Annotated in this window: 41 protein-coding genes (2 of these 41 running past the window's edge); 19 read left to right on the forward strand and 22 right to left on the reverse strand. The window is 47.8% G+C overall.

Annotated features, from left to right (window positions below):
- From ACJJI0_RS03890 to ACJJI0_RS03910, 5 genes are all read left to right on the forward strand, one after another.
- Positions 1 to 258, forward strand: the 3' end of a protein-coding gene (locus ACJJI0_RS03890) for a TolC family protein (RefSeq protein ID WP_444884742.1). Its footprint begins 1,074 nt before the window's first position; only the last 258 of its 1,332 coding nucleotides appear in the window; the start codon falls outside the window, past its left edge; it ends in the stop codon at positions 256 to 258.
- A 14-nt stretch (positions 259 to 272) separates the two neighbouring features.
- Complete coding sequence (locus ACJJI0_RS03895) at positions 273 to 1,526, forward strand: efflux RND transporter periplasmic adaptor subunit (RefSeq protein WP_444884743.1); 1,254 nt, start codon at positions 273 to 275, stop codon at positions 1,524 to 1,526.
- A 13-nt stretch (positions 1,527 to 1,539) separates the two neighbouring features.
- Positions 1,540 to 4,686: an efflux RND transporter permease subunit gene (locus ACJJI0_RS03900; protein ID WP_444884744.1), complete on the forward strand. Its 3,147-nt coding sequence runs from the start codon at positions 1,540 to 1,542 to the stop codon at positions 4,684 to 4,686.
- A 227-nt stretch (positions 4,687 to 4,913) separates the two neighbouring features.
- The gene (locus tag ACJJI0_RS03905) at positions 4,914 to 5,354 is read left to right on the forward strand and encodes a hypothetical protein (RefSeq protein WP_444884745.1); all 441 of its coding nucleotides are present in this window, start codon (positions 4,914 to 4,916) and stop codon (positions 5,352 to 5,354) included.
- A gap of 900 nt (positions 5,355 to 6,254) precedes the next feature.
- Entirely contained in the window at positions 6,255 to 7,061 is an 807-nt protein-coding gene (locus tag ACJJI0_RS03910) for a matrixin family metalloprotease (RefSeq protein ID WP_444884746.1), read from the forward strand.
- A gap of 800 nt (positions 7,062 to 7,861) precedes the next feature.
- Here ACJJI0_RS03910 and ACJJI0_RS03915 read toward each other — a convergent pair.
- Both ACJJI0_RS03915 and ACJJI0_RS03920 read right to left on the reverse strand, forming a co-directional pair.
- Positions 7,862 to 8,401 (reverse strand): serine protease external chaperone, encoded by a 540-nt coding sequence (locus ACJJI0_RS03915; RefSeq protein WP_444884747.1) that lies wholly within the window; start codon positions 8,399 to 8,401, stop codon positions 7,862 to 7,864.
- A 13-nt stretch (positions 8,402 to 8,414) separates the two neighbouring features.
- Positions 8,415 to 10,727 carry a S8 family serine peptidase gene (locus ACJJI0_RS03920; RefSeq protein ID WP_444884748.1) on the reverse strand — a complete coding sequence of 771 codons (2,313 nt, stop codon included), beginning with the start codon at positions 10,725 to 10,727 and terminating at the stop codon, positions 8,415 to 8,417.
- A 953-nt stretch (positions 10,728 to 11,680) separates the two neighbouring features.
- Between ACJJI0_RS03920 and ACJJI0_RS03925 the strand changes: the two genes are divergently transcribed.
- Both ACJJI0_RS03925 and ACJJI0_RS03930 read left to right on the forward strand, forming a co-directional pair.
- Positions 11,681 to 13,093, forward strand: coding sequence for a hypothetical protein (locus ACJJI0_RS03925; protein ID WP_444884749.1), 1,413 nt, complete (start codon positions 11,681 to 11,683; stop codon positions 13,091 to 13,093).
- A 155-nt stretch (positions 13,094 to 13,248) separates the two neighbouring features.
- A complete protein-coding gene (locus ACJJI0_RS03930; RefSeq protein ID WP_444884750.1) occupies positions 13,249 to 14,022 on the forward strand; it encodes a penicillin-binding transpeptidase domain-containing protein in 774 nt (257 codons plus the stop codon).
- Positions 14,023 to 14,105: 83 nt separating this feature from the next.
- Here the strand turns inward: ACJJI0_RS03930 and ACJJI0_RS03935 are convergent, their stop codons facing one another.
- Complete coding sequence (locus ACJJI0_RS03935) at positions 14,106 to 15,995, reverse strand: potassium transporter Kup (RefSeq protein WP_444884751.1); 1,890 nt, start codon at positions 15,993 to 15,995, stop codon at positions 14,106 to 14,108.
- 445 nt (positions 15,996 to 16,440) lie between these two features.
- Between ACJJI0_RS03935 and ACJJI0_RS03940 the strand changes: the two genes are divergently transcribed.
- A complete protein-coding gene (locus ACJJI0_RS03940) occupies positions 16,441 to 18,081 on the forward strand; it encodes an acetolactate synthase large subunit (protein WP_252081750.1) in 1,641 nt (546 codons plus the stop codon).
- A gap of 89 nt (positions 18,082 to 18,170) precedes the next feature.
- On the opposite strand, the gene ACJJI0_RS03945 is transcribed toward ACJJI0_RS03940, so the two are convergent.
- Both ACJJI0_RS03945 and ACJJI0_RS03950 read right to left on the reverse strand, forming a co-directional pair.
- On the reverse strand, positions 18,171 to 19,415 hold the full coding sequence (locus tag ACJJI0_RS03945) for an MFS transporter (RefSeq protein WP_444884752.1): 1,245 nt from the start codon (positions 19,413 to 19,415) through the stop codon (positions 18,171 to 18,173).
- Between the two features lie 172 nt (positions 19,416 to 19,587).
- Positions 19,588 to 19,839 carry a hypothetical protein gene (locus ACJJI0_RS03950; RefSeq protein WP_252081748.1) on the reverse strand — a complete coding sequence of 84 codons (252 nt, stop codon included), beginning with the start codon at positions 19,837 to 19,839 and terminating at the stop codon, positions 19,588 to 19,590.
- A gap of 161 nt (positions 19,840 to 20,000) precedes the next feature.
- Between ACJJI0_RS03950 and norR the strand changes: the two genes are divergently transcribed.
- Positions 20,001 to 21,587 (forward strand): nitric oxide reductase transcriptional regulator NorR, encoded by a 1,587-nt coding sequence (gene norR / locus ACJJI0_RS03955; RefSeq protein WP_444884753.1) that lies wholly within the window; start codon positions 20,001 to 20,003, stop codon positions 21,585 to 21,587.
- Positions 21,588 to 21,783: 196 nt separating this feature from the next.
- On the opposite strand, the gene ACJJI0_RS03960 is transcribed toward norR, so the two are convergent.
- The 3 genes from ACJJI0_RS03960 to ACJJI0_RS03970 all read right to left on the reverse strand — a co-directional run bounded on the left by ACJJI0_RS03960 (position 21,784) and on the right by ACJJI0_RS03970 (position 28,682).
- Positions 21,784 to 24,885: an efflux RND transporter permease subunit gene (locus ACJJI0_RS03960; RefSeq protein WP_444884754.1), complete on the reverse strand. Its 3,102-nt coding sequence runs from the start codon at positions 24,883 to 24,885 to the stop codon at positions 21,784 to 21,786.
- The gene (locus ACJJI0_RS03965) at positions 24,882 to 25,961 is read right to left on the reverse strand and encodes an efflux RND transporter periplasmic adaptor subunit (protein ID WP_444884755.1); all 1,080 of its coding nucleotides are present in this window, start codon (positions 25,959 to 25,961) and stop codon (positions 24,882 to 24,884) included. Before ACJJI0_RS03965 ends, ACJJI0_RS03960 begins: the two co-directional genes overlap by 4 nt.
- A gap of 543 nt (positions 25,962 to 26,504) precedes the next feature.
- The gene (locus tag ACJJI0_RS03970) at positions 26,505 to 28,682 is read right to left on the reverse strand and encodes a heavy metal translocating P-type ATPase (RefSeq protein ID WP_444884756.1); all 2,178 of its coding nucleotides are present in this window, start codon (positions 28,680 to 28,682) and stop codon (positions 26,505 to 26,507) included.
- A 78-nt stretch (positions 28,683 to 28,760) separates the two neighbouring features.
- Here ACJJI0_RS03970 and cadR point away from each other — a divergent pair, with 78 nt between their 5' ends.
- The 3 genes from cadR (at position 28,761) to ACJJI0_RS03985 (ending at position 30,627) form a co-directional block, all read left to right on the forward strand.
- Entirely contained in the window at positions 28,761 to 29,186 is a 426-nt protein-coding gene (gene cadR / locus ACJJI0_RS03975) for a Cd(II)/Pb(II)-responsive transcriptional regulator (RefSeq protein WP_444884757.1), read from the forward strand.
- 28 nt (positions 29,187 to 29,214) lie between these two features.
- Entirely contained in the window at positions 29,215 to 30,105 is an 891-nt protein-coding gene (locus ACJJI0_RS03980) for a metallophosphoesterase (protein ID WP_444884758.1), read from the forward strand.
- A 96-nt stretch (positions 30,106 to 30,201) separates the two neighbouring features.
- Positions 30,202 to 30,627: an acyl-CoA thioesterase gene (locus ACJJI0_RS03985; protein WP_444884759.1), complete on the forward strand. Its 426-nt coding sequence runs from the start codon at positions 30,202 to 30,204 to the stop codon at positions 30,625 to 30,627.
- On the opposite strand, the gene ACJJI0_RS03990 is transcribed toward ACJJI0_RS03985, so the two are convergent.
- The 5 genes from ACJJI0_RS03990 to ACJJI0_RS04010 all read right to left on the reverse strand — a co-directional run bounded on the left by ACJJI0_RS03990 (position 30,617) and on the right by ACJJI0_RS04010 (position 37,259).
- Positions 30,617 to 31,642 carry an HlyD family secretion protein gene (locus ACJJI0_RS03990; RefSeq protein WP_444884760.1) on the reverse strand — a complete coding sequence of 342 codons (1,026 nt, stop codon included), beginning with the start codon at positions 31,640 to 31,642 and terminating at the stop codon, positions 30,617 to 30,619. The two genes, ACJJI0_RS03985 and ACJJI0_RS03990, sit on opposite strands and share 11 nt — an antisense overlap.
- 5 nt (positions 31,643 to 31,647) lie before the next feature.
- Complete coding sequence (locus tag ACJJI0_RS03995) at positions 31,648 to 32,913, reverse strand: glycosyltransferase family 2 protein (RefSeq protein ID WP_444884761.1); 1,266 nt, start codon at positions 32,911 to 32,913, stop codon at positions 31,648 to 31,650.
- Complete coding sequence (locus ACJJI0_RS04000) at positions 32,913 to 34,391, reverse strand: TackOD1 domain-containing metal-binding protein (protein ID WP_444884762.1); 1,479 nt, start codon at positions 34,389 to 34,391, stop codon at positions 32,913 to 32,915. Before ACJJI0_RS04000 ends, ACJJI0_RS03995 begins: the two co-directional genes overlap by 1 nt.
- Before the next feature lie 53 nt (positions 34,392 to 34,444).
- Positions 34,445 to 35,710 (reverse strand): glycosyltransferase family 2 protein, encoded by a 1,266-nt coding sequence (locus ACJJI0_RS04005; protein WP_252081737.1) that lies wholly within the window; start codon positions 35,708 to 35,710, stop codon positions 34,445 to 34,447.
- Between the two features lie 373 nt (positions 35,711 to 36,083).
- Positions 36,084 to 37,259: a thiolase family protein gene (locus ACJJI0_RS04010; RefSeq protein ID WP_444884763.1), complete on the reverse strand. Its 1,176-nt coding sequence runs from the start codon at positions 37,257 to 37,259 to the stop codon at positions 36,084 to 36,086.
- Between the two features lie 311 nt (positions 37,260 to 37,570).
- On the opposite strand from ACJJI0_RS04010, the gene ACJJI0_RS04015 reads away from it, so the two are divergent.
- The 4 genes from ACJJI0_RS04015 to ACJJI0_RS04030 all read left to right on the forward strand — a co-directional run bounded on the left by ACJJI0_RS04015 (position 37,571) and on the right by ACJJI0_RS04030 (position 43,392).
- Positions 37,571 to 39,280 carry an alkaline phosphatase D family protein gene (locus ACJJI0_RS04015; protein WP_444884764.1) on the forward strand — a complete coding sequence of 570 codons (1,710 nt, stop codon included), beginning with the start codon at positions 37,571 to 37,573 and terminating at the stop codon, positions 39,278 to 39,280.
- Positions 39,281 to 39,451: 171 nt separating this feature from the next.
- A complete protein-coding gene (locus ACJJI0_RS04020) occupies positions 39,452 to 40,945 on the forward strand; it encodes an aldehyde dehydrogenase family protein (RefSeq protein WP_444884765.1) in 1,494 nt (497 codons plus the stop codon).
- Between the two features lie 370 nt (positions 40,946 to 41,315).
- Positions 41,316 to 42,590, forward strand: a complete 1,275-nt coding sequence (locus tag ACJJI0_RS04025; RefSeq protein WP_444884766.1) for a serine hydrolase domain-containing protein — start codon at positions 41,316 to 41,318, stop codon at positions 42,588 to 42,590.
- A gap of 538 nt (positions 42,591 to 43,128) precedes the next feature.
- Entirely contained in the window at positions 43,129 to 43,392 is a 264-nt protein-coding gene (locus ACJJI0_RS04030) for a hypothetical protein (protein ID WP_444884767.1), read from the forward strand.
- Between the two features lie 24 nt (positions 43,393 to 43,416).
- Here the strand turns inward: ACJJI0_RS04030 and ACJJI0_RS04035 are convergent, their stop codons facing one another.
- Both ACJJI0_RS04035 and ACJJI0_RS04040 read right to left on the reverse strand, forming a co-directional pair.
- The gene (locus tag ACJJI0_RS04035) at positions 43,417 to 44,301 is read right to left on the reverse strand and encodes an SDR family oxidoreductase (RefSeq protein WP_444884768.1); all 885 of its coding nucleotides are present in this window, start codon (positions 44,299 to 44,301) and stop codon (positions 43,417 to 43,419) included.
- Between the two features lie 34 nt (positions 44,302 to 44,335).
- Positions 44,336 to 45,424 (reverse strand): alkene reductase, encoded by a 1,089-nt coding sequence (locus ACJJI0_RS04040; protein WP_444884769.1) that lies wholly within the window; start codon positions 45,422 to 45,424, stop codon positions 44,336 to 44,338.
- A gap of 109 nt (positions 45,425 to 45,533) precedes the next feature.
- Here ACJJI0_RS04040 and ACJJI0_RS04045 point away from each other — a divergent pair, with 109 nt between their 5' ends.
- On the forward strand, positions 45,534 to 46,391 hold the full coding sequence (locus ACJJI0_RS04045) for a LysR family transcriptional regulator (protein WP_444884770.1): 858 nt from the start codon (positions 45,534 to 45,536) through the stop codon (positions 46,389 to 46,391).
- A gap of 353 nt (positions 46,392 to 46,744) precedes the next feature.
- On the opposite strand, the gene ACJJI0_RS04050 is transcribed toward ACJJI0_RS04045, so the two are convergent.
- Complete coding sequence (locus ACJJI0_RS04050; RefSeq protein ID WP_444884771.1) at positions 46,745 to 47,758, reverse strand: aldo/keto reductase; 1,014 nt, start codon at positions 47,756 to 47,758, stop codon at positions 46,745 to 46,747.
- 249 nt (positions 47,759 to 48,007) lie between these two features.
- Here ACJJI0_RS04050 and ACJJI0_RS04055 point away from each other — a divergent pair, with 249 nt between their 5' ends.
- Positions 48,008 to 48,913: a LysR substrate-binding domain-containing protein gene (locus tag ACJJI0_RS04055; RefSeq protein ID WP_444884772.1), complete on the forward strand. Its 906-nt coding sequence runs from the start codon at positions 48,008 to 48,010 to the stop codon at positions 48,911 to 48,913.
- An 84-nt stretch (positions 48,914 to 48,997) separates the two neighbouring features.
- Here the strand turns inward: ACJJI0_RS04055 and ACJJI0_RS04060 are convergent, their stop codons facing one another.
- Entirely contained in the window at positions 48,998 to 49,300 is a 303-nt protein-coding gene (locus ACJJI0_RS04060; RefSeq protein WP_444884773.1) for a GFA family protein, read from the reverse strand.
- Positions 49,301 to 49,406: 106 nt separating this feature from the next.
- Here ACJJI0_RS04060 and ACJJI0_RS04065 point away from each other — a divergent pair, with 106 nt between their 5' ends.
- Complete coding sequence (locus ACJJI0_RS04065; protein WP_444884774.1) at positions 49,407 to 50,330, forward strand: LysR family transcriptional regulator; 924 nt, start codon at positions 49,407 to 49,409, stop codon at positions 50,328 to 50,330.
- 51 nt (positions 50,331 to 50,381) lie between these two features.
- On the opposite strand, the gene ACJJI0_RS04070 is transcribed toward ACJJI0_RS04065, so the two are convergent.
- From ACJJI0_RS04070 to ACJJI0_RS04090, 5 genes are all read right to left on the reverse strand, one after another.
- A complete protein-coding gene (locus ACJJI0_RS04070; RefSeq protein ID WP_444884775.1) occupies positions 50,382 to 50,951 on the reverse strand; it encodes a DJ-1 family glyoxalase III in 570 nt (189 codons plus the stop codon).
- Between the two features lie 127 nt (positions 50,952 to 51,078).
- A complete protein-coding gene (dbpA, locus tag ACJJI0_RS04075; protein ID WP_444884776.1) occupies positions 51,079 to 52,467 on the reverse strand; it encodes an ATP-dependent RNA helicase DbpA in 1,389 nt (462 codons plus the stop codon).
- 275 nt (positions 52,468 to 52,742) lie between these two features.
- Positions 52,743 to 55,880, reverse strand: coding sequence for an efflux RND transporter permease subunit (locus tag ACJJI0_RS04080; protein WP_444884777.1), 3,138 nt, complete (start codon positions 55,878 to 55,880; stop codon positions 52,743 to 52,745).
- Positions 55,874 to 57,412, reverse strand: a complete 1,539-nt coding sequence (locus tag ACJJI0_RS04085; protein ID WP_444884778.1) for an efflux RND transporter periplasmic adaptor subunit — start codon at positions 57,410 to 57,412, stop codon at positions 55,874 to 55,876. The genes ACJJI0_RS04080 and ACJJI0_RS04085 overlap by 7 nt, the downstream gene beginning before the upstream one ends.
- A 234-nt stretch (positions 57,413 to 57,646) precedes the next feature.
- Positions 57,647 to 57,671 carry the end of a hypothetical protein gene (locus ACJJI0_RS04090; protein WP_444884779.1) on the reverse strand. 380 nt of this gene lie beyond the right edge of the window, so 25 of the gene's 405 nt are visible here — the last part of the coding sequence; the start codon falls outside the window, past its right edge; the stop codon is at positions 57,647 to 57,649.

Genomic DNA, 57,671 nt, shown 5'->3' on the forward strand with positions numbered 1-57,671 from the left:
CGTGAACAGGCTCTGGGCACTGTCTCCACCTTGCAAGACTCTGTAATCCCCAAGCTGCGCCAGGCTTTAACTGAAGTGGATCGCGCTTACCGCCGGGGTAGGGATTCCTATGTAGACCTGATTTCTGCCCGGGATGAATTGTTGAGTGCCGAGCGAGCCCGCATTGAAGCGGCGCGATCCGTACTTCTTTTCGGCGCAGAAATTGAACAGCTGACCGCCGGGCCCTTAGGGCCCATGAGCGTCGATAGCAGTAAATAATTTTGGATTGAAATATGAGTGAGTCAACTAAAGCGAATCAGCTGGCGATACTGTTCCTTTCCCTGTTTCTCTTGGGGAATTGGTTGGTGCCCCAAAGCTATGCAAGTGGTGATCATAGTGATAGCCATGACGAGCACGGCGAGCATGAGGTAGAGAAAGGCCCAAATGGAGGCCGTTTACTGGAAAAGGGTGATCTGTCAGTTGAACTGCTTATTTATGAGCGAGGCATTCAGCCGGAATTTCGCGCTTGGATTTCTCGGGGAGGTAAGCCTCAGGAAAATGCTCGCCTTACCGTAGAGTTAAAGAGACTCGGTGGGAAAGTGGATCGTATCCCATTTGCCTGGGTGCAACGCAACGGGTATTACCGCGGTGAAGGTGCTGTAGGGGAACCGCATTCTTTCGATGTTACTGTTTCTGTTCTTCATAACGGGGAGCGAGCAGAATGGAGTTACGAATCCCATGAAGGCCGTGTACAAATCTCTGAGGAAATGGCAATAAAAGCCGGCATTGAAACTGCTGTTGCTGGCTCCGGCACAATAAAAGAGAGTGTCACTCTATACGGTAAAACAGCCGTTGATCACCGCAGCCTTAGCCATGTGCGCGCACGCTACCCGGGAACTCTGGTCACTATCGAAAAAGCACTGGGTGATTTGGTAGAAAAAGGGGAAAAACTCGCTACGATTGAATCCAATGACAGCCTGCAAACTTACCCGCTGGTTGCGCCTATTAGCGGCCAGATAATCGATAAACAAGCCAGCCGTGGTGAGTTTAGTGGTGAACGAGTCCTGTTTACTATCGCCAATTACAATCAATTGTGGGCTGAACTACAGGTATTTCCCACTCGCCGTGGTCAGATCAGTCGCGGCCAAAAAGTGTCCATTACAGCTGGAGAGAGAACTTTCGATTCAACCATTGCTAGCCTCGCTCCCGGCGGTAATGGCCAACCCTTCGCGATTGCAAGAGCGGTAATTGAGAATCCTAACGATCTTTGGACAACCGATTTAATGGTTCAGGGCCAAGTGGTAACCAGTGAAAGTCCTGTACCTCTCGTGGTGGAAAATCGGGCTCTGCAGCCATTTCGCAATTGGACAGTGGTATTTGTCAAGGTGGGCGAAGCCTACGAAATTCGCCCGCTCAAGCTTGGGCGTACCGATGGCAAAGTAACGGAAGTGCTGAGTGGTCTCAAAGCGGGGGATCGCTATGTCACTGAGAACAGCTATCTGATCAAAGCGGATATCGAAAAATCCGGCGCTGCACATAACCACTAATTGAGGCCAGAAGATGATTGAAGGCATCCTGCGCTTCTCAATTGAGCGGCGTTTTTTCGTGCTGTCCCTGATCTTTGTATTGGTGGGGCTGGGGATTTGGAGTTACCAGAAACTACCGATTGATGCGGTCCCCGATATTACCAATGTCCAGGTACAGATTAATACTGAGGCCCCCGGATACTCGCCATTAGAAGCTGAGCAACGGATTACCTACCCGGTGGAGGCAGCTCTTGCCGGTCTCCCCAACTTGGAATACACCCGTTCGATTTCCCGCTATGGGCTATCTCAGGTCACTGTGGTTTTTAAGGAGGGGACTGATCTCTATTTTGCCCGTAATTTAATTAACAGTCGCCTCGGTGCCATAAAGAGCAATTTACCCCCGGAGCTGGAGCCCGAGATGGGGCCTATTGCCACCGGTCTTGGTGAGATCTTTATGTACACAGTGGAGGCAAACCCCGGCGCTACCCAGCCGAACGGGCAGCCCTACGATGCCACGGCACTGCGGGAAATTCAGGATTGGATTATCAAGCCGCAATTGTCTTTGGTGCCCGGTGTTACAGAAGTGAATACCATTGGTGGCTACAACAAACAGTATCACGTTACTCCCAATCCTCGGCAGATGCTCAACTTTGGTCTTTCCATGGAAGATATCGCCGAAGCCCTGCGTCGGAATAACGAGAGTCGAGGTGCCGGCTACCTGGAGAATAATGGTCGTCAATTATTAGTGCGCTCACCAGGCCAGTTACAAGGTATCGCCGAAATTGAAGATGTAGTGATTACCAGTCGCAGTGGGGCGCCGGTTAAAGTTTCGGACGTGGCGGAAGTGGCTATCGGAAAGGAACTGCGTACCGGCGCTGCCACGCGTGATGGTGTAGAAACGGTACTGGGTACCGCCATGATGCTGGTGGGGGAGAACTCCCGAGAGGTAGCCCGCAATGTTGCGGTTGCCTTGGAGGGAGTAAAGTCTACCGTGCCGGAGGGTATTAAGGTAGAAGCGGTTTACGACCGCACCACTCTGGTAGATAAAGCCATTGCTACGGTACAGAAAAACCTTATCGAGGGGGCGTTACTGGTTGTTGTAGTGTTGTTCCTGCTACTGGGGAATATTCGAGCAGCTTTTATCACCGCAGCAGTAATTCCGCTTTCTATGCTCGCCACAATTTTCGGCATGGTGCAAACCGGTGTTTCCGCAAACTTGATGAGTCTTGGTGCTCTAGACTTCGGATTGATTGTCGATGGGGCGGTGATTATTGTCGAGAATGCCATTCGCAGACTTGCCGAAGCCCAGGGCCGTAAAGGCGGCAAGTTGCCCTTGCAAGAGCGACTGGAACTGGTTTTTCAAGCCACTAACGAAGTTATTCGCCCAAGCTTGTTTGGTGTGTTGATTATCACGGTGGTGTATATACCATTGTTCACCTTAACCGGTGTGGAAGGCAAGATGTTCCACCCCATGGCTGCTACTGTAGTAATGGCTTTGCTGGCTGCGCTGGTACTTTCACTGACAGTTGTACCGGCAGCGGTTGCTGTTTTCCTCACAGGCAAAATCAGTGAGAAAGAAAACAAGCTGATCGTTGCTACCAAATCTCTTTATAAGCCACTGCTAATCGCTGCGATGAAAGTGCGCTGGCTGGTACTTTCCGGGGCTCTTGCACTGGTACTTTTTTGTAGCTGGCTTGCAACCACCCTGGGCTCGGAATTTATTCCTCAATTGAATGAGGGAGATATCGCACTACACGCCTTGCGGATTCCCGGCACCGGTTTGGAGCAATCGGTCGAGATGCAGCGCTTGTTGGAACAGCGAATTAAAGAATTTCCTCAGGTAGACAAAGTATTCGCAAAGATAGGCACACCAGAAGTGGCCACAGACCCAATGCCCCCCAATGTGGCCGATAATTTTGTGATCCTAAAACCCCGGAGCCAGTGGCCTAATCCGAAACTACCTCAAGAGCAACTGGTAGCAGAGCTTGAAGAAGCTGTGCGTCAGTTGCCAGGTAACAACTACGAATTTACTCAGCCAATTCAGATGCGCTTTAACGAACTGATTTCCGGGGTGCGTGCAGATCTGGGCATCAAAGTATTCGGCGATGATCTGGATCAGCTGGTGGCCTCCGCTAATGAAATCCTCGGTGTGCTCAATGGTATTGAAGGGGTTGCCGATGCGAGGGTAGAGCAGGTAGAGGGACTGCCGGTTCTCTCTGTTGTGCCCAAGCGAATCGCACTTGCCCGTTACGGTATTGATCTGAAAACACTGCAGGATTTAGTATCCACCGCGATTGGTGGGGAGGAGGCCGGATTGATTTACGAAGGAGACCGTCGTTTCCAATTGGTAGTCCGCCTGCCGGAGGAACTACGTCGTGATTACGAAAGTCTCGGTGATTTACCTGTGCCGTTACCCGCCGGTAGTCCACTGGGTAGCTATGTGCCATTGTCTGAAGTTGCCAGTTTGGAGATGACGCCAGCTCCAAATCAAATAAGCCGTGAAAATGGTAAGCGACGTGTGGTGGTAACAGCCAACGTGCGCGACCGTGATCTGGGTTCTTTTGTGGAAGAGGCGAGGGCGAGTATCAAGCAGCAGGTATCCCTGCCAGCAGGATATTGGCTTGCCTATGGGGGTACCTTCGAACAGCTGGAATCCGCAAGTACCCGCTTGTCAATCGTAGTGCCGTTAACGTTGCTTATCATTCTCGGCTTACTGGTAATGGCTTTTGGATCGTTTAAGGATGCCCTGATTATCTTTACCGGAGTCCCCTTGGCGTTGACTGGGGGTGTCCTGGCTCTATGGATGCGTGGTATGCCACTGTCGATCTCTGCAGGAGTTGGCTTCATCGCCCTATCAGGTGTGGCAGTCTTAAATGGCCTGGTAATGCTCTCTTTTATCCGTCAATTACGCCAGCAAGGAGGTGGGCTTTTCACTTCAATTATCGATGGCGCCATGACCCGTCTGCGTCCGGTGTTGATGACTGCATTGGTGGCCAGCCTCGGCTTTGTGCCTATGGCTTTGAATGTAGGTACAGGAGCTGAAGTGCAAAGACCCCTAGCAACGGTAGTGATTGGGGGAATTATTTCTTCAACATTGTTGACGTTATTTGTATTGCCACTGCTTTATCGGATTGTACATGGAAGAGAGGAGGCTAATAGGGACACAAGGATAGCCGAATAAACTGATCAGCTTACTCATACTACCTCAGGGAGTTAGAGTTAGTATGAGTAGGGCTCCTATTGCAAACCATACGATAGCTGACAAATATGCCATTATTCTGTCTGGCTTAAATATACTGGGGCTACGACTCTTTGAATCGTAAGTGATTTTTTAGAAGCCATAGTTTTCAACGTAATTTACTTTGCATCTGAAATTTTGAGTGTCCAAACAAAGTTGGGGATTTCAAAATGACTGAAAGTTACTGGAAATTTAAACCGTTTGTAGGGGTGTTTTTGGGCGCTGCTTGGTTCATATCCCTGGTCCTTGGTCTTAAAGTTTGGGAGATGACGCACACAGCAACATTATTTCCAAGCTTACCTAGAGCAATGCAATTTACTCTAGTCTTGTCTTTAACTGGAGTAATAATATTTGTATTAGCAGAGCTCATCGTTTTATGGTTTCATATTAATCAGAATAAATGTTTTCAGCACCTCGAAAGGTGCTGGATTCTATACTTGCTCGCTATATTAATTTTTACTTACTTTGTGGCTCATTTGCCGAATTCTAATGAGCATGTAGAGGCTCCTCTAATAGCATTAGCTGCCGCACTCATGTTGTTAGTCTTGGGTATTTGTATTGATGTAGTGATGTTCAATCTATATAGGTGGGTGGCACTAATTAAGAATTAAAAAATAAAGCGTCGCTAGTCATCAAGTCATTTATTTGGCGATACTCTCATGGTGCCACTTGTTTCCATTGTATCAATTTATCAAACGATGGTTTTGCCAAGGGGGATCAAAAGCAAAGAGTAGGTAAAGAAGTGAGATAAAATTGAACGAGTGATTCAGGTTCAAGCTACTGGACGGCCTTTGCTGGTTTGTTGGGTTTCTTCTACTACGTTGTGCTTTCTTATAGAAATCTACTTTATCCGTGAATCTAGAATGATATTTTTGGGAAGTTAACGAAATACCTGAACAGATTTTTGGAGGTTTCTCTTTCTGGCCCACTGTGCTGGACTTAGTTCTCTTGTTGGCGAAGGCCATTATGATTATTGAGCCCAGGCAGTATCACTTTGCACTGTTTTTAGGTGGTCACTAGAAAACTGCTATGTCCAGTTTTAACTTGAGTATTTCTTACCTTTCATGGATGGATAAAACTCCTGTTGAGCTCAGTCTTAAGATCACATAACCATATGATCTTCTGTCCGATCCTTAAAGTGCAGCATCAGGTGTCGTCGGACGTATACCTTGCCTACCAGGCGCAGCTGAAGTCTATTGATACGGTCGGGGCTATCATTTTTGCCAATTAGATTAAACTTGAAGGCGTCTACAACAATAAGAAGCAGACTACCGACAAAGCTAAAGAAAGTCTTAGCCACTTAATCCATGACTTTGGAGTAGAGACTGTGGATGCCCACTCGGATGGGACTTGGTTAAGCAATGAGAATAGTGCTATGGCATAGATTATGAGGTTCTAATATTGTTTCGAAAGGATTCTGCTGCGAGAAACCACCTATATCCCCGCGTTTTACTAAACATGTATTATCGTTTTAGTTATGTTTCTTTAATGTTTTACATTGGTGGATTACAGTGTCATCAGACAATAGCAGCTATTCAAATGAAACACTCCATCTGGAACTTAAGTCAAAAAAAGAATGTGATTCTTGCGTCGAGCCTATGGTTCATAAGTATGGTGAGAATAAGATTTGTGTCACTGATAAAGTGGGATATCCTGCCTTAAAAAATAGATCCCCTCTGGATTTAGTGTTGCACAGTGGAGAGGGGTACATCCCCCTTTGGGGGAAGGATGTAACTCTCAGGTGGAAATTTGATGAAGAGTCTTTGCGATATTTTAAAAACCCAGACGAAGTAAAAAACTATATTCGGGCTCTACTTGGGGAGGCCTTGTTAAAGTGGGGGGATGCTTCTCCGGTTAAATTTAATGAGAACCCAAATGTGTGGGATTTTAAAATTAGAGTAGAGCCTGTAGAAAGTTGTAGTGTGGTAGGTTGTACATTGGCGCGTGCCTTTTTTCCTAATTCGGGGCGTAATGAATTAGTGCTCTTTCCCACAATGTTTGAGCAAAGTCGAAAAGAGCAGGTTGATACTATGATTCACGAGCTGGGCCATATATTTGGATTAAGGCATTTCTTTGCGGACTTGAAAGAGAAAGCTTGGTCTAGCGTGATCTATGGTGTGCATAAGCCATTTTCCATCATGAATTATGGCGAAAAAAGTGAGCTCACTGAAGCTGATAAGAATGATTTGAAAACTCTTTATGATTTAGCTTGGTCTAAACAGTTGATTGAAATTGATGGGACGCAAATTAGATTTGTTAAACCATATCATGAGACTATTGAACAGGTATCTGTTTTTGTTGAGGTTTCAAATGTGTAAACTCTAAAGTGCTCTAGAATGGGTGGGCTAGTGAAGTGTAGTGGTCAACTGTAGTAGTTCAGACTTGATCTGATAGTTACCGGTTTTTTCAAAAGGTGCTTTGTCAGGTTATATTCAGTTTACGAGTTTTTCCTTCCAGATCTTTTCACCAAGGTCAATGCGATCATTATCGTAATATACGAGCCATTTTCCCAGATCCTTTTTTAGGTCTTTAATTAATCCATAGAACTTTCGACGCAATGAGGGCTGCTGAAGCCCCTGCAAAATAGTTTTATGGGAGCGTTTACAGATAGCGTTCGTTTGTAGGCGCTTGACTTTTGGCTTGGTAAGCTCTATCTCGTTGATGCTCAAGTTCAACTGATAATCATGCTGCTTCAACTTGCCACAATATTCAGTTCCGCAGTAAGGGTACACAGTACCGGTAGGTCATGGATGGCATAAAATACTTATACATGGCCTTCCAGAAAAGTCTCCCGCGGTCATAGGTGTTTGGTGCTATACGGCTCGCAGTGGGTTACCCTTGCAAAGGTATCGACAGTTGGGCGATAGAGAGTGCTGGAAAAGCTCTGGCGCTTCTCATATGGGGCAGTATGATACTAGTGTTAATATTCGTTGGTTTTACAATCCAGGTTTGAGTATCCACTTTCGGCAAGCTGGAAAAGCTAGTGGCCAGAATTTATAGTCCAAATCTTGTTGGTTAAATCCGGAAGTTGTTCGCTATTTACAATTGAAAAGGCATCACTTATCAGTGATGCCTTTTGCTTTTATAAGATAAAACTCACTTCTATAGGTTATTTTATCTATTGTGCTTTGTGCATAGTCTCAGTGACTTCGACTCGACTTTCAATTGTCAGGCCGGACCGTTTTATTGCATTGAAAGCTTCTAATAAATCATTGCCTTCTTTAATTTTCAAGATGGCAATGTCAGTACCAGGAAATACCGATAATACTTTCATGCCGGTAGCTTCAGCTACTTCAGACGCGGTAACATTTTTACTTAATAAAACTGTTACGTTTCCAGTTAGAGTTGTTAATTCTCCAGTTATCGTGTTCCGAACTATCGTCCCTTTACCGACTATACCCCTTTCAGAATTCTTGTCGATATTCACAATAGCTATTTGGCCTGTTGTGGTAACAGTTTGATCCGGCGCTGCAATTGATGAAGGAACTCTTGCCAGGGAATGCTCAACCTTGAAGATGCCAAATTCGGCATTTTCTCTTAGCTGTTTGACCTTAAAGCCTCCAACCTCAGCGCTAAATTCATTCTCCATGACGCTAGCCTGTGTCATACCAGATATACACATTGCGGCAGTTAAGATTATTAATTTATTCAGCTTCATTGTATTACCCTTCTTATTGAGCTGCGCGCCCGAACGCTCTTAGTGATACGCCTTCTAGAACACTTTCTACAGGGTTGTTTATCATACCTGTTGCTCCCCATAAGTTATCTGTTCTTGTGAATTCGATGTCAGTTTCACCAGTATCTAATGCTCTAATAGTCCAAGTCCCCTTAGCATTTTCACCATAAAATGCATTAGAAAGAATTACCCCGTTCTTCAAAATGTATCCAGGTAAAAATCCGTCAGTAAAACTATAAGCAGCATCTATCAGTGCCTGCTTAGAAGAAAGTAAAACACTTCTAGTGCCTGAAGGGGATACTACTTCAAGTGCTAAGTCATTTCCGGCTGAGGTTATTAGGCCTGGATCCAATAAATAACCCATATGGTCATTGCGGATATCAAACTCGAACTGCATCGCTTCAACAATAATGTCTTCTGTAATTTCGATTTTTTGAATTACGCCAGCTGCATTATTGTCAGGGATAATCGCTTCTATGGTTTCTTTATCAGCGGTAGTGCCTACACCTTTCCACTCAGTGATAATCTGTTCTTCAAGATTCTCAGAATAATTTAAAGCCATCGCAACGGCTGCACCTGCATCGACTCGACCAAAGCCATATAAGTTGTTAAAGCGATAACCTGCCGCATTTTCAACCCAGCCATCATGAGCGACAAAAGAGCCTTCCCCAATTGTCAATTCGACTTTTTCATTTTCACTATCAATCACGGTACTTGTTGAAGCTAAAATGTGTCGAACATCACGCCAGGTCAACTTTGGATTTGCAGATAGGATAAGAGACACAACACCTGACGCATTGGGGGCTGCTGATGATGTACCATTGAAGGTTGAAGTATAGTTACAACTGGTATTCTCTGGGTGGCCTGGGTAGTTGAATGGGTAAAAGCTGGCCGCAATATCTTCATTATACTCGTCGCTAAAATAAGCTATCGCTGCCCCATTAAAACCAGAATAACCATTAATACAGGTCATTTGGTCTGTTGTTACCATAGCGGGAGCCCAGCGCCCATACTCGCCAGCAGGCGCGGAAACCATTACGCTTGCACCGGCCGTTGAGTAACTTGTATGTTTACCATTAGCGTTTACTGCGGCAACAGTTAGGTAGTACGGGTGTCCCTGGCTTGGCTCAAATGCAGAGTTATAGCATGTTAGGCCTAGGTCATTAGCCTTATTATCCTTACATAATGAACCTTCAAGGTCTCGGCCTGCATCCTCAAAGGAATTACCACTAGACTTGATGTTCAAAGCACCTTTACCGCCTCGAAGGTTGAGGTTAGGGTAGGATTCGATAGCCTCATCTAAAGCAGAGTACCCAATAAAAACTGGATAGGTAATACCGTAGCTGCGGTTAAATGCTGAAATTTCTTCATCTGTGGAAATGCCACTTCCTGGAAATCCATGAGCTAATAGGTCAGTTTGCTCTATTTTGTCACTGCCTAAATAATTCATGCCGATCAGCCCTGTATCTGGAGCTACACCGCGGCCACCAATATTATTCCAACCTTTAGCCGCAATTAATCCAGCTACGCTAGTACCATGATCGCCGCTATTGGAAAGGCTGGTTGGGTCAGTTCTATCTGTTGCTAATTCGTCTAAGTTAAGGGAGCGGTTGGACAAAACATTATCTATCAAGTCTTCATGGCGAATTTCTAAGCCAGAATCTACAACAACGGCTGTCACACCTGCACCTGTCACACCTTGAGCATAAGCAGATGCAACATTCATATCTTCGCCAGCAACAAGCTCCTCGGCTAAAGCTTCTGCAAACCTTTCAGCAGCCTTCTCGGCAGTTAATCTTTCTGCATCGACCTCTGCTTGCGCCATACCTTCACTGAGTGAGTAAGCTTTTTGGCCAGTATTATGTAGATGCCATTGCTGATAGGCCAAAGGGTCATTTACAACATTTATTATTTCTATAGTTGAAGAGGCAGAGGCACCATTTGCAGTTACCGTATAAGAAATGGAAGCTGCATGTCCTGAGTGTGAGGTGTATTCAAATTGATCGCCGTTTAGTGTCAATAGGCCGTGACTAAATGTATAAACGTCATCAACAGGGTCAATCGTCTCATCATTCTCTGAAAAACTATAGGACAAAGCATCACCATTTTGATCTTTACCTAATAGTTTTCCTGTTACAGGAATCCATTGCTTTGCCCCATCTACTGTTACCGCACCAGCAGTTGGTGGAATATCAGCCGGCTCCGGGGCAGGAGCCGGAGAAGATGAATTATCGTCGTTTACGCAACCGGATAATGTTAGTAAAAGAGCTGCTTGAATAGCAGAAAGTTGAAACATTTTTTTATTCATTTAAATTCCCCATTATCCCCGCTATAAATGTTTTTCGGGTGTTGGCATTATAAACAACCTCATAGAGATTTAGCCAACTTAACTTGGCCATCTTGTTTATACCTTCCTGACTTTTGTTTTTATTGTGACATTTGGGCAGGGTTTGACCAAAAAGTGATCAGTCTGACTTATTTATAGAAGAGTACCTTTCTGTATCCAGGCCTATTGATAGCAACTCTTATGATTGACAGAGGGCAGACAGTCCTCAGGAGAGAATTAGATATTCTTTGGTTTAGTTCTGATTTAGATCTTTCTGTGAGGATTTAGTTGGTAATGATTTCAAGAGACAACTGTTAGGCTGATGATTAAAACAAAAAGGTAAAGTATTGTTTATGGTTGCAGAAATGATTTTGTAATTAAAAACGCATTAGGATGAAGCAATCACGAAGCATAAAGTTTCATACGCTATTTGGGTAAGGTCTTGTTCAGGCGGGTTTTGGCCAAGAATGCTTTTGGTAAGTAGGCTCAATCAGAGTATGTCCGTAATGTGGATATAAATGAATGCTGAAAAAGTTCACAACATCATTAATGCCACGGCAAGTAATTTGGCATCAATAGATCTGTAGAGCAACAGCAAGAAAACTGTTATGCATATCGAATATATTCGATATTTCTTCACTTACTCTATCTAAGTCTTTTGTATGATAGTACAGGGGGATTGATTTGTGGTGTATCTTTCCATTAGGGAATGGTTAATGAATCGTTAAGTTTCAATCTCTCGGGTGGCACCCGTTAGTTTTGGGTGCAGGAGCTAGAGCTTTGCTTCTGTGGTGTTAAAGATTGCTGTGTAATGCCTCGCATTTAAGAGGTTGATGTTTGAAAGAAAATTCTTGTTATCTATAAGTTTTTTACAAATAAAAGCCTTCCTTTAAAGTTTTTTATTGTGTAGCCTTTTAATCTCTCCATGATTTTATTTGTTCTTTTTTGAGTGGCTGTGCTCGGGAATGGCTTGTTGCTCTTGGCATCGATTTTTCAAGATATACTTCAAAATAAATTTAAATAAAAGGAAGGTTGTTTTGAGTAAGAGAATATTTGCAGTAATTATAATCATTTTTAGCTTAAAGGTCTTTGCATCAGATCCCAACGTAGATCAAGCCAGGGCCTCTTTACAGGTTGTCAAAGAGCTAACACCCTGGCCTTGGGAGGAGCCTGTTACTCCAATACTCGATGATTATTTGGCCGCTGAGTTTGACCAGTATCAGGGGTGGGCTAAATCGCTTTATATGGTTGATGAATTGAAAATGCACAAGTGGGGTCAGTCTATCACTGAGTTTACCGTGCTCGCCGAACTTTTATATACCTTTCAGCCGGAAGATTACCAAGAGGAGAACAGGTTAACTTTTGAAGCTGCTATTGCGGATTTAGATATGTTCCGGATGGAGCTGAATGAATTCCTGTATCCCTATGTGCCTAGCTATAACCTCAAGCATCAGAATTTGGTACGGCATTTTGACGGTGAGGGTATTGTCATTGGGGTGTTTGATTTGTTTGATCCTGTTCGTTTACAGGAACAGCGCGAGCGGCACCCTAATATCGAAGCAGAAGTTCAATTTGGTGATCCCATTACCTTCCTGCATGGCAATACCGTTATTGATATTATCCTCGATATTGCGCCCAAGGCTACTATTGTACCCATAAGTACTGAAAGCAAAACGTACAATGAAGCCATGGCTTACATGCGTAGCCGAGATGATATTGATGTAATTAATATGAGTCGGGCTTTTCATATCACCAATGATCAGCTGGATCCGGAGTTCTCGGAGCATCTATCGCATATTTTGCAATCCAAAATATTTACCAAGTCAATTGGGAATACAGGTACTGACTTGGAAGGTGAGAATACGGATGTTCGCAAGCGTCTGGGCCTTCCTCCGCTGGGAAGTTTCTTTACCTATGACCTGGATCTGATCAAGGCCTTTTTACAGCAAAATCAAGGTGCTCCAGGCAGTCAAAACTTGATGTTTGCGATCAATTTGCAGCCATTCTCTAACGAAGTCTCTTTAACTGCCACGGTTCCTGGTTATAACCCCTTGGCGATCAAGCGGAGCTTTGCTATTTCGGGAGATGCAGTTTACTCAGTTTCAAGCCATAACTTTGAATCCGGTAGCTCTTTTGCCGCACCACAGTTGGCGGCTATCAGCGCGTTGCTATTGGATGCAGCGGATTATTATGGGTACTCCAGCGGTGAGGCTGTGCCATTGGTAGCGCAGTCGCTTCAGGGTACGGCAAGGCGATCCCACTTAGGTGTCAATAATACCGGATTGGGCCTTGTTGATGCCCACAAGGCATTAGCAAAGCTAATTCAGTCGAGTCGAAGGGTAGAATAGCTCTTTGCGAAGTTTTCGATGCCGGTAACAGCTACCTGTGCAATCTTCGTGTCGGAGTACTCCTGAAATGAAGGCAGGTGAGAATGCGGCAGGATCGTTTATGATTGCTACCCTGATCAGATATTTTATTAACCAGTACCTCTGGGAAGTTCAAATTGAAAGCAATCGTATTATTATTTCTGCTCTTTAGTAGTCTCGCCTGGTCTTCCGAAGATATCGAATGTGGCAAATCATGCACATTTGTACTGAAAAATCACAAAGAGGCCACTTACTCAATCATCAATGAAAAGAGAGCCGATGTAAGGCTCACGCCGTTCTCAACCTTTAAGGTGCCTAACACTCTGATTGCATTAGATGCTGGTTTGGTCCGCAACCTCGTACAGGAATTAACCTATGACCACTTGAAGTATCCGGCTCAGCGATGGTGGCCCAGTATTTGGTATGACAAGCCGCTACCCATCCGGGCGGCTTTTCAAAATTCCGCAGTGCCTATTTATCGGCAATTAGCCTCTCAAATAGGCAGGAAGAGAATGAATCAATATTTGATTCAGTTCGACTATGGCAACAGGGATATCTCCTCTGGTTTGGATAAATTTTGGCTAAATGGGAGCCTGAAGATATCGGCCAAGGAGCAGGTGAACTTCTTACAAAAGCTATTTTCTGGAGCCCTGCCTATTTCTGATGACTCTCTTGCTTTATTCAAAGAAGTTATGTTGGTAGAGGAGACAGACTCGTACAAGCTCTATGCAAAAACGGGAGGCGGGCAGATTAATGATGAATTTGCTTTGGGTTGGTATGTTGGCGTAGTGGAAACTGGCAGCAATATGTATTTTTTTGCAGTCAATATAGATGGTAAGAGTTTTGCCGAAGTACAGCAGAGAAGGATTCAGTTTGCCCGACAACACTTGTCACGGCTCGGAGTGATTTAGATTCCCGCTTTATAAATAAGTTAATGATTTCCCATTACTGGTAAGCAGTGGTGCCACTTGGCACTACTGCTTTATCGTTTAAATTAAATTCGGATTTTTTCGCCCATTACTATCACACGGCTCATAGGAATACGGTAATATTCTACAGCGCTACTCACATTGCGGAACATAACCGCAAACAACCGCTCTCGCCATAAGAACATACGGCTATCCTCCTGCTTGGTTGGGGTGATGGTTTGTCTTGTTAAAAAATATGAAGCCTTATTGGGGTCGATATCCAGCTCTTTCTTAAGGCGTAGCCGCTTTAAAACCTTCCAAATATCCGGCTGCTCTATGTAGCCATAGCGTAAAAGTAAGTAGTGGCAGTTTTCACGGATTTCGCTGAGGATATACCGGTTGCCAGGCATTACTCGTGGAGCATTCACAAATGATACAGTAATGAACAGTAAGTTTTCGTGTAATACTTTATTGTGCTTCAGGTTATAAATCAGTGCGTGGGGAGTGGATAGCTGTCTGGAGGTCAGGAATACTGCAGTTCCAGGCACTCTTATAGGGTTTTTCTTCAGCAGGGCGGTTAGATAAGGCTCCAGTTTGAATTCTTGCCGCTGAAGTTGCAGTGCTAAGGCTTCCCTGCCATCTCTCCAGGTGAACATTGAGATACAGGCTATGGCACCTAAACCGAGAGGAAACCAGCCACCATGACTAATTTTTAGCAAGCTGGAGGAGAAAAAGGCGAGATCTATGAAGATAAAGAAGGCCGCCACTGATAGACAAAGTAGTAAGTGACACTTTAATTGAATGCGGTATACAACCGCTGCCAGGCAAGTACTTATCAACATGGCGCCGCTTACGGAAACACCGTAGGCTGCGGCTAAATTGGTGGATGAGCCGAAACCCACTACCGCTCCTATCACTAAAAACATAAGCAGCCTGTTAACGCCTGGCATAAATATCTGCCCCTCAAGATGAGCTGAGGTATGACGAAGGGTAAGGCGGGGTAAAAGCCCTAGTTGCATTGCTTGTTTGGCCAAGGAGAAGCTGCCGGTAATACAGGCTTGAGAGGCAATAACTGTGGCGGCGGTAGCAAGTATGATTACCGGATAAAGCCCCCAGCTGGGAAACATGCGGTAGAAGGGGTTATCGACTGCATGGGGATGGCTCATCAACAGTGCACCTTGTCCCATGTAGTTCAGAAAAAGAGCGGGAAAAACCAATCCCAACCATGCCATTCTGATTGGGCTGCGGCCGAAGTGACCCATATCGGTGTAAAGTGCCTCAGCTCCGGTAAAAACCAGAAGAACAGCGCCTAATACCAAGAATGAGCTAAAACCATGACTGGTGAGGAATCTCAGGGCATGTTCAGGGTTGATCGCATGGAGAATCTGAGGGTTGTTGATGATGCTGGATACTCCAGCCACCAAAAGTGTGAGAAACCAGAGAGCAGTGATGGGTCCAAATAGTGTTCCCACGGTAGAGGTACCGTAGCGCTGAACTGAGAATAGGCAAATTAAGACTCCAATGGAGATAGGTACGACTAAAGATTGGTGTGTCTGATTTCCAACCTCAAGCCCCTCTATAGCCGAGAGTACAGAGATCGCTGGGGTAATAATGGCATCCCCAAAGAAAAGTGCGGCGCCAAGTATACCGGCGGTAACTACAAACCATTGGAGGTTTTTTCGTCCTTCTGTGGCATCCATTGCCAGCGTCATCAGTGCCATGATGCCGCCTTCCCCACGATTATCCAGCCGCATTATCAATGTCACATATTTGATTGTCACGATCAGTATCAGGGCCCAGAAGATCGTTGAAACGCCACCGAGTATATTGGCCTCAGTTAAAGGAATATTGAGCCTCGAGTGGAAGATCAATTTAACCGCGTACAGGGGGCTGGTGCCAATGTCTCCGAAAACCACGCCGAGCGCCGCCAGCGATAGAAACCATTTTCCCTTGTGAGTCTTCTCTTTGCTTTTCATAAGGGGCTGCTATCAAAAGGCGGTCGAGCTTTCTCGATCTGCTGGCATTAGAGTCGAATGTGGGGCTGTTGTGGCTGGCTGAGTCGGGATTGGCAATATCAATTTATTGCTTTCACTCTTGTGGTCCATGGGGTCCGCCTATCCAGATCCAGTTCTCCGTTGAAAGATATTAGCAAGCCGCTGGCATGGGCAAATTTGCCTTGCAAATTAGTCTTCCAAACTGGACTAATAGGAAAAGTGGAGTTTGCGGACTCCGAAGGAGTCATCCTGTGCTAAAACTCAGAGGGGTTTTGCATCCGTACGTGCAAAATACTGACTCTGCCCCATGGGTGTGGGGAATGCTGGATCAGCTTTTAGGCTAGCAAGTAAAAAAGCAAAGAAAGAAGCGTCGAATACCCCATTTCCGGCCAAATCATGAGTGATTACAACGACGAGAGACGCCCCTATGAAAGCATCCGATCTATTTGTGCGCGCCCTGGAAGCCGAGGGGGTTGAGTATGTTTTTGGTATTCCCGGGGAGGAAAACCTGGATATGCTGGAGTCTTTGCGGGGCTCAAAAATACAGTTAATCCTTACTCGTCACGAGCAGGCCGCTGGTTTTATGGCGGCCACTTATGGCCGCCTTACCGGTAAATCTGGTGTGTGTTTGGCAACCCTGGGGCCAGGTGCCACTAATCTGGTTACCGCGGCTGCTTATGCTCAGCTGGGAGGGATGCCTATGGTGATGATTACTGGGCAGAAACCTATTAAAAGTTCCAAGCAGGGACAATTTCAAATTATTAATATCGTCGACATGATGCGACCCCTTACCAAGTACACAAAAACGATTGTGGGAGGGGATTATGTGCCGGCGTATGTGCGCGAAGCCTTTCGTCTCTCAGAGGAAGAGCGGCCAGGGGCTACGCACTTGGAGTTTCCTGAGGATATCGCCCGGGAGCATTCCGCCATGCCGGTGCTCGACATCAGCTATCAGCGCCGTCCCATTGCTGAAGAAAAAGCCATTCGTAAGGCGGCTGAGGCTATCGCCAGCTCTCGCAAGCCTCTACTACTGATCGGCGCCGGCGCGAACAGAAAGCTGACGTCGAAGATGCTGAGAAAATTTGTGGAAAAGCTGGGAATCCCCGCAATTACCACGCAGATGGGTAAGGGAGTGATCGATGAATCGGGGCCGCACTTTATTGGCAATACGGCCTTATCCGATGGTGACTTTATTCATCGCACTATTGAGCAGGCAGATTTGATCATTAACGTAGGTCACGATGTTGTAGAGAAGCCCCCGTTCTTTATGCGCCCTGGTGGGCCAGAAGTGGTACATATTAACTTCAATGCGGCCCAGGTAGACCCGGTGTATTTCCCGCAGATAGAAGTGATCGGTGATATCGCCAACAGCCTATGGCAGCTGCAGGAGCACCTAGAGCCGCAAGAGCATTGGAGTTTTAGTGATGCTCACCGCATCCGTGCTGCCTTGCAGAAGCATATTGAGGAGGGTTCGAGCGCAGATACTTTCCCCATCAGACCCCAGCGACTAGTAAGGGATGTGCGTGAGGTGATGCCAGAGAAGGGCGTGATTGCCCTCGATAATGGCATGTTCAAGATCTGGTTTGCCCGCAATTATCCCGCTTACTTTCCGAATACCGTACTTTTGGATAATGCGCTGGCCACTATGGGGGCTGGTTTGCCATCGGCCATGGCAGCCAAGCTGGTTTGTCCCGATCGCCGGGTGGTGGCTATCTGTGGGGACGGGGGTTTTATGATGAACTCCCAGGAAATAGAAACCGCTGTTCGCCTGAAGCTGGACTTAATTGTGTTGATTTTGCGCGATGATGCCTATGGCATGATCAAATGGAAGCAGTCCATGATGGGGCTTAAGAATTTTGGTCTCGATTTTACCAATCCTGATTTTGTGGCTTATGCGAAATCTTATGGTGCCGAAGGGCATCGTATACAGGCAACAGATGAATTGAAACCGATGATTGAGAAGTGCTGCCGGGAGGGTGGGGTACATTTGATAGAGGTTCCCATGGACTACAGCCATAACGATCGAATACTGAATCACGAAATTAAGGACTTGGCGAGCAAGCTATAGCTTGAGGTAGCAACGCGAGTTCACGGTATTTCTGCGGCCTCATTTCAAGCTCTGGGCCGCAGTGATGCCGTGATAGTATTCAGGAGGCTTCACCGATCAACAATTTTTTTCATTGCACTGCTACGCCAACTGAACCAGCTCAGTATCAAAACGAAAACGGCCGCAATGGCAGTGATTAAAAATGGTAGTCGGATATTAATTTCCATAGCGCCGCCACCCAATAGTGAGATAAGGGTGGCCACAATGGTGAAGCCCGCTGTGGCGATACCCATTACCCATCCCTGTTCGCTCTCATCCACACTATTGGCAAACAAGTTCAGTAGTGCCGGATAGGCTAGTCCAAAGCACAAGTAGGCGAGAAACACACTCAAGTAACAAAGCCAAACCTGGTTACTGAAAGCAAAAACCAGCGCACAGGCCCCCATGGTCAATGCCGATACCTTGATAACCAGTGGCTTGCCCCACTTAGACAGCACGGGTTTAACCAAAAAGATACTGGAAGTACCCACGGCGATTCCCATGAATAGCATGGCCATACTGGTTCCCAGTAAGCCGAGGCCAAAGCGGCTGCTAAGATAGTTGGTGATAAAGATATAAAAACTGAGGTGAACCAGCATAAAACTTAGGTAAGCTGGGCATAGCCTGATGACTAAGGGCCTCTCTTTGAGGTGTGCAAATTGCCTGAATAAGTCAGATAAGCGCAATTGAATAGGCGAAGTCGGGGGGCGGCTATCGTGATAAAAGAGCAGAATTAGGCCGAGGGTGATAGCAACCAAAAGTAGCGCAAAATAAAAAGGCAGTTGAATGCTTGCAATATTACCGAGCAGGGCCTTGTCGGCTAAGACTCCAGCGATAATTGGTCCCGCAACTGCTCCCGCGCTCATTCCCGCCACCAGTAACCCCAAGTTTTTTGAAGCATCCAGTTCATCGCGGCTTGTATCAATCATTGCCGCTTGGGCAATGGGCTGGTTACCGGCAGTAAATCCACTGACCACGCGCCCAAGAATCAGCAACCACAGGCTGCTGGCAAATAAGGCAGCGAGTGTAATGGCATAGCCTGCCAGGGCACCGACCAAGCAAAGTACCATCGCGCTTTTTCGGCCGATACTGTCAGATAACTTAGCGATATACACCGCCCCAATAAACCAAGCTAAAAAAAAGCTACTGATAACAATGCCATAGTAGAGGTGGCGGGTGGATTGTGCGGTGTCTGTAGGCAGGAATTGAAACTTGGTGGACATGACCAGTTCATTAATGATGGGGAATAGCAGTCCTTGACCCATCAAGTCGATAAATACCACAGCCAGCAGGGCCAGACGGCTCATTGCAGACATCGAGTTTCCTTATGGGGTTTGTATTGATCGCTGTGCAGGGTTGGCAGCCCTGAAGAGAAGATAGCACTGAGGTAGTTGTTAGATGGGGCTGCTGAGGTGATGGTGTGGAAAGTTTGAAAGCTACAAAGGTCGCCCCCAAAGGGGATGGAGGCGAGAAGCTCGGCGTGATCAGTTAGCGCACTTCCTGGCACAGGTTGTATTGCGCAACGCAGCGGCTGACATAGCCAATCTTGATAAACGTTGCGCTGATAATCATAAAAATATGGCCCGCTACTTGGGCTGGGATAGAAAAATAATGGGAGAGTGGGTAGCAGATGACAACGGTGAGTAATAGCAGGGGGGTAGAGAGCAACAGGGTGAGATTTCCGGCCTTGAGCAAGAGTTCAAAACGCCTGCGAATTTTTAAAGTGTATGTGTCCAGCATTGTCTTCGCCTCTATTACTAAATAACCTCAATGGTTATTAGGCAAATGTTATGCCAGCTTAATAATTCCTTATAAATCAATACCTTGGGGTGATTATGATATTTGTTTGTGTCAATTTGACCTATATGGTGACCATGTCATAATGACACAAAAGAAGCTTATTGACTTGGTGGGATATGGTGGATATCAATTCTACTCTACTGCTTGAAGTTGCTCTGGATCTCGCAAATAGCCTGAATAATAGTGACCGATTTGAACGACTGCTCTCTACCATCCGCAAGGCAATTAAGTGTGATGCGGTGGCCTTGCTGGGGCTGAATGGAGAGGTGCTTACCCCCCTGGCTGTGCAGGGCTTGGCCAGGCGTACTATGGGGCGGCGTTTCCTAATTAACGAGCATCCCCGCCTAGCGCAAATCTGCAGTTCTGATGCTCCCGTTCGCTTCCCCTCTGATTGCAATCTGCCGGACCCTTTTGATGGCTTACTACTGGATAGGGAAGGGGACCTACCGGTGCACTCCTGTCTCGGTTTGCCGCTCTATTCTGACAATCATCTAGTGGGGCTGCTTACTTTGGATAGTATGACCTCAGACGCCTATAGCCTGATTAGCGATCGAACGCTTGAGCTAATCGCCGCACTCTCAGCCGCTACTCTCAAAACGGCTTTGGAGCTAAAAGCGCTGTCCCTTTCTGCTGAACATGCCGAACAATTGGTGAAAGAGTTGACCCAGGAAGCCTTTCTGCGCGATGGCGGTGAGTTAATCGGCGAAAGCCAAGTGATGAGGGCCTTGCGAAGTGATATTGAATTAGTTGCAGGGTCTGACTATAGCGTGCTTATTCTAGGGGAAACTGGGGTGGGTAAGGAGCTGGTTGCCCGCACAGTACATCGGCTGTCATCTCGCCGGGAAAAACCTCTTGTCTATCTCAACTGCGCCTCCTTAACAGAAACACTGGCAGAAGCGGAGTTATTCGGGCATGCGAAGGGGGCTTTTACTGGCGCTGATCGGGATCGCCCAGGAAAGTTTCTATTGGCAAACGGCGGGACACTTTTTCTGGATGAAGTGGGTGAACTGCCTTTATCAGTTCAGGGCAAACTGCTACGGGTACTGCAAAGTGGTGAAATTCAGCCTGTTGGTAAGGATGCGGTACAGCATGTAGATGTGCGTATAGTGGCCGCTACCAATCGGGATTTGCTCAAAGAAATCGACTTAGGTGGATTCAGGGCCGATTTGTATCACCGTCTCTCTGTTTATCCTCTGGAAGTACCCGCACTATCAAAGAGAGAAAATGATGTTCTCCTGCTGGCAGATTATTTTCTGGAGCGCTCCACGAGGAAGCTTGGCTTCCGTCAGCTGCGGCTATCAGCAGATGCTTCCAGTAAATTAAAGCGTTATAGCTGGCCTGGAAATGTGAGAGAGCTGGAGCATATCATCAGCCGCGCAGCGCTCAAGGCAAGAAAAAACGCATCACTCTCTGAAATAGTATCGCTGACAGCGGCACATATAGAGATTCCGGATGACATAGCAGCGCAACCAGAGTTTGAGAGGCCCGTTCAGCCTCCGCTTGGGGCAATAAATCTTAGGGTAGCCACTGAAGAATATCAGCGGGATCTTATAAAACATATATTGACTCAGAGCGATGGGAATTGGAGTAGGGCAGCGAAATCGCTCTCAATGGATAGGGGTAACTTGGTCCGCCTTGCAAAACGTCTGGGTATCTATATAAAAAAAGAGGTTGTGGGCGTAAATTGATGGCGCTTTGCGCAATATAGGTTGCTAGGTGATATGGATGAATAGGGATATTTGTGATTGGGTTTGGAGTAGTTACTTTCACTAAGGATAATAAACAAATCTCTATAGCAGATTAGAAACAGGCGAGATATAACTGTGCTGACATTTTGGTTGTTATTGTCAGCACAGGTTAGATCAATTGGTCGCCACCCTTATGTTACGCGCTAGCAGGTTCGGGCACTTCCAAGTCGGCCTTTTGAGTAAAACTCTGTAGCTCAGAGCGGAACAGCTTTTGTGAGAGTAGTGCAGACATAAAGGCTAAAACAAACAGGGCGCTAAATATCATCCCGCCAGTAATCACCGTCGCCAGGCCTCGATAAATTGCAGCACTGCTCCCTGGGTTTAACACCAAAGGCAGGTTGCCAAAGATACAGGTGATTGTTGTTAGCATAATGGGACGAGCGCGCAAGCTGGCTGCTGCATAAATAGCTTCTAGCTGGCTGGCCCCGGTCTGTAATGACTTTTGAAATTGATTCACTAATAGTATTGCATTGTTGACAACAAGCCCCATCAGAATTACGAAACCAATCATTGTAATTACATCAAGGCTTTGGGGGGTGAAAAGGTTTAATAGCTGTAAACTTAACATCCCGCCGGCAAATGAGAGGGGTATAGCGCAAAGCACGGCCGCGGCCAGCTTTGCAGATCTTAAGGCAAAATACATCAACAGGGCGAGTACTGCGAGAGCAGCCAAGAATATTTTAAGAAATTCAACTAGAAATAGGTTGAGTTCATTTGCGCTGCCCCTGAACTGAGTGTGCAAATCGCTATAGGAGCTTTCAGCTAAAAAGGACTGTACCGATTGGTCTACATTTTCAACAAATGACTTCATTGGTACCCCTTCTGGTGGGGTTAGGTTTAACGATGCACTGACTTCTTGCCCAACTCGCAAAATACTGGCTGGGGCTTGGGTTATTTTCGCGCTTGCTAATTCACGGACAGGAATCAGGCCGTGCCCATCAATCCATATTTCAGTGTTTAGAAGTGCTTCCAGGCTCTGTGGGTCTTCTGCTTTGAAGTAGAATGGTAGCGTGTTAGTGCCAGTATAAAAATGGCCTATGTATATCCCATCGGTCAAAGCCATAAGTTGGCGGTTTAGCTCTGAAACTGTAATACCTAAATAAGTTAATTGATCCAGGCGAGGTTGGAACTCTATGCGTACAGCCCGGTTTTGCAGTGCGCTCCCCTCCTGGATTTGTGCGTCTGGAAACTCTGCGTGCAGATGGTTCATTAACTCAGTGCCAGCCATTTGTAGCCTGGAAAGTTCAGCCCCTTTAATATCCAGTTGGCTTATTCGATTGTTTGGCATTGCAAATCGTAAAAGACCCCCATGCCTGAAATGGATACGGGTGCCTACAAGTCCATAGAGTACTTTTTCATTCATCCATTCCCGTAGAGATTCAAAATCCCAATCGCCTTGGGTATACATATAGAGGTTGCAATTGCTTGGGTTGCAGATAATGCCGTAAGTGGAAACATGATCTTCTATTTCTTTAAAGTTGTTGGTGATTCGATTCACCACGCGTTCCCCGTAATCCGTTCTAATAGCATCTGTGGCTAGTGCGCTCTCAAAGTTGATAAAAACGGAAACCATATTCTGTTTTGGGTCTGGCAATACATCTATGGATGGTGTGGAAACATAGGTAGCTATGAGTGCGATGGGTAGCCCAAGAATAATGGCTGTAATAGACCGTCTGGGGGTAGCTGTAGCTTTGATGGAAAGGGCAACCCATCTTTTTAGGATTAATAGAATTCTTGTGTTTGAAGATTCTTTCTTTATTTTTTTTGAATGGCCTAATATGTACCTTGCGAATGAAGGTAGTATTAATAAGGCAAAGAGCAGTGAGGCGAGTAAAGCGCTTGAAATTGTAAAAGCGAGATCTCTAAATAATTGCCCTGTTGCAGATTGCATGGCAATAATAGGCAGGAACACAATGACGCTTGATATCGTTGATGATGCCAAAGAACCTGTAACTTCTCGTGTTCCCTGTACAATGCTTTCCTGGGTGCCAATGCCTTGCTGGCGAAGCCTTTGAATATTTTCCACCACAATAATTGCCGCATCTACCATCAATCCGATAGAAAGAGCAATGCCTGCCAATGAAATAACATTCATGCTTCTACCCCCAATGTACATACCCACAACGACGAGGGAGATGCATACGGGAATGCTGAGGAATATTAACGTTAACGTTCTCAGGTTGCGCAGAAACCAGTACAGAACCAAGCAGGCTAGCAGTGATCCAAGAAGGAGGCTCCCGTACACCAGATTCAGGGAGTCTCGGATTCCTTTGGAGTCATCACGGCTTATGGCCAATTCCATGTCTAACCGAGCTAACTCTCCACTATTCAGCTCCGCCATGGTTGATTTCAGCTGTGCAATAGTGTCAAGAGCATTGACGTTTTCGGTGGGGAGCAAGTAAAAATAAAAGGATCGATTGCCCTCAAGGGCAAAATATGCCCAGTCAGATGCAGGCCGTGCGTTTACAGAGGCAATATCAGAGAGCCGTATAATCTGGTTTCCACGTGTGGCGATAGGTAATCGTGAGAGCTCATCTAGGGGGATTTGGCCCTTAAAGTGTAGTGCATAGTCTTTAGAGCCAATTTTCAGGTTGCCGCCCGATCGGTCCACCAGATCATTAAGATGTGCAGTTACCCCAGCAATACTTAAGGAATTTTGAGTCATCTTCTCTGGATCGAACTCAATATCGACACGCTGTGCGATAGGCGTAGCGGCAACTTCTATAGAGGATACTCCCGGGATTTTACTGATGGCTGGCTTTACGTGGTTTAAAAATGCATCAATTAATTCCAGCTCACTGGCTGACTTCTTCGAATAGAGGAAGAAGGTTGCCAGCGTAGCCCCCGCACCATTGGCAAAGTTAAAAACTTGGGGTGTGCGGACTTGTGTGGGCCAGTTGGGTACCTGATTAATTCTGGAGAGTACCTCAATATACATTTGCTCCATATCTGCTTCAGAGTGAAAGTCAATCGTAACCCAGGCAAAGCCACTGTTGATATTTGTCTGCACCTCTTTCAGGTAGCTTAGGCTCGATAGCTCCTGCTCAAGTGGTGCAACTAATATCTGTTCTATCTCTTCCGCTGTCTTTCCCGGCCAAGGAATAGCCAGTGCAATTTGTGGGCGATTGATAGTGGGGAGTAGTGCATTAGGCAAGTTTAGGCCCGCAATAATACCGGCAACAATTAAGGCAAAAGTGCAACTTATAATAAATGAACTGTATTTCTCCAGGGATTTCATGTGTTTTCCCTCTTTGTCGGAGAGACAGTTTCATTGGGTTGTAGGCCTTCATAACCCAGAACGACTACAAGATCTCCAGGTTTAATGGTTGAACGTACAACAAAGTGCCCCTTCAAGGTATCTATTATTTGAACCTCGGTACTAACCGCCCTTTGATCACTGTCTAGAGTCCAGACTTTATATTGGTCGCCCTCTAGTATTACGGCATCACTGGGAACTTTTGTTACCCTCTCCCGCGTGTTTTTAGTTGAGAGGGGTGTTTGCATTGTTATTTCGAATCTCTGTCCTACTAATAGAGACGGGAATTGCTCTGATTCTGTTTCAAAGTAGAGGTTGAGATTTTGCGTTTCTGGATTGACCGTATGACTAATATTTCTTAAGGGGATATTTTGGTCCCTAAAAGTAAAGGAGCTGCTATTAAGTAAATTCTCATTGTTTAATTTTTCTTCGGGAAGGCTGCACTCAATTTGATTTTCTTTTAAAGGTAGCAACTGCATGATTCTTTGCCCCGAATTCAGTCTCTCACCGGGGTTGGCTTCTATACTTACAACTTGACTATCAGTTCTTGCATAGTGTTGCAGTCGTTCTAAACGGTATTCGGCTGTTGTTAGCTGGTGCTCGAGTCTTTGCTTTGTGAGCCGGTAGGTATCAGCATTAAGCTTAAGGCTGTTTAAGTGGGACGGAGACACCATGTCTGCTGAGCGAAGCTTCTCCAATCTGCTCAGCTCTTCTTCCGCATAAATCAGCTGGCTCTGTGTGATTGCAATATCTGTGCGAATAATCTCAATCTCCTGAGAGAGATAAAATCCATCCTGTGCGGCTACTAACTCGCCAGCTTTAATTATTGAACCTACGGGTTTTACTTGGGTGAGCTCGGCTTCAGTGTGGCTGGAGACTTGGTGTAGGGGAGGAGATAACACCGAACAAAATAATCTGGTATTAATGGCTTGCTGCCACGGGTGTGCAGCCTCAACGAGTACTGCACGACTATCATCAGCAAAAATACTAGAGCTAGAAAATAGAGTGGTAGAAATGATGCAGCTGGCAAGAAATGCTCTAAATTGACTGTTTCGCATTCGTAGGCTCTAGTCGATTTTATTCTTAGATTAATGTTTGTGGTGAGACTATCTGGCGCTAAAGAGACTTAATGTCTTTAGTGTTGTAGTTGACAAAAGGGTATGGGGATGCTGATTTTCCTGCAATTGGCCTACGACAAGGTGAGGCCTAAAGGGGATAAGTGGTGACTGGAATTAGGTTCTATTTGTTCGGTTTTTTGAGAGGGCTATTTGCTAGCATAATTCTTTGTTTAGACACTTCCTAAGTGCCATTGGGCATGTCTTGCTAAAGCGGAATCGAAATACTTTATTTTAGGCCTGTAGCGTGTTACCAGTGTTACTGAGTTCTGCTTTCTTTATGTTTAAAGTTTTTTGTCATGCCAATTTTGCACTATCCAAAGAAACTCTCGAAGGTGCCTGCTTTTGCTGGTTAATAAGGCAATCAATAATTGCGTATTCAAGCACCTGTTTAACGAGAGCTTCTACGGGATAGATTGGTTGCGTATTAAATAATTGGTACTGTCTTTTCTATTTTCCAGACTTTTCTACCGTCTTGTTTTGAGATCACTTCCGCATCAGTCTTAACCCATTGAAAACCACCAGCAGGCTGGTCCCCATATCGGCGAATACTGCCATCCACATAGTGGCTTCACCGGCAAAGGCGAGTGCCAGAAAGACCGCTTTGATACCCAGGGCAAGGATAATGTTTTGCCAAAGAATATGAGCTGTCGTACGGGAGAGGCGGATAAAGCTGGCGATTTTACCCAGGTTGTCATCCATCAGGGCAACGTCTGCCGTTTCTATGGCGGTATCGGTGCCGGTTGCGCCCATGGCGAAGCCGATATCAGCTCGCGCCAGGGCTGGTGCATCATTGATGCCGTCGCCCACCATGCCGACCCGGCCGTGGCCGGCAAGGGAATCCACTTCACGGAGTTTATCTTCTGGCAGCAGGTTGCCCATGGCCCGATCGATGCCCACCTCCTTGGCAATGGCATCGGCGGTGTGCTGATTGTCACCGGTCAGCATCAGGGTTTTCACCCCCAATTGGTGGAGCTCATCAATGGCTTTGCGGCTGGATTCTTTTACCGTATCGGCTACGGCAAACAGAGCCTGAACACGGTTTGCATCCACCAACATAACGACTGTTTTCCCCTGATACTCCAGTTTTGAGAGGCGATCCTCTAGCTCCTCACTGCAAACGCGCAATTCTTCCACCAGGCGGTGATTACCCAGGTAATAGCCTGTGCCTTCAATCTCTCCGCGAATCCCGCGCCCGGCCAGGGCTTCAAAGGCTTCCACTTCTAGCAAGGGGTCTTCACTGGCGTTGAGAAAATCTGCCACTGCCTTCGAAACCGGGTGATCGGAGCGGTGGGCGAGGCTGGCGGCGAGGCGCTTTACCCGCGCCTCATCTGTGCCAGTTATCAGGGCAAAATCTGTTACCTGCGGTGCACCGTGGGTGATGGTGCCGGTTTTATCCAAGGCCAGCCAGCGCAACCGGCGCCCCTCTTCGAGGTATGCCCCCCCTTTAATCAGCGTGCCGTGTCTTGTTGCTGCTGCGAGGCCGCTGACGATGGTGACCGGGGTGGCAATGACCAGGGCGCAGGGGCAGGCGATAACCAGCAGTACCAGGGCGCGGTAGATCCACTCCATCCAGGCACCGGAGAAAAACAGCGGAGGAATTAACGCTGTGGCTAGGGCAACCGCAAATACCAAGGGGGTATACCAGCGCGCGAACTGATCGACGAACCGTTGGGTGGGCGCGCGGCTGCCTTGCGCCTCTTCAACCGCGTGGATGATTCGGGCAAGTACGGCATCACTGGCTACGGCAGTCACCCTATATTCCAGGGCGCCGGACTCATTGATGCTACCGGCAAAGAGGCTGTCTCCAGCTTCTTTATCTACCGGAAGGCTCTCCCCGGTGATTGGGGCTTGGTTCACCGCAGAGTTGCCTTTTATTACTTCGCCATCCAGGGCGATGCGCTCACCGGGCCTCACCCTGACCTTGGCGCCGAGGGAAACAGTTTTTGCATTCACCTCGCGCCACTGGCCATCACCCTGAAGTACTGTGGCGGTTTCCGGGGCCAGGTCCATCAACTCGCGAATAGCGTTTCTGGCCCGGTCCAGAGACTTGGCCTCAATCAGTTCGGCGAGGGTGAACAGCACCATCACCATGGCGGCCTCGGGCCAGTGCCCAATCAAAAGTGCGCCCGTGACCGCGATGGACATCAGCGCATTCATATTCAGGTTGCGGTTCTTTAGGGCGATCCAACCTTTTTTGTAAGTAGAGAGCCCCCCGCCGGCAATGGCGGCTAATGCCAGCAACATGACCAGCCAACTGTTTCCCCCCTGTAACCAGAACACCACCTCAGAAGCGAGTGCCGCCAAGCCGGCTGCTCCCAGCAGCCACCAATTGGCCTTGGTTGCGGGTGGTGCATTTTCTGTATCCGATGGGGAGGCGACCCTGGCATCCAGATCCAGAGGAGTGAGTATGTCCAGGATCTGTTGCTGCATACCCGGAGCGTGTCCAACCCGCAAAATGCGTTGCACCAGGTTAAAGTCCAGGCTGTAAATACCTTCGAGTGGGGTGAGCTTGGCGCGGATCAAACCTTCTTCGGTGGGGCAATCCATTTTGGTGATTGAGAAGAGGGAGCTTTCGCTATCCTTTCCGGCGCCACTATCGAGCGGTTGTTGTAAAGGTTCAGTGCTACTGCCACAACCGCAAGTGGAATCCTGTTTTCCCATGGTTAACTCTCGAATAGCTCAATGAGTGAGCCAGCATTACAATCCCTCTAGTAACTATAGAGTCAAGGGGACACCGGCATGCGTTACCGAATAGGGGAGGCGGCCAAGCAGGCAGGCTGCAAGGTGGAAACGGTGCGTTACTACGAACAGGTGGGCTTGCTGCCGCAACCATTGAGGTCCGAAGGCAATTATCGTCTGTATTCAGAAGCGCACTTGGCGCAATTGCGTTTTATACGGCACTGTCGCTCCCTCGATATGCCCATTGAGGATATACGCAAACTGTTAACCTTGCGGGAGCAACCGAGAGAGCATTGTGCTGAAATCAATGCGTTGGTAGATGAGCATATTGATAGGGTGGACAGCCAAATGGCATTGCTCGAGCAATTGCGGAAGAGTTTGCTGGCTTTGCGCAGCCAGTGTGGCGGCCCCGGTTCTACTGATTCCTGTGAGATTGTACGAGAACTCTCCAGTTGTGACTGCCACCCGGCACAAAGCACGATATAAAAGTTATCTGTAAGTTGAGAGTACCTCATTGAAAAAGCTGTTGAGTAAGCTATCGGGAGAATTATTGAGCTGGCCACGGGGAAAGTACCGGGTTGTCTTTCTAGTGGCTCTGGTTGTTGCTCTTACCCTTGCGGTTTGGGCCTTTTTCGCTGAGCCAAGAAGCTTCAGGATCAATGAGCAAGCGCTTCGCCTGGAGTCTTGGCCAGCTTCCTGTAGCGGTTTAAGCGTGGCGGTATTGGCGGATTTACACGTGGGTTCCCCCTATAAGGGTATTGAAAGCCTGCGCTCATTGGTTAACCAAGTAAATGCCAGCAGTCCTGACTTAGTGCTACTCCCCGGTGACTTTGTTATTCAGGGGGTCGTCGGTGGTTCTTTTGTGACGCCGGAGAGTGCCGCTGAAGTGCTTGCTAGCCTCAGGGCACCCTTGGGCGTTTTTGCTGTAATGGGCAATCATGACTGGTGGCTGGACCCGAAGAGAGTAGAGCGGGCTTTTACTGAGAAAGGCATCCCGCTGTTGGAAGATGCATCCACCAAGATCAGTAGCGGCCACTGTGCCTTTCAGTTGGTTGGCATCAGTGATTTCTGGGAGGGGCCACACAATATAGATCGGGCAATGTCTGCCATTGAAGAGTCAGAGACAGTCTTAGCCTTCACTCATAACCCAGATATATTTCCCCAGATTCCACAACGGATTGCCTTGACGATTGCCGGCCACACCCATGGCGGCCAGGTATTTTTGCCCTTGATTGGCCGCCCGATTGTGCCCTCCCGCTACGGGGAGCGCTATGCCATTGGGCATATCGAAGAGGAGGGCAAACACCTGTTTGTGAGCCCAGGGGTAGGCACCAGTATCCTGCCGGTAAGATTTCTGGTGCCGCCAGAAGTCACTTTGCTGACGCTTTTTAGCCGTGATGAATAAATGATCTGTTTATGGTTGGATTGGTTATCTGCTTTGGCAGGATGTAAATAGAGCGCTGGATTAGAATGGCTGCCTGGCTTAATGGGAGAACCTCTTATGATAACTGTCAAGCGCAAGGTCTTATTTGGGGATTGTGATCCCGAGGGTATTGTTTATACCCCGAGGTTTTCCAATTTTGCCTTGGAGGCTACCCATGAAGCCATGTCTATTTTATTTGATGGGCCGGCTATAGCCACTATGAAGAAGCGGGGGTTCCTGACACCGGTGCGGGCCTTTAATCTGGAATTCTTAAGCCCGGTTACTTGGGACCAGGAGTTGCAGCTCAAAGTCAGCGTACTCAAGGTTGGCAATCAGTCGTTCACCTTTCTTGTGCAGGCCCATCTCACCCCAGACCTATTGGCTTTTACGGCAACAATTACTTATGTCACCCTTTCGGTTGAAACCAAACAGAAGATAACCTTGCCGGAATGGTTGAGGGCGGCACTGACAGAATTTAATGCCCGACAAACCTTTAATCCATAAAGTTCTCTACAAAGAGATCCTTCCAGTTTAATTCCAGAGTAACTTGTACCTTTTCAGATAAGGGAAAATGCTCTGGATCAGAGAGTACTATTTTGGCGAGCTGATTGCGCTCCTGGGGTTTAAACGTATTCTGGAATTCTTCCGGCAGTTGATCGGAAATAGGCAGTAACTCAGAGATCACGCCTTTATCTTTGTAGCGACCACTCTTGACCGTGACAACCATGCCCGGCCGAAGAGCAAGAATATATCGGCGCGGCATATAGGCGAGTACATAGGGTTCCCCCCAATAGACTTGCATTAGGGGTTCCCCCTCTCGGTAGACATCGCCTACAGAGGGAACAGTAGCACCAACCAAGCCATTTACCGGGCTGCGGACTTGGCCATCATCGTAGTGGTCTTTCAGCCTCTGGTAGGCCGTTCCGGCTACCTTGATTGCTGCATCGACGGCTTTTCTCTTCTTGTCTAGCGTGGTGCTTTCCACCTGAATCTTGACCAGTTCCTGGCCCGCATTAAAGTTATCCCTGAGCACCTCCTGATAGGTGATCTTGCTGACAAAACCCTTGTCGGCCAGCTTATTGATTCGCGCCAGAATCTCTTCTATCTCTTGCTTGCGGTGTTCTGCAGGAACCAGCAGTTGTTTGGCAGTCTCGGAAAGCAGGGTAAATTCGGCGGAAATTTGAATCAGGTTGGCCTGGCGGCTGGAGAGGTCTGCCAAGCGCTCCAGTAGTTCCATAGATTCTATTTTGAGGAGTAGCTGCCCCTCCTTAACCGATTCCCCCTCATCAACCTCCACCGCGGTCACTCTGGTGATATAACCCATCTCGACTGCGGCATAATCCCTAAGGACCAGCCCATCTCCTTTGAGGATAAACAAATCCCCAAATAGATAGCGCAGAATAGCCAGGGCAAATAATATCAATACCCCGATATAGATGCGCCGCCCAATGGCGCTGTGGTGGGGGCGGACCTCACTGGCCATGGTATCTGGGCGGATATGTTTTCGTATAGTTCTCATTGAACTTACTCCCTAACACGATGCACTTTGGAGGGTGCGTAAGTGTCGGAATAGGAGGTTTTAAATACCCACTCCTGAATATAAGAGTAGAGCCGAACGATACGCATCAGATTGACATACAAAATACTGTATCCCAACAGGTAGGGCCAAATTGGAGTGGCTCTAAATTTATTTGTGGCAAGTGCGCTGAGGGTGAAGGTAATAATGTCCATTATGATTAGGACAATCTGAGCCGCTATCAGAATAAACCAGCCATTAACGCCGTAATGGTAAAATAACCAGACTAAGTAAACTGGCAGAATTAAAATGGCAATTACATTAAAGAGCAGGAATTCGAACTGATGAAAAAATTCCCTAAATTTAAGGCGACGTTCAAACGGATTAATGAAGTGACGATACTTTCTGAAACGTAGGCGAACGGCATCTCTTTCCCAGCGGAACCTTTGCCGGATCAACGTTGCTAGGTTGGTGGGGACATCGGTATAGCAGATGGAGTCAGCAGCGTAGCCAATTTTCCAACCATAGTGGCGTAAGCGCAATGTGACATCCAGGTCTTCACCGCCGCCGGAATCAAAGCCGCCTACTTGTATTAAAGCCGTTCTACGAAAAGCACTAAAAGCTCCAGAAGCACAGGACATTTGTCCTAGCATGAAAAGCGCGTGCTTACCTAGAGAAATGCTAATAATATATTCAATTGCCTGAAAAACTGTGAGTAAATTTACATCCCAGTTGCGCACTAAAATATTATTTGATGCTCCCCCGACCTCGGGATCATCGAACTGACGTAAGATATTCTTTATGGCGTGATAGTCGAAGGAGCAGTCGCAGTCAACGTTTAGGATAATTTCCCCTGTCGTATAGCGAATGGCTAGGTTTGCTGCAGCAGATTTCCCTCCCCGCAATTCTGTCGAATGTGCACCATGAATCAGGCCTCTTTTTAAGAGTTGACGGATTTTATCTCTAGTTCCATCTGTGGAACCATCGCTTACTACAATAATCTCATCGGGAGGGCGGCTTTGCTCCCATAAGCTGAGTACACATTTCTCGATAGCGTCCTCTTCGTTGTGACCGGCAATAATCACAGATGTTTTTCCAAAACTTTTTATATCTACCTCAAATTCTGGTTTCGAACTAAAAAAAACCAGTGCAGTAAAGAACGAAAATAAGTAGCGGGGGATCTCGAAGATCACCACCACCCAGAGCATCAAAAAAAGCGTTGTATAGCTTTGAGAGATAAGGTAGTAGTAGCCGTCCTGAATTTCTTCCCACATTAGCTCAGGTCCTCGGGGCCATAGACCTGGAGGATGGGTTCTACATCCAATCGCAAAGAGCTCGCGGCTCTTTGCCCGGCTTCTTCACTAAATTTGTACAGATCTTTCTGGCTGATATGGCTTACCAGTATAAAATCTTCCATCCTGCCTTTGGCCGCGGTAACCGGGTATTCCCCTTTCATGACCTTTTTTAACGAGTGGCTTAAACTCTGGAAAAACTGATTGCGGCTATGAAAAAATTGGCGATTACCGTGTTCTTGCTCTACCAAATATTCATTTTCATATTTGATGCACAGCAGAGCAAATTCGCTCTCATTGTTTCTCCAATCTTTCAGCTCTTTGTTTAAAACTACGATAAGTTCGAATGGAAGCCCGGCAAAGATAGGGCTTTGCTGGGTGAGTTCCAGGAATGCATGGCCGGCATGCAGGTAATGAACGGCTTTTTCGGTGAGGCTATATTTAAAAATATCCCCAGTTTTAACCGAATCGCCATCTATATGGGTATCGCAATTAAGGCATAAAAAGCCAACTTCTGTTTCTGAACTGGATTTGCCGCAGGAATTACATATCAAAATGGTGCCCGGTTTGTCGTAATCGCTACCGAAATGGCTCATTTCCATTCGGCACTTGGGGCAGATTAAATATTCGCCCTGGCGAAAGTCGTCTTCAGGTCCCAGGTAGGCACACTTAAAGTGGTGCAGATAGAAGGATTCTCTCAAGTTGGGGGATCGACATTCCGGGCACTCTTCGCGCACATTAAATTGAGAGGCACTGCAACCGTTACAAATATGCCGGCGGTCAAAAAAGCTGCCGGCCAGTAATTCAGCCGTCATCATTTTTTCGCATTCGTGCAATACCGTTTCTGAATCTAACAGGGTGTTAAAGCATACGGTGGTGCGCGAGTCTGGCTGGTAGCTAGGGGTTAGGCTTATCCCGGAGACAAAGATGCGGGCCAGGATTTTGTCGTCATCGTTCTGGGGGTTGTAGAAATCCGGGTGTAACTGAGAGCGGCGAAAGTTAAAGGAATCGATCAACTTGCCGTACTCTGTAGGGTCTGCCTTGAGCGTGTTAGAGGCATCCAGGTCTGCCCTGACTCCCAGTGTGCCGGTTAGGTCAATCACCGGTAGCAGGTGCAAGCCTATCTGGCTGTTCCAGAGTTTTTCGATGCACTGAGGGGTCATGGGCTCCTCAACCACCAGGGCATCACACTTCTCAATGCCTGGATGCACCGTATTAAAATCACTGGGCCAGCGATAATAGTTGTATGCATCAGTGAGAAAGGAGATGGCAAACCCTCCTACAGAAGGGGCAAACTGACGCCGGTTGTACTTGGTTGATACGGTTGGCGGGTAAAATTCCGCCTTAAGTAAAACGATAGACCACGAGGGCTGAAGCGCCAGCCCGTAGGAAATAAGGGGATAAGGCTTGGTCTTATGAGCTGGGTATCGCGATTGACTATAAAGTCGAGTTTTAGCCAAAAAAGTGGGGTCGCCAAGGGATAACTATCGGCTTCTGAGGTGTTCCCAGCAGTTTACTCCCTTACCTTGTGTACTTTTGAAGGGGCGAAGGAATCCGCATAAGAGGTTCTAAAGATCCACTCCTGTACATAGGCATAGAGCCGTACTACACGCATCAAGTTGACATAGAGGATGCTGTAGCCAATAAGAAAGGGCCAGAGTGGAAAAGTACTGAATTTGTAGGTGGCATAGGAGGCGAGCGCAAAGGTGAGGCAATCCAGCATTATCAACACTATCTGTGCACCGATTAAAATAAACCAGGCATTACTGCCGTAACTCGCAAACAGCCAGACCAAGTAGATGGGCAAAGCGATAGCAGCGATCACATTAAAGATCAAGAACTCAAATTGATGAAAGAACTCTTCGAATTTGATGCGGCGCTTAAAAGGATTGATAAAGTGGGCGTACTTGCGGTAACGCAAACGCACAGCATCCCGCTCCCAACGTAAGCGCTGGCGAATTAGAGTCAGGATATTCGTGGGTACATCCGTATAGCAGATCGCCTCTGGGGCGAAGGCGATATCCCAGCCGTAGTTGCGCAGGCGAAAAGTAATATCCAGATCTTCCCCCCCACCGGAATCAAAGCCACCAATCTGGTCAATAGCGGTTTTTCGGAACCCGCTGTAGGCGCCAGATGCACAGCACATTTGCCTGATCATGGCTAATGCATGCCTGCCGAGGGAGATACTGACAATGTATTCGATGGTTTGAAATGCGGTGAGTAGGTTATCGTGAGGGTTGCGCACAAAAACATTACCGGAAACCACCCCCACTTTGGGGTCTTCAAAGGGGAGTAACACTTCCTTCATGGTGTGGTGCTCAAAGGAGCAATCACAGTCTACGGTGATAACGATATCGCCAGTGCAAAAGCGAATCCCCAGGTTTAGAGCGGAGGCCTTACCACCTCTAAGTTCTGTCGCATGGGCTCCCTGAATGAGTCCTCGGGTCAGTAAGCTGGACATCACTTTTCTGGTTCCATCGGTGGAGCCATCGCTCACCACGATGATTTCATAGGGCTTAACACTTTGCGCCCAAAGACTGTGCACACACTTTTCGATCGACTCCTCCTCGTTATGACCGGCAATAATCACCGAAATTTTGCCGATTTTTTCCAAATCTACTTCTTTCTCGATCCTTGAGCTAAAAAAGAAAACCGCGGTGAAGAAGGAGAAGATATAGCGAGGGAGTTCCAGGAAGATCACGATCCAGAACATGATAAACAGAGCGCCCCGGCTCTGTGCGAACAGAAAAGTAAAGCCGTCATGGATTGTCTCCATCATCAGTGCAATACGCCTTTGATGGAGTCTTTAGGCTGCTTGTTCGGTGAGCAGCTACAGAGAGCGTCTTTACAGAGAGTTTCTTGGCTGTGGCCCTCTTTGAGCCGGGACATGGCTATTCCTCCAGCTTCGAGGCAAACCTGGTGGCAAATGCAAGCTTCTTTACGGGCACTTTAAAGCCATAGATACGATATATTGAGAGGATCGAGACGCCAAATTGTCCAGCAGACCAGGCGCTCAGGCGCTATAGAAGGGATCAACTTCTAGGTGGTGATGATTGAACCAGTTTGTGTGTTTCAGTTCGCTTGTTTTTGCTTGTTGCAAGTACAAAGTGGCCAGGGGTAGGGCGGCCAGAGGGGAAGACTTTGTAACTTGCTTAGCGCTCGAGGAATACTGCTGTGGCCATCCCGCCAGCAGTACAGACCCCGATAACCGCTTTGTGTGCGTCTCTGCGCTTGAGCTCCATCAGTGAAGAACCCAGGTAGCGAATGCCGGACATCCCATAGGGGTGGCCAAGGGCAATGGCGCCACCATTAACATTGGTAATATCCCAAGGCGTTTCCAGTTCCGCTTGGTTATAGAGGGTGGTAACGGCAAAAGCTTCGTGTAACTCCCAAAGGTCTATCTCTCCCATAGAAAGCCCCTGATGCTTCATTAAGCGCTTAATGGCTGGCGCCACGGCGATACTCATTTCATCGGGGGCCACCGCTGCAAGATGCATACCGCGAAATAGCCCCAGAATGGGCAGGTTTCTTTTGGCGGCCAGCTCGGCATCCATCATGACGACGGCCGCAGCGCCATCAGAGAGCTGCGAAGCGTTGCCCGCGGTTACCGTGCCGCCATCATTCACTGGCTCTAGAGCCGATAACCCTTCCAGGGTGGTACCGGGGCGTGGGCCTTCATCTTCTTTCAGCAACACTGTCTTTTCTGAGATCTGCCCAGTCTCTTTATCTTTTATCGACATGACTGTCTCAAAAGGAACGATTTCTTCGGCAAATTTGCCTGCTCTGTGCGCTTCCGCCACGCGTTTTTGCGACTCCACCACATAGGCATCCTGTGCCTGCCGGCTGATGGAAAAGGTGTCAGCGACGAAATCCGCTGTTTGGATCATGGTCCACCAAACCGCGGGGATTTCTTGTTGCAGGGGCTCATAGACAAAGTGATTCAGGTTCAGGCTGAACTGCACGAGACTAATACTTTCTACGCCACCGGCAACGCCAACCTGCATTTCCCCGCTGGCGATTCGATTCGCTACGATCGATGCGGCATTGAGACCCGAGCCGCAGTAGCGGTTAATCGTCATACCGGGCACTTTGACGCCACAACCTGCAAATAGGGCGGCGTTGCGAGCGATATTGTGGCCGGTTGCTCCCTCAGGTAATCCACAGCCCAGTACAACGTCTTCCACTTCCTCGGGATCCAAAGTAGCTCTGTGCAGCGCTTCCTTGATGACATGCGCGGCCATGGGGATACCGTGGGTTTGGTTTAAGGCACCGCGCCTTGCTTTGGCGATTGCGGTTCTACAGTAGGCAACAACGGCAACGTCTCGCATGGGGTATGCCCTGAGTTTTGAGGCTTTTGTAAACAGTAGAACAGCTGATATTGCTTTGTACTGGAAGCATTATCTGGAGGGTTAGGGGGGTTAAAGATAGTTTATTGACCTGCCATTTTCCTGGTATCCACTATCCTACCAAGCTGTCAGATGTGACTAATGTAGCGTATATCGACTTTTTTCGGTTAAACCTTCATCAAAATTTAATGCTTCGTAGAATAAACCGACTTCTTTGTTGGTACGCATTTCTATAAAATGCGCGCCAATTCACATTATTCGAATTCTAAATAACAAACAGGAAGTTGGGGTTTATGACTGTTTCTCGCCGTACATTTGTGCAAGCCATGGGGCTTGCGCTGCTTACACCATTTACCGTTCGCTCATTAGCGGCTAGCAATAGCGAAACCTATGCGCGCTTTAATCTGAGTGGCAGCCCCTCGGGCTACGATATCGATCAGAATGGGTTGATCTTCGATTTGTCTGTGGCCTCCGGTGATCCCAGCCAAACTGGTGTGGTGCTCTGGACCCATATCAACCCCGCTGCCTTTGTACCCGGCCAAATCCTGTATGTGGATGTGGCTTTGGACGAGTCATTTACCCAGCCGGTGTTGAGTGCTGAGATCAATGCTGAGGATATCAGTGCGGATCGCGACTACACCGTAAACATCGACCTGGAAGGCTATCTGTCTCCCAATCAGCGTTACTACTACCGCTTTAAATACGGCGCACTGTGCAGCCGCACCGGGCGCTGCCATACCCTGCCAACTGGTGGGCTGGAAAGTATCAAAATGGCGGTGGTGACCTGTCAGGATTACACCACGGGCTATTACAACGCCTACAGCCATTTGGCCGATGAAGATGTGCATTGCGTATTGCACTTGGGAGACTTCATCTATGAGTACGCGCAGTATGAAGGTTTTGAGGATGCGATTGTTCACCCAATGAGCCTGCCTTCCGGCGGTAATGTGGCTATGGATCTCGAAGACTATCGCCATATTTACCGGGAATACCGCAAGGATAAAAACCTGCAGCGGGCGATGGAAATGCATTCCTTTATTATCACCTGGGATGACCACGAAACTGCGGATAACGCCTACTGGGATTACGATCGCGATACCCTGGGTGTGCCATCCCATCCCTACCAAACTGGCGCTAACAACCCCGAGCAATTGCGCCAGCTGCGCCGCGATGCACAACAAGCTTGGATTGAGTATGTGCCGGCTCGTGTAAAAGTGGATGAGGCGGCCAGCCACGCCTTTGACTACCTGCAAATTTACCGCTCTTTCCAATTCGGCGATTTGGTCGACTTATATATGACCGATAGCCGAACCTATCGCACCAAAGAGCCCTGCAAAGACGGTAGTGCCTGGGAAAACTACTGGTGCACCGATTACGAAGAGAAATCCCAAACCATGCTGGGGAAAACCCAACGGGATTGGCTGATTAATGGCTTGGTCAATTCCAATGCCCGCTGGAAAGTTTGGGGTAACCAGACTCTGCTTGCCCAGTTAGCAGGCACCGCACTGGGGCGCCCTCTGGTATTCGCTAACTACGATGCCTGGGATGGTTATCAATGGGAGCGTGAGAAAATTCTCTCCAGTGTGAAAGACAACAGTGTCGATAATTTTGTTGTGCTGACCGGGGATCTGCACACCAGTATTGCCTCTTACCTGAAAGTAAATTTCAACAAGATCAGCAACTGGGACTATGACAACTTGGTAGGCATTGAGCTGATGACCCCTTCGATCTCGTCACCGAACCTGAATGATACGGTAGAGAGAGGGGTCGACGTGGGTAGCGTATTCACTTCATTACTTAATGGAGGCGTGCAGGTTAACAATCCGCATATCAAGGATTTTGTCAGCAATATCTATGGCTATGCGGTGATTGAGTTCAACCACAGCGAGCTGAATTGGACTGTCTATGACATCGATAAAAAGTCAGACAACCCATCCACCAATAAAAAGACCTATAAAACGTTTAACTACGAACCCGAAGGTATGTGGCTGACGGAGAAATAGCCAAACCAATAACCATCTTTAATAGCGCCACCCAGTGACTCAACTTAGTGACTGTGGTGGTGCTTTCCCGCGCCTGTTGTATCAACGCCTACCTTTCTAGATTTGGGTCAGCCCCTAAGGCCTATAGAGGCTATCCGTGTTGCTATCTGTCTCTGAGTAACCTATACCCTCGTGACAGATCGAGCGGGTTCCGATGTCGATGCTCACCGTGAATACCACCAGGAGCCATTGATGTTACAGAAAGCGTACCCCTACTACCTGGCCAATGAAGCCATCTATGCCAATACCGAGCTTGATGTAACCGATAAGTACTCCGGCCAGGTGGCAACACAGGTTGCCATGGCAGATGCCAAGGTGATCGATAGCGCGATAGATTGGGCCTTGCTGGCAGAAAAACCCATGGCTGCGTTTCCGCCCTACAAACGCCAGCAAGTCTTGGATCACTGTGTACAGCGCTTTCAGACTCGCTTTGAAGAGTTGGCCGTGGCCCTGTGTATTGAAGCGGGTAAACCGATCCACGATGCCCGTGGGGAAGTCTCCCGTTTGATTGATACCTTTCGTGTGGCCGCAGAAGAGGCGGTGCGTATCGATGGGGAGATTATCAATCTGGAAATCTCCAAGCGCAGCGCGGGGTACCGGGGATTTGTTAAACGGGTTCCCGTAGGGGCCTGCTCTTTTATTTCACCGTTTAATTTCCCCTTGAATCTTGCGGCCCATAAAGTGGCTCCAGCCATTGCTGCCGGCTGCCCCTTTGTGCTCAAACCCGCGAGTAGAACCCCGATCGGTGCCCTGATTATCGCAGAGGTACTGGCGGAAACCGATCTGCCCAAGGGGGCCTTCTCGGTGCTGCCCTGTCACCGCGAAGGCGCGGACCTGTTTACTGTGGATGATCGCTTTAAGCTGCTCAGTTTTACCGGCTCCCCTGCGGTAGGCTGGGACTTGAAGGCCAGGGCAGGGCGCAAGAAGGTTATTCTGGAATTGGGTGGCAATGCTGCCTGTGTGATTGATCGGGATACCGATCTGGAAGATGCGGTAGAACGCCTGATCTTTGGAGCTTTTTATCAGTCGGGTCAGAGCTGTATTGGTGTACAGAGGATCTATGGGCATTCCAGTCTATATGAGGACCTGAAAGTGCGTTTGCTGGAGCGCACCAAGAAGCTTAAGAAAGGTGATCCTAAAAATGAACATACGTTTATTGGTCCGATGATTTCAGAGGGGGAAGCGACAAGGTTACATAACTGGATTAAAGAAGGGGTTGAACAGGGAGGCAGCCTTCTCTGCGGTGGTAACCGCGATGGCGCCATGCTCGAACCCACGTTATTAGAGAATGTCCCCAGTGATTGCAATGTAGTTCAGCAGGAAGCTTTTGGGCCTGTAGCAATACTGGAACCCTTTGATGATTTCGATGAGGTGCTGAAAAAGGTCAATGACAGCGCATTTGGTTTGCAGGCCGGGATTTTCACCCGTGATTTGTACAGAGCCCAAAAAGCCTGGGACACCCTGGAGGTGGGTGGTGTGGTAATAGGGGATGTGCCCAGTTGGCGGGTAGACAATATGCCCTACGGCGGTGTGAAGGATTCGGGCCTGGGCCGAGAGGGGGTGCGCTGGGCGATCAAGGATATGACCGAAGAGCGGTTGATGGTGGTGCGCTCACTGCCTGCCTAGCTCGAGATTTGTAGGGGCTCAACAAACATGCCGGCTCGATCAGTGGCTCTTTAAGCGTATATGGAGGGATTGCCCCTCCATCTAGAAGCGTACTTAGTAAGCGGCTGGTGAATGACTTTAGGTCAAAATACAGCATGCGACATGCGAAGAGGGCTTCGACAGAAGAGCCCCCGAAGTTGAGTACCGTCGAAATGATATCCATCTGTGAGCGCCCTCCTGAAGCCAAGAATCGTGCAACTCCCGGTCACTTGGTTGGAGATCATGTTTAGAACATTTTTCTGCATTTAAATTGAAATTTTCATTCTGCTACGATTTTGGAAGATGTGTTAATTGAGGTCGTGTCAGGCTAAACAGCAACGAGTTCTTTTTTATGTCAACAACGATAAATCCAATGAGAAATGGTGGAATATGTTTGAAGTATGGGTGTGTAGCAATGATCTTGGCGATTAGTTCTTTTCCATCTGCTCTAGCTAAAGAAAAAGTTACGCTCAATGATTTTTATCGGCCGTTTGATCTATCTGATATTAATCAAAATAATATGCAAACTTGGCCATATTACAGGTATACATCCATGCACTGGGATGACTATGGCATCTTTGGCACGGTGCATATAATGGGTGCAGATAATCCATCCAATCTGGAAGTTGTTAAAGAGCCCTTTAATATAAGTCTGGAAATCCACAAGGGCTGGCCTTTCGTTGAGTCGCTAAATGCCACTCAAACAAAAGGTTTTCTGATTATGAAAGATAATAAAATTATCGGGGAGTTTTATGATAATGGACTTGATCACAATCAAACTCAGCTTTTGCAATCCGCTTCCAAAACTTACGCAGGAGTCATTATCTCAAAGCTGATTGATAAGGGTAAGATAGATCCTAATTTGTCGATTGGAGATTATCTCTCTGATTTTTCTGGTTCAAAAATTGGAAAAGCCAAGGTGCAAGAGGTGCTTGATATGACCTCTGGCTTATTACCTGCGACAGATTATCATGTGCCAGGAGGTGAAGCCTATTTATTTGAGGTTGAGCAAGGCTTAAAGCCGGGTAAACCAACTGGACATCGCAATGCCATCAAGAATGCTAAAGTCCAGAATGAATCGGGCAAAGTATATACATATAATGATAAAAACACGGATCTATTAGCAATACTTGCAGAAGAAGTTTCAGGGCACCCATTCAACAAGCTTCTTTCGGATCTCTTTAATGATTTTGGGGCAAATAGTTCTGGCTCCATTGCCTTGACCGTTGATGGTACCGCTAGCCCTTCCTATGGTATCAGTACTACCCTACGCGACTATGCACTTTTTCATCAGTGGATTGCCCAGGGCAAGGCTCCAAAGAGCTTCTATGATTCAGTAAAAAATCTTGATAAGGACCTTCTTGCTAAATCTGAAAGTGGCAAGGCACTTGCCACTGCGTTGGGTACTCCTGTGGCATATGGGTCTCAAGCCTGGTACTTGCCAGAATACAACGTTATCTACACAGCTGGTTCCTATGGGCAATATGGGTTTAGTGATCTCAATAGCGGTTTGTCTGTGGTCTTTATGCAGGATTGGGAAGACAATGCTGTACCCAAGAAATTAGTTGAAACAGTAGAGCGTGCAAAATTCATTATTAATAATCTTGGAAAACAAAAAGGTTCATAGTGCAAGATCAGTGTTGTAGAAATTCTTTACATGTTAGTTAATGTTAGTCTTGGGGAGGTTGGCTGGGTTATTGTAGGCTAGGTAATCCTTCCTTAAGAATGAGAGATAATTTAAGTCAACACTCTAAATAGATTGGTTTAGTGTTAGCTATAAATCAACAACCACCCGCAAAGCGGGCGGTATGATGTATAATAGTTCAAGCTTGATCTGATAGTTACCGGCTCTCAGTTAGTGGTCAAGCCTGGATTAATCCAACTTAGGGATAGTTAGAGCCAGTCTGGCTTTAAGATGAATCCATCTTTTAATTGCTATGCTGGCTTAATTTTTAAGGTAAAATCTTACTTCCTACTTGGCAGTGGAGCGGAGTCATCGAGCTGATTGTTACATTCGAGCTGGATGTGGCCATTCTCTATTTCACACTGGCCATGTCAGTCTCAGTCTTGGCCGGGTTTCTATTAGAGAAATTAGACTTTGAACGGTTTGTTTATGATAAAGCCTACCTGGAGTCTAAAAGGTTGTATCTTGGGCTCTAAGAACAGTGACGCCCAGCCTGCGAAGAGTGGGGGTGTTTCTGGGCGGGGCACTGCCACAGGTAATGAAAAACATCCATGATGTGATTGTTATCGATGCCGGTCCTATCGGCATTACCGCTACGGCTCAACTCTTATCCCGAGGTCTACAGCCACTGATGCTGAAAAAAGACACAACTGTAGGAAGCGCCATGCTGAAGGATACCTTTCATTTCTACTTATCAAAGATTATTGGCATCGTTGGAAAGTTAGTGCTCATTGTTAAACACTAACTTTCCAATGGGGTTACTACTTATCTAGACTTCTTTTTTCTTAAATCGATGTATCTCACTGCGGAAAAAGGATCTAATTGAGGTTGCCCCTCTACCCAGTAGTTTTTCTGTATGGTCAGAAAGCTCAATAGTATGGCCCCATTCGCGAGTTACTGGCCAAAGTTGTGCTAAGGCATCAATATCGCTCTCGGGAATTCCAGAATTGAGTAATCCCAGCCTTGCAGTTTCATCGCTGATGGGCATGTATTTAATTTCTCTGTCTAACTCCTCAGATAAGATCTGTGCTATATCGCTATAAGTTAATTTTTCCGGACCAGTGAGAATATATTTCTTTCCTTTATGTAAATTTGGTTCCATTAAGATTTTTGTTGCCACATCGGCAATGTCTTGATGATCGACTGTCACAACGGTTGCGCCCGGTTCGGAACCAAAAGGCGCACTAATAGTACTTAAGTTGGCAACTTCATCGGCCGAAGCGAAGAAATTGCTGTTAAAGCTGGCGGGTTGTAGTATCGTCCACTTTAAAGTGGATTGAATAAGGTAGTCTTCTGCCTCTCCTAACCATCTTGCTATATCTATAGGCGAACTTGCATCGGCCCCTAAACCGGAGAGTTGCACTATATGCTTGACACCGGCTTGCTCAGCTACACGGATAAAAGCGGCATGTTTCTTGGTGAATGAGGATTCGAACGCGGTAACCAAAAAGGCTGACTCAATACCATTCAGAGCCTCTAATAGAGAGTGTTCATCTTCATAGTCCCCCTTTACGTAGCTGATATTCTTAGCTCTTATTGGCGCTTTCGAAATATCACGTAACATAGCTCTAACAGGCATATTGGTGTTGGCGAGATTCTCAAGAATGGCTTTGCCGTTGTTTCCAGTTCCGCCGGTAATCAGAATTTTTTCCATAGCTGTGTCCAAAATACAAATAATAAATTGATGCTCAAGCGCTTTGCTCGGATAAAGATGGGTAGTCCACATATCCCCGTGCATCACCGGAAAAAAATGAAGACATATCTTCTTCGTTATAGGGCCCATTACTTGCCAGGCGCGCTACTAGGTCAGGATTTGATATAAAGAGGCGTCCAAATGAAATGTAATCGGCTGTGCCATCGGCAATAGCGTTGTTTGCAGATTCCGAGTCATACATACCATTGGCAACGTAGCAACCTTTGTAAGCATCACGCAGCTGGGTATGGTCAATGGATGGTTGCTCATTTCTATCCCATGCCCGCTCCATCATCTGTAAGTAAGCCAGGTTATATCTACTGAGTTGACTGACAATATATAAGTAGGTTTCTTGAGCGCGGCTGTCTGTCAAGCTAATCTCTGGTGATAGCTTGATACCGACTCTGTCAGACCCCCAGACTTCACACAGTGCCGATAGAACTTCAAAGGTGAAGCGAGCTCTGTTTTCTATACTCCCTCCGTAAGCATCGGTGCGCTGATTGCTGCTGTCATGTAGAAATTGAGCCGGCAGGTAAGGCCCTGCAGCGTGGAGCTCGACTCCATCAAAACCGGCTTTGAGAGCATTCTTAGCCGCCTGTTTGTAATCCGCGATAATGCCTTGAATCTCATTGTGAGTTAGGGCTCTGGGCATTGCGTAAGGTTTCTTTCCTTCATAAGTATGTGCTGCGCCTTCTGCAGCGATTGGTGAAGGCGCTACGGGAGCCTGGCCTCCGATAAGATCGGGGTGCACTTCTCGGCCCATATGCCAAAGTTGGATGAAAATCTTCCCGCCACGGCGATGTACAGCATCGGTAACCTTTTGCCAGCCTTTGATTTGTTCTTGCGTAAAAATACCTGGGGTATCTACCCATCCGAGCCCTTGAGCTGAAATCGCTGTGGCTTCAGAGATGATCATCGCTGCACCGGCTCGTTGGGCGTAATACTTGGCATTGATGTCTGTAGGTACTCCATCCCTTCCAACTCGAGCACGTGTCAACGCAGCCATGATGACACGGTTGTCAGTTTCTATTGATCCGAGATTTCCTGATGAAAAAAGACTCAGATTTAGATGATTCTTAGCCATATCGCTTAACTCTGCTTGTGTTGATAGGGCGTAGGATAATTATGTATACGATAGATAGATAATGGTATATTTGTATCAACATGATTAATCAGTTGAATCAGGTTTTGTTATGACCCAGGAACAACTCAAGATGTTTATCGCTGTAGTTGAACAGGGCAGTTTTCGAGGTGCGGCAAAGACCATTTTCAAAACCCAGCCGACAATCAGTAATGCAATTAAGAAGTTGGAAGAAGAGTTTGGCTTTCCCTTATTTCATAGGGATAGCTATCGTCCAAGTCTTACAAAGCAGGGTGAGGCTTTTTATAAGCAGTCTAAGCGCGTTATTCAGAGCCTTGAACAGCTCTCCGTAATGGGGCACCAGCTTGGAGCGGGAATAGAGCCAAAATTCACCGTGGTTATCAGTGGTATTGTTGAGCTATCTCCTTTATTAAAACAGATCAAACCCATAGTGTTGTCATTTCCCAATACAGATTTCAGTATTAGTACTGAACTATTATCGGGTGTTATGGAACGCGTCGATAATAATGAAGCTGATCTAGCATTCGCTACTTTATACGGTGTTGAGAGTAAACATGAATGGAAGAAAATAGGGGAAGTTGAGCTTGTGAATGTTGTGGCGCCTGGGGTCTTCCCAGGGGAAAGTGTCTCACAGTTGGAAGCTGCACAGTTACCGCAAATTGTTGTGAGGGATACCGGCCACTCGGGAAACAAAGGAAATATTAGCTTGCTAGAAGTTGGGCGCAGGTGGCTTGTTAATGATTACCATACAAAAAAAGAATTGACTCTTGCTGGGCTTGGTTGGGGGAGAATTCCTAGGCATTTTATAGAGGATGATCTGAAGAAGAGCTTACTCGTCCCAATCAATGTCGAAGGCATCAAAGCATTTAGTAGTTTTGATTTATGTATTATCCGCAATAGAGAACGTGCTCTGGGACCAATCGCTAGTAGGTTTTGGAACTTCTTTTAGATTAAGTAGCGAGATTCTGAAAGTGTAAATACTTTTTATATTTGGAAATTCCCAAGTTGCAAGGACTTCTGGCAATTATTTTAACTTTATCAAGTTGCCATGCAAAATTGCGGCTTGCATAAATTTTGCTTCTCTCCGTTGTGTTTAAAACTTTTTAGTCAGCTGGCTATAAAGATTATTAAGTGTAGTAAATGATTGGAAAGCTGAACTTGACCTGGCAGGGCAACTTCTAAAAAATCGGTTACTGTCAAATCAAGTTCGAACGACTAAATGTTAAATTAAATTTCCCTAATAATCCCACCAATAATGTTTATAGGCCGGGATTAATATTGTATAGCTAGTGATGTTTACCCTTACTTTCCATTTGGCAGTGGAGCGGAGTCATCGACAAGATGTTCTTGACGCAATTCTTGCCATAGAGCATCAGGGATATTAGTTTCCAAAGCCTCAACATCTTCTTTGATCCTTGTAGGTTTGCTCGCACCTGGTATCACCGCAGCAATGGCTGGATTGGCCAGTACAAATTGCAAACCAATAGCCTTAGTGCTAACTCCGTACTTATCGCCAATCGCTTTGATTTTGGAAACTTTTTGCAGTATCGAGTCTGATGCTGGCGCGTACTCAAAATTTGGTCCTCCGACTAGCGCCCCGGAGCTATAGGGACCTCCAGCTACGATGCCGAGGTCGCGTTCTATTATCTGTGGAATTACTCTCTGGAGAGCTCGAGAGTGATCCAGCAAGCTGTAGCGGCCAGCGAGTAAAAAGCCATCGGGGCGAGGTTCTTCAAGATCAAGAAGTATTTCAATCGGCTCCACTCTGTTTACCCCCAGGCCCCAAGCTTGAATTACGCCTTCATCACGCAGTTTATCGAGAGCCCTGAAAGCACCTTTCCGCGCGCTTTCAAAAATGCCAAGCCATTCGTCACCATAAAAATCCTGGGCAACATCGTGAACCCATGCAATTTCAATACGATCGGTCTTTAACCGCTTGAGGCTGCCTTCTATCGAACGCATTGTTGCATCGTATGAGTAGTCATTAACAACCTTATTGGGGCGGCCATGCTTGAAAATCTCACGCTTATCTTGAATATCTCGGTTCGCTACATCTTCAACTTCATCCAAAATTAAGCGGCCAACTTTGGTGCTGATAACATAGTCTTCGCGTGGGAAGCTAGACAACGCCTCACCCATACGAATTTCTGCAAGACCGGCTCCATAGAATGGCGCATTGTCAAAATACCTGATACCGCTATTCCAGGCCGCCTGTACCGTTGCTAAGGCTTCAGCATCCGGAATCTCGCGGAACATATTGCCAAGAGGTGCTGTGCCAAATCCGAGCTTACTGGGCAATAGATTTTTCAGCTTCACTTGCTTCTCCCATCAATGAAATTCTTAACTTAAGAGGTTTTGACTATGTGGTCGGGCGGTTAAGAATGCCTGACTAGCCAGTTACGTCCCGCTACCAATGTACTTAGCATAAAAACTGCAGCTAATTACTATGGCGATATGGCCTGTTTGTAGTAGCCGAAGGTAGTGGGTCGATGGAGTCAGTGTGGGGCAATAGCTTTTGATGAAAAAGCCGTATATAGGCAATATACTATTGATTTAAGGTCAATAATGCAGGTTACCCTCCAAGAGCTCCAGGTATTTATCACTGTGGTAGATACTGCTTCGATCACTTCGGCTGCCGAACGGTTAGAGCAGACTGTCTCCGGGGTTAGCCGTGCATTAGCCCGTTTGGAGAATAAACTGCAAACTACATTGCTACAGCGCACTACCAGGCGTCTGGAATTAACAGAGGAGGGGCAAGCTTTCCTCAAATATGCACGGGATATTCTCATCTCAGTGGAAGAGGCCGAGGAGCAGATGGCGGCCCGCAAAAAGCACCCCTCTGGTCTTCTGCGTATAGACGCCGCCACACCATTTATGCTGCATGTAATAGCACCTATGGTAAATAGCTTCCGAACTAAATACCCTCAGATAGAGCTTGAGCTAAACAGTAATGAGGGGATAACCGATTTGATAGAGAAGCGCACTGATGTGGCTATTCGTATCGGTAAGCTCCAAGACTCAACCTTATATGCCCGGCCAATAGGTTCTAGCAGAGTTCGAATTCTAGTCAGTCCTGGCTACTTGCAACAACATGGTACCCCGGAGGATGTGGAGCAACTCGCCCAACACACCTTGCTTGGCTTTACAAAGCCCGAATCACTCAACAAATGGCCGCTGTATGAGCAGAGTGGGGACATGCTGCACATTAAGCCAACGATTACTTCATCTAGTGGCGAGACTTTACGGCAACTAGCACTATCAGATGCAGGAATCGTATGTTTATCAGACTTTATGACCAAGAGAGATCGCCAAGCTGGGCGATTGGTGCAGCTATTCTCTAGTGAAACCTTAGACATGAAACAATCTATTAATGCGGTTTACTACCGTAACACGGCACTTTCATCACGTATTACTAGCTTTATCAATCACATTCTTGAGGAGCTGGGAGATCAACCATTCGATGAGGTTTAACCACATGCACACTTTTATGCAACAGCGAATATTAGAGAGTGACGGACTAAGTTAATTTTCTGACTGAAGGATTGACAAGGCTAATTAAAAGCCAAAGCTCAGAATTCCACTATAGTCGGCTTGATAATTTTGCTGGCTATGTATTACGAGATGGGTTTGTCCACGGCGATCTGTTTGATATATACCCGCACCACACCGACTACAAAATCCATATTCTTTTACTGGTCCAGATTTAAAAGAATAGGTATTAAGCTGTTTTGAGGCATCTTCAATGAGCGCTGGATTGGAAGTCTCAACAAAACTTATTGCCCCAGCTGCCTTAGGGGAAACTGAGCTGTTGAAAAGTTTGTAATGAATAGCCCCACAGTGACAAGTTAAGTGATTCATGGGTTAATTTCCAGAGTGGATTAGTATGGGTTTAAAGTTTACTATTTGGCCGATCTTAATAAAGATCATCAGCGGAAAGTCATAATTAGCTTTAAGGAAATAGTCGGTGCGGCGGGAATATGATAAGTACCACTTGATCAGTGTCTTTTGTGCGGTAGTGGATCATGGCTCTCTAAGCAAAGCCGGTAGCCATTTGGGCTTGTCAGCGCCAACTGTGAGCAAGACACTGGCTCAATTGGAGCAGGTGCTGGGCCAGGTACTATTGATCCGAACAACCAGATCGGTCTCGGTAACCGATGCAGGCAGGCTTGTTTACCAGCAAGGGCAGCAGATAATCAATGCCTTTACTGACCTGGAAGATCGGGTTGCTGAAATTGGGGCCTTGGACCGGGGCAAATTGCGCTTAACCTTCCCTGAAACATTGGGTGAAAATGTCTTTAGCCAAATATGTATTGACTTTCAAGAAGCCTTTCCAGACTTTAATCTCGAGCTGATCTTTACGCCACACCATTTGGATATGGTTGAGGATGATATTGATATTGCCATCCGTGTTTGGTCGGCAATACCAGATAGCCAGTTTTATGCGTTGCCACTTTTTCATATTCATCCCATTTTTGTGGCATCTCCTGAATATTTAAAAAAGAAAGGGCATCCAGACTCAATCGAAGAACTCGGAAAACATAATATTTTGTTGGCCAGGCTTAATGGTTTGAAAGATGGGTGGCTATTCAATGGCAAGTTCTATCAGTTTAAGGGTAATCTTGTTTCTAACAAGACCACTCATATCCGTGCTGCGGCAATAAATGGCAATGGTATTGCTATATTGCCTTCTTATTTCTGTCAGCCAGCCATTAAATGCGGTCAACTAATAGAGATATTTCCTAATTTAAAGCAAGAGGTTCAAGTAGTTGGCGCTCTGTATAAAGTTAGGCGTAATAGCTCAAAAAAAATAGATTTGTTTTTGAGTTTTCTAGAAAGGCGTTTACGAAAGTCAGATTTTGATTTGTTAGTTTCAGCGGAGTCCGAGTAGCTCGGCAGAGTGGAATTCGATTGAAAAACTGAATGTCAGGATAATGTTAGATTACTTACCTGGTAATAAGACATTCATAGTGTGAGCAATTGAGTGTGTTCGCTCTTCCCCAAATAAGCAGGTTACGAGTGCAAGTGCGAACTCTATCGCGGTTCCTGGTGATTGGCTGGTCACTAAGTTCCGGTCAACAACCACTCGTTGATCGCTGACTTCCCTTACATATTGACTAAGCTCACTACGAAAAGCTTTGTAGCAAGTTGCTTTAAAATTGGTAATTAACTGATGTCGGCCAAGTACGATTACTGGGGCGGTACAAATTGCCCCTAACCAACGGCTGGATTCGATTTGTGCGCGGATAAGCTCCATTAGAGGTTCCGAGTTATGCATACACTCGGCACCTTCCTTACCTCCTGGCAGAGCTATTAAATTCCAAGTGGTATTTAAACACTCCTCTATACGATAAGGCGCTTCGATAACAAGATTTCGTAGGGTAGTGATGCGATTACTCGGCATAATAGAAGCTAGTGTTAGCTCCGCATCCGTCCGACTTAAAATGTCGTAGATAGCAATGGTCTCGATATCTTCAACGCCATCTGCAAGGGGAATCAGTATTTTGGACATGGACACAGCTCCAAAAAGGCTAGGACTTAATTATTTATAGGCTTTCTAACCTAACGCCACACCTTAAAGCTGACCCCCAGCTCAGGGAGTTAGGTCCATACGGACCCAACTCATTGGTCCTTAAAGCTTAGCCTCGTATACGTCGCACCCGGAATTTACGCCCTTTCAGTTTCCCATTTTCGATCTTTTTCAGTGCTTGTGCTGCCACATTGCGTTTAATCGCAATATAAGCCGTCTGATCCAGCACGTTTATCTTGCCAACATCTTTTCCATTTATCGGACGATCGCCGCCGGTCAGCGCACCCAGGATATCGCCGGGGCGAACTTTCTGTTTCTTGCCGCCATCGATCTGCAGGGTAGCCATCGGTGCCTGGAAAGGAGGTTTACTCAATATACTGGCTGGTGGTGGTGTATCTGGGTCGGATAGTGGGTCCTGGGTTAGTTCCATACGAACCAGTTTGTGGCCTTCCTTCTCGGCAAAAAGGGAGTAGGCGCAACCGCGTTCACCGGCGCGGCCAGTCCGTCCGATGCGATGGGTGTGTACTTCCGGATCTTTGGCAATATGAAAATTAATCACGGCATCCAGTTTGTCGATATCCAGACCCCGTGCCGCTACATCGGTGGCCACCAGAATCGAGGCGCTGCCATTGGCGAAGCGAATCAGGGTTTCGTTACGCTGGCGTTGCTCCATATCCCCATGCAGGGCCAGCACATTGAATCCTGCCTGCTTTAGGTCACTGGCGACGTCATCGGTCTCGCGCTTGGTGTTACAGAAAATCAGGGTATTGACTGGCCTGTCATTGAGTAAAATGCGGCGGGTCATCTCCAGGCGATCATCGAAACTCTCAGTTTTGTAAAAGCGTTGTTCGATCACCTCCTCACTGTGCGCGGACGCAATGCGTACCATCACCGGCTTTTGCATAACTCGTGCACTGAGCCGTTCAATTTGATCCGGGTAAGTCGCGCTAAACAGTAACGACTGTCGCCGAGCTGGCACTTGCGCCAGAATGGTATCAATAACGTCCTGAAAGCCCATATCGAGCATCCGGTCGGCTTCGTCAAAGACGAGTGTGTCGACATGCTCTAGGGATAGTGTTCCCTTGCGCAGGTGTTCTTCGATGCGCCCTGGTGTACCAACAATAATGTGCGCTCCATGGGCGAGGGAGCCAATCTGTGGGCCAAACGGCATGCCGCCACACAGGGTCAGAATCTTAATGTTGTGTATTGCCCTGGCCATTCGGCGCAGTTCCTGTGCAACCTGGTCGGCAAGTTCCCGAGTGGGGCACAGAATCAGCGATTGAATCCGAAATCGCTCAACACTGAGCCGCTGCAGCACCCCCAAACCGAAGGCTGCCGTTTTACCGGAGCCGGTTTTTGCCTGCGCAATGACATCTTTGCCGTCGAGTATGAGCGGAAGTGTCTTGGCCTGAACCTCGGTCATTGATGTGTAGTTGAGAGACGCCAGGTTTTTCAGCAGGGCAGGCTTCAATGGGAGTTCGGAAAAGGGGGCAGTCAAGGTAAATCCTGGAGTCGTTGAATGTCAAATACGCGTATTACTCAACCAGCCAGGAAAGTGATTTTCACATTCTAGCTTTTGTCATTACTGCAATGTTGCAATCTGGGCAATACAAATCTTGCCTGGCATTTTAACAGTTAACTCTGAGGAAACCTATTTGCCCGCTGCCTTTAGAGCAGTGCACAGCTGACAAATAGGTAATTTACGCTGATGAAAAATGATCAGTAGAAAATCGGTGGGGCAATGGGCCAAGTTGAGCCAATGCCCCCGCTTTTCTAGCTTTCCTTATCTGTACGAGCCTTCCACTGATAAAACACTCCGGGCATAACCAACAGTACAAACAACAGTGTCGTGAGGGTGCCGCCGACCATGGGTGCAGCAATGCGTTTCATGACATCTGCGCCGGTGCCATCGGAAACCATGACTGGAATCAATGAAATCAACAAGGTGAGGCTGGTCATCATCATTGGCCTTATGCGGCCCGCTGCCGCTTGTGCGACAGCGGCGGTATTGCCTTGCGGCGGCTTATTGGTTCCAGCAGCCGATAAATAGTGCAGCATCAATAGCCCCATCTCTGCGGCAAGGCCGGCCATAGCGATCATGCCCACCCATACGGCGACGCTGAGTTTGTAGTCAAGCAGGTACAGCAACCAGAAGGCCCCGACCAGTGCCATCGGCATAGCGGTAAGTACAAACAGGGTGTCAGACAGCCGGCCGCGGTGCAGGTAAAGCAGGAAACAAACTGCTAGTAAGGTCAAGGGCACCAGCCATTGCAGGCGGGACTTGGCCCGCTCCAGATATTGATACTGGCCAGCCCAGGCGATGCGCTGACCGGGCACCAAGTTGACTTGGTCAGCGACCACCTGTTTTGCACGGCTCACATAGTCGGCAACACCTACATCGCCTTTCAGGTCGACAAATACTAATCCCACTAACTGCCCGTCTTCATTGCGAATCATGGGCGGGCCAGTGCGGAAGTCCATATCAGCCAGTTGGTTGAGAGGCACCTGGGAACCGTCGGAAGCGGGAACCAGAATTTGCTCCAGCTGTTCCGGGGTATCCCGGTAGTCGCGGGCATAGCGCACCAGCACGTCGTAACGCTCGCGCCCCTCGACGGTCTGGGTTGCAGCCAAGCCACCGGCAGCCGCGGCAATCACATCTTCGATATCCTGCACATTTAAACCGTGGCGGGAGGCCCGTGCGCGATCGATATCAAAGTCCAAAAAGTAGCCACCGGTGAGGCGCTCGGCAAAGACACTGCGGGTTTCATCGGCGGTGCGCTGATCGCTGCGTAGGGCTTCCTCAATAGCCAATGCGGTTTGCTCGATTTCTTCCAGGTTATCGCCAAATACCTTGATACCCAGCTGGCTGCGAATACCGGTGGCGAGCATTTCGGTACGGGTTTGGATGGGCATCCACCAGATATTCGGCATACCGGGATACTGCAGTTTCTCATCCATCTCCGCTAGCAGGTCATCCCAGGTCATGCCGGGCCGCCATGCATCCTTGGGCTTCAGGGTAATCACAGTCTCTACCATGGAGAGTGGTGCAGAGTCAGTCGCACTGTTTGAGCGACCAATTTTACCGAACACGTGCTCAACCTCGGGAAAGGTTTTTAGCTCTTCATCCATTTGCTGCAGTACTTTGCCCGCTTCGGTCACAGACATACCGGGTAGGGCAGTGGGCATATAGAGGATGCTGCCCTCATTGAGTGGCGGCATAAATTCACCACTCAACTTACTGATGGGGTAGGCCACGGAAACCAAGGCGGTTACCGCGAGGGCCGCCACCATTTTGCGCTGGCGCACACAGAAGTGGATCACCGGTTGCAGTGTAAAAACTAGGGCGCGGGTGACCGGGTTTTCCTTGGTGCGGATCTTGCCACGCATCAACAGTACGGCGAGTGCTGGGATCAGGGTGATCGCCAGCAGTGCGGCAAAGGCCATGCTGTAGGTTTTGGTATAGGCGAGGGGTTTGAACAAACGGCCCTCGGTGGCTTCCAGCGCAAACACCGGCAGGAAGGAAACCGTAATAATAATCAGGGAGAAGAAGATACTCGGCCCCACTTCCTGCATTGCCCGAACAACCAACCTTCTTCGCTCAGCAGTAGACAATGCCTTATCGCCAGAGGCTGCCAGCTTTTTATGGATGTTATCCACCATCACCACGGCGGCATCCACCATGGCCCCAATGGCTACGGCAATCCCCCCCAACGACATAATATTGGCGGTCAACCCTTGTAGGGAAAGTGGAATAAAGGCCAACAACACGGCAATGGGCAGGGTGATCACCGCGACTAAAGCAGAGCGTGCGTGCAGCAGGAAAATGGCGATTACAGCGGCGACCACTAACATCTCTTCAATCAGAGTGTTTTTAAGGTTGTCGATCGCACTGTTAATCAGCTTTGAGCGATCATAAGTCACCACCAGCTCAACGCCCTCTGGCAACCCAGCGCGAATCTGTTCGATGCGCTCTTTAACCCTTTCAATCACCTTTAGGGCGTTTTCACCGTAGCGCATTACCACAATACCGCCGACGGTTTGCCCCTCACCATCCAGCTCGGCAATGCCGCGCTGCATGGCCGGCCCCAAGGTAATATCGGCAACCTGATCAAGGGTTACGGGAATTTTTGCCGCGTTTACCCCAATGACTACCTCTTCCAGATCAGAAACACTGCGGATATAACCGCGGCCACGGACCATATGCTCGTGGCCGGCGATCTCCAGTACCCGCCCGCCGGTGTCGTTGTTACTGCGGCGAATGGCTTCGACCACTTTGCCCAGTGGAACATTAAACATCTGTAATCGATGGGGGTCGATCTGGACTTGATATTCCTTCTCATAACCACCGATAGACGCGACTTCGGCCACACCCTCCACAGAAGTGAGCCAATAGCGCAATTTAAAATCCTGTAGTGCGCGCAGTTCTTGCAGATCCTGCTTGCCGCTGCGATCCACCAACGCATACTGAAATACCCAGCCGACTCCGGTGGCGTCTGGCCCCAGAGTGGGCTGAACATCCTCGGGGAGTTGGTCTGACACCTGGTTGAGATATTCGAGCACCCGCGAACGGGCCCAATAAATATCGGTGCCGTCTTCAAAAATGGCGTAGACAAAACTGAGCCCAAAAAAGCTCTGGCCGCGGACATATTTGACTTTGGGCAACCCCAGCATAGCGGTGGAAAGCGGATAGGTGATTTGGTCTTCCACCAGGTCTGGACTGCGGCCGGGCCAGTCTGTCATGACGATGACCTGGGCATCGGAGAGATCCGGGATAGCATCCAGGGGAACACTGATAAGGGCCCGGTATCCCGCCAGGGCGGCTATCGCCACAAGGATCAGCGTGATCCCCGGCTTGCCAGCGCAGGCCCCAATAATACGGGCGATCAGCCCTTTGGGTTCGGTATTTACCACTGCTGTACCCCCGATTTCAGGCGACTCTCTGCCGCGATCAGGAACACGCCAGAGGTGACGATTTTGTCGCCTTCCTGCAGTCCGGAGCGAATCACAATGCGCTCACTATCCCCGTATCCGGTGCGTACCTGCACTGGCTCCAGGCGGCCCTGGCCCAGATCACGGAAAACGATGCGCTTCTTGCCGGAGATCAGCACAGAATCCCTGGGAACTACTAGCAGATTCCCCAGTTTGGCACTTAACATAATGTCCGCGAACAGCCCGGGGCGAAGCTCGCCATCGGTATTAGGCAGGGTTACGCGCAGCCGCGCACTGCGGTTACTGTGATTGAGAAACGGGTCGATCTGCGTGAGGGTTGCCGGAATTTCCTCGTGGTAGACGTTGGTTAACCGCACCTTGGCCGGCATACCTTTTTCCAGCAGTGGCAGTTGGTCCTCATAGGCGTGGGCTTCTATCCAGACCTGGCTCAGATCGGCAATACGCAGTAGGTTGTCCCCCTTCTGAAAGGACGAACCCGCGACAATATTCTTCTCAATAATCACGCCACTGGCCGGAGCGAATATCGGCACATAGTCTTGCGCTTTCTGTTGCTCTACCAGCCAATCGATTTGCTCTTCTGAAAGTCCCCAAAGCAGTAAGCGCCGGCGTGCGGCTTTTTCCAGGGAATCGCCGCGGCGGCGCGCTTTCAGGTATTCATCCTGAACGGCCAGAAGCTCCGGGCTGTACACAGAAAACAGCACTTCACCGCGTTTAACTTCCTTGCCCTCAAAGTCGGCATCCAGGTCACCAATCCAGCCATCGAAGCGCAGGCTGATATCCCGCAGGCGGGTCTCGTCGTAAGTCACCTGACCGTGTAGGTGAATGGGTAGGGCGAATGGCTGTCTTTCAACCGTGCCGGTTTTGATGCCAATAGCCTGACGGCGACCACTTTCAACCACAATACTGCCGCTTTGCAGCTCATCATGACTGACCGGCTGCAAGTCCATACCGCAGATCGGGCAGGTGCCGGGCTGTGCAGCTCGTACAGACGGGTGCATGGCACAGGTATAGTAAGCGGTATCGGAGGCCTCAGGTGCAGATTTCAAGCGCAAACCTTTGCGGTTGGTGCTCATATCAAAGGCCAGGTCCACGTGGCGATCGTGGCCGGTAGCCACATCTACCACCATGGGCCATGAGCCCACCATCGCGAGCTCTATCTCCCCCTGAAAAATACCTGGGCTAGCCTCGTTGATATCCGCCTGGGCGCGCATAGCTGGCATAGCACCCATCGCGGGCATTTCCGCTACTGCGCGAACTTCGGCACCGCTGACTGGACGGTTTTCTCTGTCCCTAACTTCGATGCGAATCTGGTTCTTACCAGCGCGGGGCTGCAGTGGATCTACGGTTACAGCGATCTGGAAGGGGCCGGCAGGAATAAACTCAATATGGTCGGTTACCGCTAATCCAGCTGTTTTCTTCCAATAGAAGGCAGCGCCCGCCGCCGCCAGTAAAAAAACGAAAGAAACCAGGCTCAGCGTTTTTGCGCGGCTCATAGCACACCTCCAAAGACAGAGGGGATCAGAATTTGGGTAACGAGCTCGGTGCTGTGTGGGGTGCCAAGTTGGAAATCAAAGGCACTGCCCATTTCTTTGCTGCTACGGGCAGCAACGGCTTGTAGGGAAATCAAAGGGTTCACTCCTAGAACAATCTTTCTGAAGCCCAACAGCAGCAATGACAAAAGTTGAATGATGCTGCGGGAAATTTCGCAAATCAGAGAGAGGGAGTGATCAAATACGCAGGCGTAGAGTGGCT

It is taken from the genome of Microbulbifer mixtoriginis (SeqCode), from assembly GCF_052466695.1.

Bases quoted from the DNA above. Each gene is read 5' to 3' on its own strand.
- ACJJI0_RS03895 (WP_444884743.1), top strand. From the start codon at position 273: ATGAGTGAGTCAACTAAAGCGAATCAGCTGGCGATACTGTTCCTTTCC.
- ACJJI0_RS03900 (WP_444884744.1), top strand. From the start codon at position 1,540: ATGATTGAAGGCATCCTGCGCTTCTCAATTGAGCGGCGTTTTTTCGTG.
- ACJJI0_RS03905 (WP_444884745.1), top strand. From the start codon at position 4,914: ATGACTGAAAGTTACTGGAAATTTAAACCGTTTGTAGGGGTGTTTTTG.
- ACJJI0_RS03915 (WP_444884747.1), bottom strand. From the start codon at position 8,401: ATGAAGCTGAATAAATTAATAATCTTAACTGCCGCAATGTGTATATCT.
- ACJJI0_RS03920 (WP_444884748.1), bottom strand. From the start codon at position 10,727: ATGAATAAAAAAATGTTTCAACTTTCTGCTATTCAAGCAGCTCTTTTA.
- ACJJI0_RS03935 (WP_444884751.1), bottom strand. From the start codon at position 15,995: ATGAAAAGCAAAGAGAAGACTCACAAGGGAAAATGGTTTCTATCGCTG.
- ACJJI0_RS03940 (WP_252081750.1), top strand. From the start codon at position 16,441: ATGAAAGCATCCGATCTATTTGTGCGCGCCCTGGAAGCCGAGGGGGTT.
- ACJJI0_RS03945 (WP_444884752.1), bottom strand. From the start codon at position 19,415: ATGTCTGCAATGAGCCGTCTGGCCCTGCTGGCTGTGGTATTTATCGAC.
- ACJJI0_RS03950 (WP_252081748.1), bottom strand. From the start codon at position 19,839: ATGCTGGACACATACACTTTAAAAATTCGCAGGCGTTTTGAACTCTTG.
- ACJJI0_RS03960 (WP_444884754.1), bottom strand. From the start codon at position 24,885: ATGAAATCCCTGGAGAAATACAGTTCATTTATTATAAGTTGCACTTTT.
- ACJJI0_RS03965 (WP_444884755.1), bottom strand. From the start codon at position 25,961: ATGCGAAACAGTCAATTTAGAGCATTTCTTGCCAGCTGCATCATTTCT.
- ACJJI0_RS03970 (WP_444884756.1), bottom strand. From the start codon at position 28,682: ATGGGAAAACAGGATTCCACTTGCGGTTGTGGCAGTAGCACTGAACCT.
- cadR (WP_444884757.1), top strand. From the start codon at position 28,761: ATGCGTTACCGAATAGGGGAGGCGGCCAAGCAGGCAGGCTGCAAGGTG.
- ACJJI0_RS03985 (WP_444884759.1), top strand. From the start codon at position 30,202: ATGATAACTGTCAAGCGCAAGGTCTTATTTGGGGATTGTGATCCCGAG.
- ACJJI0_RS03990 (WP_444884760.1), bottom strand. From the start codon at position 31,642: ATGAGAACTATACGAAAACATATCCGCCCAGATACCATGGCCAGTGAG.
- ACJJI0_RS03995 (WP_444884761.1), bottom strand. From the start codon at position 32,913: ATGTGGGAAGAAATTCAGGACGGCTACTACTACCTTATCTCTCAAAGC.
- ACJJI0_RS04005 (WP_252081737.1), bottom strand. From the start codon at position 35,710: ATGATGGAGACAATCCATGACGGCTTTACTTTTCTGTTCGCACAGAGC.
- ACJJI0_RS04010 (WP_444884763.1), bottom strand. From the start codon at position 37,259: ATGCGAGACGTTGCCGTTGTTGCCTACTGTAGAACCGCAATCGCCAAA.
- ACJJI0_RS04015 (WP_444884764.1), top strand. From the start codon at position 37,571: ATGACTGTTTCTCGCCGTACATTTGTGCAAGCCATGGGGCTTGCGCTG.
- ACJJI0_RS04025 (WP_444884766.1), top strand. From the start codon at position 41,316: ATGTCAACAACGATAAATCCAATGAGAAATGGTGGAATATGTTTGAAG.
- ACJJI0_RS04035 (WP_444884768.1), bottom strand. From the start codon at position 44,301: ATGGAAAAAATTCTGATTACCGGCGGAACTGGAAACAACGGCAAAGCC.
- ACJJI0_RS04040 (WP_444884769.1), bottom strand. From the start codon at position 45,424: ATGGCTAAGAATCATCTAAATCTGAGTCTTTTTTCATCAGGAAATCTC.
- ACJJI0_RS04045 (WP_444884770.1), top strand. From the start codon at position 45,534: ATGACCCAGGAACAACTCAAGATGTTTATCGCTGTAGTTGAACAGGGC.
- ACJJI0_RS04055 (WP_444884772.1), top strand. From the start codon at position 48,008: ATGCAGGTTACCCTCCAAGAGCTCCAGGTATTTATCACTGTGGTAGAT.
- ACJJI0_RS04060 (WP_444884773.1), bottom strand. From the start codon at position 49,300: ATGAATCACTTAACTTGTCACTGTGGGGCTATTCATTACAAACTTTTC.
- ACJJI0_RS04070 (WP_444884775.1), bottom strand. From the start codon at position 50,951: ATGTCCAAAATACTGATTCCCCTTGCAGATGGCGTTGAAGATATCGAG.
- ACJJI0_RS04085 (WP_444884778.1), bottom strand. From the start codon at position 57,412: ATGAGCCGCGCAAAAACGCTGAGCCTGGTTTCTTTCGTTTTTTTACTG.